Origin of the sequence: Desulfomicrobium macestii (assembly GCF_014873765.1) — a bacterium.
GTDB lineage: Bacteria > Desulfobacterota > Desulfovibrionia > Desulfovibrionales > Desulfomicrobiaceae > Desulfomicrobium > Desulfomicrobium macestii.
On sequence record NZ_JADBGG010000008.1, the window covers coordinates 57672 to 114274 of the forward strand.

A 56603-nucleotide genomic window follows, 5' to 3' on the forward strand; every position below is an offset into this window, starting at 1 on the left:
GCATGGGCCGGGGCATGAATCCCGGCATGAATCCTGGCATAGGTCCGGACATGGTGCCAGCCCCGAACGACGCTCCCGCCACTCCGGGCGCATAAGGCACATCAAGCAAATCCCTTCGCACTCAGGGCGACATCGCCTGCCGGGCGGCCTTCGGGCCGCCTTTTTTGTTCTTGCCCACTCGGGCGAGGGGGCCTATAGGCCCGAACCATGAGCCTTTTTTCCAGCAAATCCCTGCCCCAGCCCAAATTTCTGCCTATGACCCGCCATGAGATGGACCAGCTTGGCTGGGACGAACTTGATGTGCTCCTGGTCAGCGGCGACGCCTACGTGGATCACCCGTCCTTCGCCATGGCCCTTCTGGGCCGGACGCTGGTGGCGCATGGACTGCGCACCGGCATCATCACCCAGCCACGCTGGAGTGATCCCGAGGACATGCTTGTCATGGGCCGCCCGCGTCTTTTCGCCGGGGTCTCGGCCGGAGCCATCGACTCCATGCTGGCCCACTACACCGCCTTTCGCAAAAAACGCTCCGAAGACGCCTACACGCCCGGCGGCAGGGCCGGAGCCAGACCTAACCGGGCATGCATCGTCTACACCAACCTGCTGCGGCGCGCCTTTCCGGGATTGACCGTGGTTCTGGGCGGCATCGAGGCTTCGCTGCGGCGCATCACGCATTACGATTTCTGGACCGATGCCCTGCGCAAACCCATCCTCCTTGATGCCAAGGCTGACGCCGTGGTTTACGGCATGGGCGAACGGGCCATCCTGGACATCGCGACCCGATTGCAGGCAGACCGAGATTTGAGGGGCATCCCCGGCACCGTCATCGCCGACGGCGATCTCCCCGCAGATATCGAACTTCCCAGCCACGAAGACATGCTCGCCGACCCCAAGGAGTTGATGCGGGCCACCCTCCTGCTCGAAAAACAGGTCCACGACGGCACGCAGTGGGCCGTGCAGCGCGTCGCCAACCGCTCCATCCTGATCGCGCCGCCGGCCACGCCGCTGACCACGGCTGAAATGGACAGGGTCTACGCCCTGCCCTACGCCCGCAAGGCCCACCCCGCCTACAACCAGCCCATCCCGGCCGAAGAGATGATCCGCGACTCCGTGACCAGCCATCGCGGCTGCGGCGGGGGGTGCTCGTTTTGCACCCTGGCCCTGCACCAGGGTCGACGCATCGCCTCGCGCAGCCGGAACTCCATTCTGGACGAGGTCCGCCGCATGGCGGCAAGCCCTGACTTCAAGGGCCATGTCTCCGACGTCGGCGGCCCCAGCGCCAACATGTGGGGCGCGTATTGCGACAAGGAAGGACAGCCCTGCAAACGGGCAAGCTGCATGACGCCCACCGTTTGTCCGCATTTCAGCATGGACCAGAAGGCCCACCTCGATCTGCTGCGCACCCTGCGCCGCACTCCTGGCGTGCGCGGCGTGCGCGTGGCCAGCGGAATTCGCTTCGACCTGGCCCTTAAAGACATGGTCGCCCTCGGCGGCTATCTGCGTGAATTCGTGGGCGGCCAGCTCAAAATCGCGCCCGAGCATGTCTGCGACCACGTCCTGCGGCTGATGCGCAAACCCGGCAACCGCGTTTTCGAGGAATTTCTGACCATCTTCGCCCGCGAATCGAAACAGGCGGGCAAGGAACAATACGTCATCCCCTACCTGATGAGCGCCTTCCCGGGCACCACCGACGACGACATGCGCGCCCTGGCAGGGTGGCTCGGCGCCCGCGGCTGGAAGCCAAGACAGGTGCAGTGCTTCATCCCCATCCCCGGAGCCGTGGCCACGGCCATGTATCATGCGGGCATCACGCCGGAAGGCAAACCCGTCCATGTGCCCCGCACCGACGAAGAACGGCTGCGCCAGCATCGCATCCTGCTCCCGCCTGAAGACAGGACTCCCGGACGTCCCATGGACGCAAGGCGCGAACCTCGCCCGAAAAGCTGCGCGAACCGTTGTGCGGCGCCTTCGCGAAGTGCCGGCCCCGCAAAGAAAAAATCGGGCCGCAAAAAGAAATAAAGAAGTTCCCTTCCTTCGGACAGTTACCCGGCTTACGCCCTTCTTTCCCTGACACGCAGGGCGTGGAGGACATTTTTTGTCCTTTGATTTTTATGCACATTTTTCAAGAAGAGAATTGTCTTTTTCTGGATTTGACTGTAATATCAAATAGAAGAAGATTCTCGCAGGAAGCCCGGACCTGGCCGGCAATCGGGCGAGGACCAAACGTGGCCGAGAGACCGGCGAAAGATAATTTTTTTTTTAAGAACATGAAGAGAATAACTTCCCATAGTTCTTGATTTTTATTATGAAGTTCTGAATTTTCATGATGGACCGCGTCTTTTGCCCCAAGTCACAAGTCTTGGACATTGCCCGGTCTGACTTGAACAAATGCCCCGGCGTCCATGAACCATCCCTTGAGGATCATGAGTTTTCCCGAATCGCAATCTGGAGCGAACAATGAACAAAAGCGAACTTATTCAGTCCCTTGCCGAAAAAATCAAGATTTCCAACGATGAAGCTTCCACCATCGTGGACAGCTTTTTCGACTCCATGCGCGACGCCCTGCTGCGCGGAGACCGGATTGAAATCAGGGGGTTCGGCAGTTTCAAAATCAAGCAGTATGAAGGATACGTCGGCCGCAATCCCAAGACCGGGGAGTCGGTGCAGGTCAAGCCCAAGAAAATGCCTTTCTTCAAGGCCGGCAAGGGTCTGCTCGACTATCTCAACGGTTAGCCCGTTGACATGAGGGGCCGTTTTGACGCAATTGCTCGCGGCACACCTTAATAAAAGACTGCAACCTGATCGTCCCGAATAGGTTGAACGTCTTTTCATGGAGCTTCGGCATTGCATTCCGTGATCCAACGCGTCGCTGCTATTCATGATCTTTCCGGGTTCGGAGGGGGGTCACTCTCGGCTGTGATCCCCATTCTTTCAGCCCTTGGAATTCAGGTCTGCAGCCTGCCCACAGCCATCCTCTCCACCCACACGGGCGGCTTCGCCAACTTCCATTTCCGCGACCTGACCTCGGACATGCGCTACATCATCGACCATTGGCGCCAATTGTCGCTGTCCTTTGCCGGCATATACTCCGGATTTCTGGGGTCGCCGGAACAGATCGACATCGTCAGTGATTTCATAAAGACATTCCGCACCGATTCCACCCTGGTCGTGGTCGATCCGGTGCTTGGCGATGACGGAAAGCTTTACGACACCATGGACAGATGCATGGTCGACGGCATGCGCAGCCTTGTCGCCTCCGCCGACGTGATCACACCGAACATCACGGAGGCGGCCCTGCTGCTGGACAAGGCAGGCCCTCCGGTCATCTCGGGAACCAAGGAAATAAAGATTTGGGCCCGCGCCCTGGCTGATCTCGGCCCACGCTGCGTCATCATCACCAGTGTTCCCGAAGAGCACGGCCGGGGCACGTCGGTCGTGGCCTTCGACAAGGACGCCAGCCGCTTCTGGAAGGTTGCATGCCCATACATTCCTGCATGTTACCCCGGCACTGGAGATATTTTCGCCAGCGTGATAACAGGTTCTCTGTTGCAGGGCGATTCTCTGCCCTTGTCCCTGGACCGGGCCGTGCAGTTCGTCTCCATGGCCATCCGGGCCACCTTCGGCCACAATTTTCCGGAACGCGAGGGAGTCTTTCTGGAACGGGTGCTCCCGAGCCTTAACGCCCCCGTGTCCATGAGCAGCTTTGAACTGATATGACCGATCGATACCGCGGAATATTCGTCAGCGACCTCGACGGGACATTGCTGCGGAACGGCCGGATCTCCGATGGCGATCTGCGGGCCTTCAGAGGGCTGCGCGATCAGGGGATAATGCGCGTCATCGCCACGGGGCGCTCGCTGTATTCGGCCAGGGCCTGTCTTGCGGATGATTTTCCGGCCGATTACCTGATCCTCTCGACCGGAAACCAGATCGTGAACTGGCCGACGCAGGAGGTCATGCGCTCGTCCTTCATGACGGGGCGTGAAGTGCAGGATATCTGCCGTTTCCTGTCCGGGCTCGGACTGAGCTTCATGGTGCACGATGAATTTCCGCACAGCCATCGTTTCGAGTACCACCGGGGGCACGGAAACGTCGCGGATTTCGATCGACGGCTGGCCCTGTACGCAGACCACGGACGGGAAAACACAGGCTCGCGCGAAATGCGCGCCGCATCCCAGATCGTGGCTATCGTTGACGGAAACGACGCGGCAATGCATGACCGCGTCAGCCGGGAACTGGGGAATCACAGCGTGATCAGGGCCACATCACCGCTGGATGGACAGTCCGTGTGGATCGAAATCTTCGCGGCGGATGTCTCCAAGGCCTCCGGCATAATGCATCTGGTCGATCATCACGATCTGCACGGAGCCCCAAGCGCGGCCATCGGCAACGATCACAATGACAGGGACATGCTCGAACTGGTACAGATGTCCTTCAAAGTCGCTGACGCATTTCTGGATAATGAAGGCAAATACATTACAACCCCGGAAAACAGTGACGCAGTGGCATTTGCCATCGCGCACTACATGGAAAGATTCCATGCCGGCATGACGGAAGCATGAAAAAAATATTGGCCGTCCCCGCACTGCTCGGGGCAACATCGCTTGATATCGTCAAGAACGTGGGACAGTGGGGAGTCTTCTCCCTGACTGCTGTTCTGGGCATGATCCACATGCGCCGCCTTCTGCCCAAGATTCTCCACGACATACATTTCATTGGCTTCAAGTCCCTGAACATCATCATTCTCGTGGCCTTCTTCACGGGCATGGTCCTTGGACTGCAAGGCTACTACACCCTGATCAAGTTCAGCGCCGAAGGCATGCTCGGCGTGGCCGTGGCCCTGTCCCTGGTGCGTGAACTCGGGCCGGTGCTGACGGCGATCATGCTCATCGGCCGGGCCGGTTCGAGCATCAGCGCCGAGATCGGGATCATGCGCATCTCCGAGCAGATCGACGCCCTTTCGACCATGGACGTGGACCCTGTCCGCTATCTGGTCACGCCCAAGATCATCGCCTCGCTGATCTGTTTTCCGCTCCTGACCGCGATTTTCGATTGCGTGGGCATCCTGGGCGGTTATTTTTCCTCCGTGCTCCTAAGCTCCCGTTCGGGGATCTTCTTCAGCAAAATCCAGTCGAGCCTGCTCCTGTCCGACGTAACCGGAGGGTTCGTCAAATCCTTTGTCTTTGCCTTCATCGTCATCACCATATCCTGCTACTGCGGATATTACACGCACCAGAACCAATCCAGCGCCGGTGCGGAAGGCGTGAGCAACTCAACGACATCCGCCGTTGTCCAGTCATGCGTTTACGTATTGGTCTCCGACTACGTCATAACGTCTTTTTTGATGTGAGCACATGAGCAGCACAACACCTCTCATTCAACTGCGCAATATTTCGAAGGCGTTCGGCGGCAGGGAAATCCTGCGGGGAGCGACTCTCGACATCCAGCGAAACGAGATCACCGCCATCATCGGAAAGAGCGGCGGCGGCAAGAGCGTCCTGGTCAAGCACATCATCGGGCTGATCACCGCCGACAGCGGGGAGATCATCTTCGACGGACTTCCCTATTCAACCATGAAGCGAAAGGATTTCTCGGCGATCAAGAACCGCTGCAGCTACATGTTTCAGAACAACGCGCTCTTCGATTCCATGACCGTGTTCGAGAACATCGCCCTGCCCCTGCGGGAAAAATTCAAGCTCGGCAAAAAGGACCTGGAAGACAAGGTCCGCGCACGCATCGAACAGCTCGAACTGACCGAAGTCGCGCAGATGTATCCGAAACAGATTTCCGGCGGCATGCAGAAACGCGTGGCCCTGGCGCGGGCGCTGGTCACGGAACCCGAGATCATCTTTTTCGACGAACCGACCACGGGTCTCGACCCCATCCGCAAGAAGACGGTCTTCTCCATGATCCACCGCTACCATGAAAAGCTCAATTTCACGGCGGTGATCATCACCCACGACATCCCCGACATTTTCTACATCGCGCACACCGTGAACATTCTCGACGAGGGCCGGATCATCTTTTCCGGATCGCCCGTGGCCCTGGAACAGTCCTCGGACCCGGGGCTTTACACCTACACTCACGGCCACGAGATGCTCATCGACGAATTGACGGGCCTGCACAACAGGCTCTCGCTCATGCGCAAGGTCGAGGCCTTCGGGGCCGAAGCCCAAGGCTCCGAGCAGCTTGTTCTGGTCACGGTCAGGCTTCTGGGCATGAGGACCATGATGGACTACAAGGGAGACCTTCTGGCCCACGCCTTCATCAGAAAGCTGGCCAAGTTCGTGAGTTCCTTTCTGCCCGAGGGTGCCTGTGCGGGCATGTTTTCCAAGGAAATTCTGGTCATTGCGGCCAAGACCACAGACGAGTCGACACTTGAGCTGTTTCTAAGCCAGCTTGAGGCATTCTTCACCAACCTGACCATTGAAACATATTGTCACAAGCACAGACTTCAGGTCGAGATCGGCGGCGCGCTGGTAACCCAAGGACTGAGCGCCTATTCGGCCATTCAGGAAGCACTTGCAACATCCAAGAAGTACGTATGAAGACCAACAACTCCTCCCTGCACCTTTCCATCGGCCTTTTTGTCATCGTGGGCCTCGCCTGCACGGCCTATCTGGCCATGACCCTCGCGAACACGACTTTTTTCGCCGGTGACTCCTATGAGATCACGGCCAAATTCACGGCCGTGAACGGGCTAAGAGCCGGCAGCAACGTGGAGATTTCCGGCGTGGCGGTGGGCAAGGTGTCGAGCATCTCCCTGGACCAGACCCTTTACCAGGCCGTAATTACCATGAACATCGACAATTCCGTGGGGATTCCCGTTGACTCCACGGCGGCGATCAAGACAAGCGGACTCATCGGCGACAAGTACGTGAGCATCATCCCCGGTGCCGATGATGTCCTCTTGAAAGACCAGGAAATCCTTATGGATACACAGGCAGCCCTCGATATTGAGGAAATGATTTCTAAATATGTATTTGGAAGTGTCGACAAATGAGAATTCTGTTTCTTTTCATCATCCTGCTCCTTCCCGCGCCCGCCGTGTCGCAGGACAACCCAACAAGCTACATCCGCGCCAACGTCGACAAGGTAGTGAGCATCCTGACGTCTCCGGAATACGAGTCGGAAACGAACAAAACCGAACAATTGCGTCAGATCGAAGCTGTGGTCGACAATTTTTTTGACGCCGAAGAACTCTCCAAGCGTTCCCTGGGTCAATACTGGAGAATCTTCACTCCCGAGCAGAAGCAGGAATTTCAGCCCCTGTTCCTGAAACTCATCAAGCAGGTCTACCTCAAGAAATCCATCACCTACAATGACGAGGTGGTGAATTACAACCAGGAGATCATCAAGTCGGATACCCTGGCCGAGGTCCATACCACAATAACATCCCCCAACCTGAACATTCCGATCATCTACTACATGATCAGAAAAGACGTTTCGTGGAAGGTCTACGACGTCTCGGTGGAAAACGTGAGCCTCATCAAGAACTACCGATCCCAGTTCCGGAGCATCCTGCAAAACAATTCGCCCGACAAACTCATTGCCACCTTGAGGGAAAAAACCAATGAATAAGCGTCTTCTCCTGCTCTGCCTGACCTTGTGCGTGATCCTGCTTCAGGGATGCGCCGGCAAGAAATCCAGCTCTGCCCTGAATCAAGACGTGGCGGCGGGTCAGGAATACGAGGAAACTTACGGCGAAGGCGAAGGAAATGGGCCCTACCCCGACCATCTGGAAGGTTTCAACCGGGGAGTCTTTTCGTTCAACGACGGTTTCATCACCTACGTGTTCACACCCATCGACACGGTCTACACCGGATTTTTCCCGCCGGACATACGCACCGGATTCGGTAACTTCTACCGCAATCTCGGGTATCCCGTGCGTCTCATCAACGCCCTCCTGCAGTTCAAGTTCGACAAGATGGCCAAAGAGACCGCGTCCTTCGCCCTGAACACGTTTTTCGGCGTGGGCGGCCTTTTCAACATCACCCACAACATGCCGAGCCTGCAATCCTCCCCCGAGGATTTCAGCCAGACCCTGGCCTTTTACGGCCTGGACTCAGGCACGTATCTGGTGCTGCCCATCCTCGGGCCGACCACCCTGCGTGATGCCGTGGGCTCCGTCGCGGACTCCTTTGCGCACCCTCTCTCCTTCGTGACCCCGGACAGCGCAAAGTACGCACTGATCGGACATGACAGGGCCAACTCGGCCTCGGCCAAACTCCCAGCCTACAAGAGCATCAAGGAGGAATCCTTCGATCACTACACGAGCATGAAGGACGTCTATTTCCAGTACAGACTCGGCCTGGAGAAGGAATGAAGACGGCTTTCATGTGACAATGAGGTCACACGTCACGCGTGACCTTGACTTTCCCGGGTCCGGAATATCTTGATTGAAATGATCAATTGACCATAAATCCCGACACGAACCTGGAGGAAACATGTCCGACAAGAAGAAGCTCGTTAGCGTAGAAGAAACCCGCCTGGCCTACATGACCGGGATGCTGCTCAAGGAAATCGCGGACGGCCTGTCCAAACGCAAGTTCGAATTCAAGACCGCTGACGGCCCCATTACGGTGACCGTGCCCAAGGATGTGGATATCGAGTACAGTGTGGTGCAAAAGGACAAGGAAGGCGAAACCAAGACCAAGCTTGAAATCGAGATTTCCTGGAAATCCTGAACGAAACAAGCGTCCGGATAAATGACCTGATTCAAGACCCATGCCCCCCGCCGAAGATTTCGGTGGGGGGCTTTACTTTTGCGGCCTGCGCGATCAGGGGCCTTGCGCCCGTTCGACCAAGTCCGCGTTGATCTCCTCCCTTGACGAGGTCAGCGCGGCATGGGCGAGCGGTGCTTCCCGAGCGTCACATGAGCGATGGCAGGAATGTCACTATCTGGGGGATGAAAAACAGGATGGCGATGCCGATGACCGTGGCCACCAGGAAGGGATAGATGCCGCGAAAGATGGATTCCAGGCTGATGTTCTGCTTCATGGCCGTGGTCACGCCGTAGACAACGTAGACGTTGATGCCCACGGGCGGCGTGATGACCCCCATCTCCGTGACCAGCACGATGATGACACCGAACCAGATGGGATCGTAGCCAAGGTTCATGACCACCGGATAGAAGACCGGGACGGTCAGCATGATCATGGCCAGGGAGTCCATGAAGCATCCGCCGAGAAAATAGATGAACACGATGATGGCCATGACCGCCAGCGCGGGAATTTCAAGGCCGCCGATGTAGCTCGCCGTGGTGAAGGGGATGCGGGTCACGGCCAGGAATTTGCCGAAAACCACGGCTCCGGCCACCAAAAAAAGGATCATGCACGAGGTGCGCAATGTCTCTTCCAGGGACTTGAAAATCAGCCGCAGGTTCAGCTGACGCCGCACCAGTCCCAGCACCAGTACGCTGAATGCTCCTACGGACGCGGCTTCGGTGGGGGTGAACCAGCCCTTGAAAAGCCCGGCCAGGACAACGGCGAAGATGATGAGCGTATCGATGAGGCCGGTCAGCGACTTGAAACGCCTGCCCCAGGAAAAATGCTCGGCCTCGGGCCCATAGTCCGGATGCCGTCGGCACGTGACCCAGATCGCGCCCAGAAACAGCCCTGTCAGCAGAAAGGCAGGCAGGATTCCGGCGACGAAAAGCCGCCCGATGGACTGCTCCGTGAGCACGCCGTAGATGATCAGCACCACGCTCGGCGGCATGATCATTCCAAGCCCGCCGCCCGCGGCCACCGCTCCCGCCGCCAGACGATCGCGATATCCGAAACGCTTCATTTCCGGGATGGCCACCGTGGCCATGGTCGCGGCCGTGGCCGGACTGGATCCGCAGACAGCGCCAAAGGCGGTGCAGGCCGAAACCGTGGCCATGGCCAGTCCGCCTCGGATGTGCCCGAAAAAATGGTAGGTAGTCGAGAAAAGACGCCTGCTGATGCCGGCGTTGAAGGCCAGTTGCCCCATGAGAATGAAAAGGGGAATGGTCGTCAGGTCGTAGGAGACAAAGACCTCGTACATGCTGCGGCTGAGCATGTTCAACCCGCCCTGAACGGAAGTCAGAACGGAAAATCCCACAAATCCGACCACGCCCATGACAAAGGCCACGGGCATGCGCGTGGCGAAAAGCAGGAGCATGATCGCTATGCCCAAAAATCCGATTCCGGCCGGGCTCATGATTTTCTCCATTGCAGCACAAATTGCAGAAGGTCGACGAACATGGTCAGGGTGGCCACGGCGAAGCACGCGCCAAGCGCGTACAGGAAGAGGTATTCGGGCAAACCCAGATTCATGGAAACCTCACCGGAAAGATGTTTGTCCCGGGCATACGCCCACATCATGACCGTGACCGTGGCGAAAAAAATGACGGACAGGGTTTCGCGGAATAGCTTGAGCCGACGGCGCACCTTGGTGGACATGAGCTGCACGAAGACCTCCACCCCGATGTGCGAACGGTGTGAATGCGCGTAAGGCAGAGAGAGCCCCAACGCCAGAACGGCCAGAAAGGTGACGATCTCCTCGGAGCCGAAAATGGGGCTGCGATTCAACCTGCCTGTAATGTCGGCCACGGTCAGTAGCGCCATGCCCAAGAGACACAGGCATCCGCCGATGCGCATCACGCTTCCGATGCGTGCCAGAATTTTTTCAACGATCTCCACAAGCTTTCTCCAGACTACATGACACAGGGGCAGGAACCTTGCGGCTCGTGCCCCTGCAACACTCAGGTATTTTGAAGACTATTTCAAATTGGCGCGCATGAAATCAAGCACGGCCTTGCCGTCCGCTCCGACCTTGGCGCACTCGGCCTCGTATTCACCGAAGATGGGCTCCATGGCCTTGGTCCAGCGCTCGGCCTCGGCCGGATCCAGGGTGACCACGGCGTTGCCCTGCTGGGCCAGGAAAAACTCCAGGCCTTCCTTGTCGCTGTCATCCCAGGCTTTTCCGTGCCGTGGAATCCAGTCTCGGCTGACCTCGGTCATCGCTTTCTGCACCTCGGGGGAGAGTGAAGCCCAGACATCCTTGTTGATGACCACGAAAAAAGTGGTCGTGTAGGCCACGGCGGTGGTGTCCGTCAAATAGTCGACTACCTCGCCCATCTTCCAGCCCTTGTTGGTCTCGACGGGATAGATTCCACCGTTGACGACGCCCTTCTGGATGGACTGGTAGGAATCGGGCATGGACATGGCCACCGGGTTGCCGCCCAGGGCGGAGATGACGCTTGCGCTGTTGCCGGTGGCGCGGATCTTCATGCCCTTCAGTTCTTCCATGGAGGTCACGGGCTTGCCTGCGGTGTGCAGTTTGCCAGGTCCATGCGCATGGAAATAAAGGACATGCACGTCATCGAATTCCTTGGGCTTGAACTGCTCGTACACGGCGTTGGCCAGTGTCGTGGCCTGCACGCCGGTCGTGTAGCCCATGGGCAGATCGACTCCGGACAGCACCGGGAAACGTCCCTTGGTGTACCCGAGCGCGGAGAGACCGATGTCCGAGATGCGCTGCACCACGCCGTCATAGCAATCCTTGGGCTTGGTCAGGGTTCCCGCCGGATAGTAGTCGATGACGACCTGACCGTTTGAGCGGGTCTCGACCTCGCGGCACCACTCCTCTGCCAGAATTGACTGGATGTGGGTCGGCGGAAAGAAATTGCTGTAGGACAGCTTGACCGGTCCCGCGGCCATGGCCTGCGCCGAAAATCCCAGAACGACGAAAGCCAGGGTCGCGACTCGTAAGAACAGCCTCATGACAATAATCCTCCGTGTGAAAAGTAAGACCGCGCACCATGCGCGAGCCTGATTATTCCTGGGTATCCAGGGCGTTGGCCAGAGCGAGTTTCATGGCTGCCCGGCGAAAATCCTTGCGGTCGATGGTCCCCGTCCCGAGCAGGGAATGGATCAGAAAACCCTCGAACAGGGCCGTGTTCAGGGCGCCGATCTTGCGCGCCGGATAACCGCTGCGCACATACGGCGCGACGATGTCGTCGAAAATCTCGTTGGAGAGACGATACAGGGACTGGTTGAGCTGGGCGCGCAGGTCCTCGTTGCGGGAGGCATGGATGGTGAATTCGAGAAAGACCGAACTCCAGTTGCGGTCGTCGATCATGGTCTCCAGAAAATCGAGGATGCGGTCCATGACCTCTTTAAGACTGTGAGCATCCTGCAACGCGGCGTCGCGCATGGCGCGGTAGGACTGCATCTTGATGGCGATGATGGCCAGCATGATCTCGTCCTTGCTTTGCCAGTGCCGATAGAAATTGCCCTTGGCATAGCCTGCGTCCGAGGTGATCTCGGCCACAGTGGTAGCGACAAAGCCCTTGGCGGCGAAAAGTTTTTCCGCCGAATCGAGTAGTTCGCGCTGGGTCTGGAGTGATTTTTCCTGCTGCTTTCTGGCCACGAGAATTCCTTGTTGGACAACGGTCATAAAGTGACCAGAAGTCATTTTGTGACCAAGTATTCCTCAAGCCTGATTCTGTCAAGCGTGCGCCACGGAGGATTTCTTGACAGCCCACGGGGCCACGACTAGCGTCTTTTCCACTTCGGATACCTTAGGGTGTAAAAGGGAATCCCGTGCAAATCGGGAGCGGACCCGCCGCCGTAAGTTTCAAAAGCCATCCTCCACGCTGTCCACTGGGGTCATTCCTGGGAAGGACGAGGATTGGTGAAACGAGCCGGAAGACCTGTCCGAGGTCCAACCACAGTTCGTGCTGCCTGCAACGGGGGTTTTTTGCGGGCCGCGCCCTTGGACGTCAGTCCTTTTTTCTTCTCACTGCCCCCGCCAAACCTGGAGGTCTCATGTTCAAAGCCTCGCATGTTTGCGGACTTCTTCTGTTCTTTTTTCTGCTCGCCCTGCACGGCCCGGTTCTGGCCGGACACAAGGATAGGCCGCCCAAAAAGGGAATCCTGCTGGTAGCCTTCGGCACCACCGTGCCCGAAGCGCGCGGCGCCCTGGATCACATCGGGGAGAAAGCAAGGCTGCGTTTTCCCGGCATTGAAATCCGCTGGGCCTATTCCTCGCGCATCGTGCGCGAGAAACTTGCCGCCCAGGGACAGGACTTCGATTCTCCGGCCATGGCCCTTGCACGGATGATGGACGACGGTTTCTCCCATGTGGCCGTGCAGTCCCTGCACACCATCCCGGGTGAGGAATTCCACGGCCTGCAACGCACGGTGCAGGCCTTTTCCGGCCTGCCCAAGGGCATGGACAGCGTGGTCCTGGGCCTGCCTCTGCTGGCCGAACCCGCCGACGTCGAAGCCTGCGCCTCGGCCATCATGGCCAGTCTCCCGGCAGAACGCAAAGCGGGCGAAGCCGTCGTCCTGTTGGGCCACGGCACCCACCACCCGGCGAACATCTATTACTCCGGACTGCAGTATTCCCTGAACCGGCACGATCCGCTGGTCCTGGTCGGCACCGTCGAGGGCACGCCTTCCTTGGACGACGTGCGCCGGGTCTTGAAAGACCGCAAGGTCTCAAGGGTGTATCTTGCGCCCTTCATGGCCGTGGCCGGGGACCATGCGCTGAACGACATGGCCGGAGACGAGGAGGATTCCTGGAAATCCGTGCTCGGCGCCGACGGCCTGACCTGCATTCCGGTCCTGCGAGGAACGGCACAGGTCCCGGCTTTCGTCGACATCTGGCTGGATCATCTGCAGGCGGCGCTGGAGCGCCTGCCCTGACACCATGAACGACAGGCGACACACAAGGGCATGGCTGGCCATGGCGGCAGCCGTGCCCCTTTCCATCTATGCGGCCCTTTTTTTCGGGTCCTACCCCCTGCCCGCTGAGGCCATCCATAACGCCCTCGCGACCATGCTCCATGGCCAAATCGAGAGTCAGGACCTGGTCATCGTACGCGACATCCGGCTGGGTCGCATCCTGCTTTCGTTCCTGACCGGCGCGGCTCTGGCCGTATCCGGCGGCGTTTTTCAAGGCCTGCTGCGCAACCCGCTGGCCGACCCGTTCACCCTGGGGATATCCAGCGGCGCGGCCTGCGGCGCGGCCCTGGCTCTCGGCATGGGCTGGACCGTGGCTGGACTTTCGACCCTCCCGCTGGCCGCGCTCGGCGGAGCGTTCGCCGCCATGAGCCTGGTCCTGGCCATGAGCAGGCTGGCCGGAGACTTCTCCCGCGAGAGCCTTGTCCTGGGCGGAATCGTCGTCTCCACCTTCCTCGGCGCGGCCATCGCCCTCATCAAGTCATTGAACGAGGAATCGGTGGCGGCCATCGTGTTCTGGATCATGGGCAGCTTTCAGGGGCGGGGATTCGAGCACGTGGGGCTCATGCTGCCGTACATGATCGCAGGCTCCGCCCTGGTCCTTTTCCTGGCCCGGGAACTCGACATCCTGGGCCTCGGGTCCGAGCAGGCGGCGCAGGTCGGCGTACCCGTTGGACGGGCGCGCATCGGCCTGCTCATCGGCGCCGGAATGCTGACCGCCGCGGCAGTCAGCGTCTCCGGCATCATCGGCTTCGTCGGTCTGGTGGTGCCCCATCTGGTGCGCATGCTCATCGGACCGGACTCCAGACCCCTGCTTCTTTTTTCGGCCCTGGGCGGGGGTATCCTGCTGCTTTGGTCCGACGTCCTGGCCCGCACCATCCTTTCCCACGGAGCGGAATTACCCGTGGGCGTGGTCACCGCCCTGTTTGGCGGCCCCTTCTTCTGCCTGATCATGGCCAGGGGACGCAGGCCGTGAGCGCACCGATGATCGAAATCCGGAACCTGAGCGCAGGCTACAAGGGTCAACCCGTGCTTCGCGGCATCTCCCTTAACGTCGGGGAAGGCGAGTTCACGGGCATTCTCGGTCCCAACGGCAGCGGCAAGACGACCCTCATCCGCGCCCTGTCCGGAGTCCTGCCGTACGCCAACGGCAGCATCCGCATCGCGGGTCATGACATAAGAGATCTGTCGGCCAAGGCCCGGGCCCGGCATTGCGCCACCGTGGCCCAGAAAAACCCGGGACTTTCCGGGGTGCGCGCCCTGTCGCTGGTGCTCATGGGACGCTACCCGCATATTTCATTTTTGGGCGGCTACTCCAGGCACGATTACCTGCGCGTGCAGGCGGCCATGGAGGAGACCAGCAGCCTCGATCTCGCCGAACGCGCCACCGAAGCGCTCTCCGGCGGAGAGCTGCAACGGGTCATCACGGCCAAGGCCCTGGCCCAGGACACCAGGCTCCTGCTGCTGGACGAGGCCGCGTCCAACCTCGACGTGGCCCGGACCATGGACCTCTACGAGCTGCTGCGAGTCAAAAATGCCGCAGGGCTGACAATCCTGACCGTGGCCCACGACCTGAACCTGGCCGCCCTCTATTGCCAGCGCCTCGTCTTTCTGAAAAACGGTTCCGTCGCGGCCGATGGACCGACCCGCGAAATTTTCACGGCCCAAACCTTGAGTGACATATATGAAACACCCCTCGCCGTGGCGGAGCATCCTCTCACCGGGACTCCCCAAGCTTATCTGGTGCCTCGTGCTTAACCTTTTCCTTTTTCAGGCGGCAGCGGGCGCAACCTCTCTGGACGGGATCTCAGTCACCGACGATGAGGGCCGCCGGATACGCCTCGATGCCCCCGCGACCCGGATCATCGCCCTCTACGGCGCGTTCAACGAGATCCTGGCCGACATGGGCCGCGAGGATCTGCTCATCGCCCGCACCGCAGGCGACGACCAGCCCCCGTCCATCGCCGGCAAGCCGTCCATCGGCACCCATTTGCGGCCCAACGCGGAGCTGATCCTCGGCCTTGAGCCGGACCTGGTCCTACAGCTCGGCGGCCGGGGCGAGGCCATGGAACCGGTGCGTTTTCTGGAAAAACGGGGCCTCAAGGTCGCGGTTTTTGATCTTGAGAATTTCGACCAGCTTTTTTCCGTCATGGAGCGCCTCGGCACTCTGACCGCCAGCACGGATCAGGCCGTGGAACGCATCCGTTTCATGCGCTCGGAACTTGCGCGCATCGAAGCCCAAAACCTGCCCCCCCGGCCGAAAGTCTTCTTCGAGGCCCGCTACCCCACGCTCCTGGCGGCAGGACAGGGTTCCATGGTGTCGGAGATAATCTTCAAGGCCGGTGGAAAAAATTGCGTCTCCGCCCCGGACAAGCTCGTGCGCCTGGGCGAAGAGGAGCTCCTGCGCCTCGCCCCCGACATCTATCTCATGCAGGCAGGCCCCATGAACCCGAGCCCAGTGCCCATGGCCGATCGCAGCCTCTTTCGCACCCTGGCCTGCGTGAACTCCGGCCAAGTCCACGTCGTGGACCAGAAGGTCTTTTCAAGGCCCGGCCCGCGCAGTCTTGAGGCCGTTCGCCAACTCTCAACCATCATTTCAAACTGGAAAAAGGAGGTCCGACCATGAGCGGCCATCTCTACGGCATCGGCGTTGGACCAGGAGACCCGGAACTCTTGACCATCAAGGCAGCGGGAATCCTTGGCCGTGTGGACGTCATCCTCGCGGCGTCCTCGACCAAGAACGACGACTCCCTGGCCCTGGACATCGCGCGGCCCCATTTGAAGCCGAACGCGCGCGTCATCCGCCTGGGCTTTCCCATGAGCCGCGACGAGGGCACCCTGCAATCCGCGTGGGAGGAAAACGCCCGCCTGGTCCTCCATGAACTTGCCAAGGGCCACGACGCGGCCTTTCTGACCCTGGGCGACCCACTGCTCTATTCGACCTTCGCCTACCTGCTGCGCACCCTGCGCGGCCTGGCCCCGGAGCAGGCGGTGACGGTGATCCCCGGCATCACCTCCTTTCAGGCCGTGGCGGCGGCCACCGAGACCGTGCTGGCCGAGAGCGCCCAGAACCTGCTCATCCTGCCCGGCATCCGCGACGCCGCCGATCTGCGCAGAAGCCTGGAGGGTGCGGACAATGCCGTCATCCTCAAGGCCTACACCAATTTTTCGGCCATCCGCGAGGAACTGCGCACTTTTCCGACCCCGACCCATTGCGTTTTTGCGTCAAGAATGGGCATGAAGGAACAGTTCATTACGCGCAGCCTGGACGAGGCACCGGACAATCCGACCTATCTCTCGCTCATGCTGCTGACAAAAAACGAATCACTTTGAACCAAGGATAAGTTTATGCCCAAAGCCATCGTCATTGCCGGAACTTCCAGCGGGTGCGGAAAAACTTCCGTCACTCTCGGCCTGATGAAAGCTTTCGCCCGCAAGGGCCTGGTGGTGCAGGGCTTCAAGTCCGGCCCGGATTTCATCGATCCCGGCCTGCACCGCATGGCCTCGGGGCTGCCCAGCCACAACCTGGACGGCTGGATGCTCTCGGCCGATGAGATCCATCGCATTTTCCGGCGCAACCACGAAGGTTGCGACATCTCCATCATCGAAGGAGCCATGGGACTCTTCGACGGCATCGGCGCCGTCAGCGAGGAAGGCTCGGCCGCGCAACTGGCCAAGATCCTGGGCGTGCCCGTGATGCTGGTGGTCAACGCCCGGGGCATGGCCCGTTCGGCGGCGGCCCTGGTCAAGGGCTATGCCCAGTTCGACCCGGACCTGCGCCTGGACTCCGTGCTCTTCAACATGACCGGCAGTCCCACCCACGGACAGATTCTGGCCCAGGCCATGGACAACCAGGGCGTGCGGGTGCTTGGCAGCCTGCAACGCCAGGCCGATCTGCCCCTGCCCTCGCGGCACCTCGGACTGGTCACCGCCGAAGACCTGGACCGCCGCGAGGAGCGCCTGAACGCCCTGGCCGACTGGGTCGAAAAATCCATTGATCTGGATGCGTTGCTGGAGGCCCTGCCCGAGTACACGCTGCCGTCCCTCAGCGACGGCGGGGTCAGGATGCCGGAAATCCGCATCGGATACGCCCGCGACCGCGCCTTCTGCTTCTACTACGAGGAAAACCTGCGCATGCTGCGTCAGGCCGGGGCCGAGTTGGTGCCCTTCTCGCCGCTGCACGACACGAACCTGCCCCCGGCCCTCAAAGGGTTGTATCTGGGCGGAGGATATCCGGAACTGCACGCGGCAGAGCTTGCCGCCAACACGACCATGCTCGGCAAGATCCGCGACTTCTGCGCCGGCGGCAAGCCGGTCTACGCGGAGTGCGGCGGCTTCATGTACCTGATGCGCTCCCTGCGCACGCGCTCGGGCCAGGAACATGCCATGGCCGGGGTCTTTGATTTCTCCTGTGCCATGGAAAACCGCCATCAGGCCCTGGGATACCGCGAAATCAGGCTCACCGCCCCCACTGCGCTGGGCGCTCCCGGAGCACAGGCCAGGGGGCATGAGTTCCACTATTCGCAAATGAGCGGCAGCGACCCGGCCGCCGCCCAGGTCTACGAGGTTCATGACCGCTGCGGAAAGACCAATGCCGGCGGCGGATACAAAAAGGGCAACTGCCTGGGATCCTACGTGCATCTGCATTTCGGCTCCAATCCGGACATGGCCGCCCATTTCGCCGGAGCCTGCGGGGCATGACCCTGCGCCATGGCTTCACCACGGGCACGGCGGCTTCCGCTGCCGCCAAGGCGGCGACCATGCACCTGCTCACGGGCCGCGCCCAGGACCGTGTCGACGTGCAGTTGCCCGTTGGCGAACGCATGAGCATCGCCATCCTTGAGAGCCGGATCGACGGGGACGCCGTCATGGCCGCCGTGGTCAAGGACGGAGGAGACGACCCGGACGTGACGCACCGAGCCGTGATCCGCGCGCGGGTGCAACGCTGCGCAGAATCAGGCGTGACCTTGCGCGGCGGGTCCGGAGTGGGCGTCGTGACCCGGCCCGGCCTGCCTGTCGCCGTGGGCATGCCAGCCATCAACCCCGTGCCCCGCGAGCAGATCACCCTGGCCGTGACCGAGGCCCTGGCCGACGCCCTTGCCCCGGGCGCAAGCGAAAGCATCGGCCTTGAGGTGGAAATCCGCGTCGACCGAGGGGAAGAATTGGCCCGCAAGACCTTCAACCCGCGCCTCGGCATTGTCGGGGGCATCTCCATCCTCGGCACCCGTGGCACGGTCAAACCCTTCAGCAACGCGGCCTATCAGGCCACCATCCGCCAGTGCCTGGATGTCATGCAGGCCTGCGGCGTGACCACCCCCTGCCTGACCACGGGCGGACGCAGCGAACGTTTCCTGCGTCAGGCCCGTCCGCGGACGCCGGAAACGGCCTGTGTCCAGGTGGCCGACTTTTTTTCCTACAGCATGCGCGAAGTCGGTCGGCGCGGATTTGGCTCCGTGCTCTGGGGCGTCTTTTTCGGAAAGCTGGTCAAGCAGGCCCAGGGACACCGCTACACCCACGCCCGCAGCGCGGAGCTTGACCTTGGCATTCTGGCGGGATGGTGCGCGGATTGCGGCTTCGACCAACATGTCTGCCGGGAGGTCGCAGGCGCCAACACGGCCATGCAGGCCCTGGAACTGCTGTCCCCCATGCCCCGAAGCAAGGCGCTCTTCACCCTGCTCACGGACAGGGCCGCCGAAGCCGCCCGTGCCTTCTGCGGCCGTGATCTGCGCGTGGGCTACATGCTCTTCGATTTCACCGGACAAATCCTGCACCAGACCCCGGAGGCCGCATGATCCACGTCATCGGTCTGGGTCTGTCCAGCGAGCAACGCTGCCCCAGAATCATGGAACTGATCCGAGGCGCGGACCTTGTGGCCTCGGGAAAACGTCTTCTGGATGAATTGGAGATCGCCGAGGATCGCCGCCTGGCCCTGACCGGCATGGACGCATTCGCGGCGACCATCCGCGCACGGGCTGAAATCGCAAACGTTTGCGTGCTGGCCGACGGCGACCCCCTGCTCTACGGCCTTGGCGCGAGCCTGCTGCGCTACTTCGCCCCCGGCGAGCTGACATTTCATCCCAATGTCTCGGCCATGCAGACAGCATGCGCCCATTTCGGCCTGCCCTGGCACGACTGCCGGACCCTTTCCCTGCACGGCCGCGACGACCTGACCCCGCTCTTTGCGGCCCTCACGCACGACAATCTGGTGGCCCTGTATACGGATCAAAAGCACAGTCCGAACGCCATCGCCGGGCTTCTGCTGGAACGCGGCGTCACGGGCTGGCGCATGAACGTGGCCGAGGCCCTGGGCGGCCCCGAAGAAAGGCTGAGCACCCTCGCCCTGACCGAAGCCGCGCACAGCGCCTGGCACGCCCTGAACATTGTTGTCCTGGAACGCACGGCGATTCCCGCCCTGCCTCTCAAGCTGGGTCTCGATGACGACGCGCTGGCCCACACCGACGGTCTCATGACCAAGCAGCCAGTGCGCGCCTTCGCCCTGTCCCTGCTGCGCCTGCCCCCGGACGCCGTCATGTGGGATCTTGGAGCAGGCAGCGGAGCCGTCAGCCTGGAGGCCGCGCGGCTCCTTGGCAGAGGGCGCGTGGTTGCGGTGGAGCGTCAGGCGGAACGCGTGCGGCACATCAGGGAAAATATGGAACGCACAGGGGCATGGCTGGTGGAGGTGGTGCACGGCAGTTTGGAGGAGTTTTTGGGGAATGGGAATTTTGGGGATTATGGGAATTATAGGACCTATGGGTCGTATGGGACCTATAAAAAGGCAGCCAACGCCCAGAAAAGCGATTATGCTTGCCCTGAACATACGTCCTATAGGCCCCATATGTCCCATTCTTCCCATTCTTCCGCCCCCACCCACATTTTCATCGGCGGCGGGGCCTCAGCCCCCGTTCTTGCGCAGTGCGCCGCCCTGCTTGCTTCCGGCGGACGCATGGTGATCGCCGCCGTGCTGCTCTCCACGCTGGAGACCGTCCGCACCGTCTTTCATGAACTGGACTGGCCCTTGAAGGTGCATCAGCTCATGCACCACGCCGGGTCCCCTCTGGCCGGTGACCTGCGGCTCACCCCGTCCAACCCCGTATTCCTTCTGGAAACCCAAAAACCTTCAAGCGACACATGAATACTTCCCCTCAGGTTTATTTTATCGGCGCAGGTCCCGGAGACCCGGACCTGATCACGGTGCGCGGCCGGGACCTTGTCGCACAGGCTGATCTGGTGCTCTATGCCGGCTCCCTGGTGCCCGCCAAGGTGGTGGGCTGCGCCCGGTCCGGAGCCGTGGTCGCCGATTCGGCGGGCATGAGCCTTGAACAGACCCACGCCCTGATGCTCGAGACGGCGCGCAAGGGCGGGATCGTGGCGCGGGTGCATACCGGCGATCCATCCCTGTTCGGCTCCGTGCGCGAACAGATCGCGCTGCTGGACCGTGACGGCGTGACCTGGGCCATCATCCCCGGCGTGACCGCCGCCTTTGCGGCCGCGGCCAGGGCCGGAGTGTCGTTCACCGTGCCCGAGTCTACCCAGAGCCTCATCATCACCCGTCTGCACGGCCGCACTCCGGTGCCGGAATCAGAAAGGCTGAGCGAACTCGCGCGGCACGGCTCGTCCGTGGCCGTGTACCTCTCCGCGGACAAGGCCGGAGAACTGGCCAGCCAATTGCGCCAGGCCGGATCGCCGGAAAACACGGTCATCGTCATCGGCCACAAGGTTGGGCATCCCGGGGAAAAAATCATCCGCACCACCCTTTCGGAACTCGAAGAGAGCCTGCAGGCGGACAACATCACCCGGCAGGCCGTATTTCTGGTCCTGCCCAAAGAGACCGCGCCGCAAATCCAGTCCAGGCTCTATGACGCCTCGTTCGGACACGGCTTCCGCGAGGCCTTACGCCCCCAGACCTGGTCGCGCATGGCCGTGTACGCCATGACCAGCCAGGGCTTGGGCCTGGCCAGGCGCATCGCGGCCATGGCCCCGGCCGATCTCTTCGCCACCAGCCGTCTGGCCGAAGACCGGGCCGCCCATGACCGGGTGCAGGGCTTTGAGCGCATCGCCGATCAGGTGCGCGTCAATTTTCCCCTCTACCACGCCCACGTTTTCGTGGCCGCCACGGGCATCGTGGTGCGGAGCATCGCGCCCCTGCTTCAATCCAAGACAACAGACCCGGCCGTGGTCGTCTGCGATCAGAACGGCGAGCACGTGGTCAGCCTCCTGTCCGGCCATCTCGGCGGAGCCAACGACCTGGCCCGGCGCATCGCCGCCCATGTCGGGGGCCGTCCCGTCATCACCACGGCCACGGACACGGCCGGCAAGCCCGCCATCGACACCCTGGCCCAAAATCGTGACTGCGCCATCGCGGATCCTTCCCGCCTGGCGGGGCTAAACAGCGTATTGGCCGAGGGCGGACGCGTCACGGTGCATGACCCGGAAAATCGTCTGGGCCTGTCCGGAAACGACGACCTGAAAGATTCTTTCGAACTGGTGAAGGAGACTCAGGCGCAGGTGCTGGTCAGTTGGAAGAACGCCAAGGCCGAGGGGCTGATCCTGCATCCGCGTTGCCTCTGCGCCGGTATCGGCTGCCGCAGGGGCGTGTCACGGGATGAAATTCTGAAGGCCCTCAGTCAAGTCATGGCCGGACACGAACTGGCTTTGGACAGTCTGGTCGCGCTGGCCAGCGTTGAACTTAAAGCAGACGAAGAGGGGCTGCTGGAAGCGGCGCGGCAACTCGGGCTGCCTCTTGAATTCTTTGAAGCGTCGATGCTTGATGAAACAGAAGTCCCCAACCCCTCGGAGCGGGTGCGGGAAAAAATAGGAGTTGGGAGCGTATGCGAAGCAGCAGCCATCCAGGCAGCCCTGAAATCAGCCCCGGCGGCGCGTCTCATAGTGCCCAAGACGATAAGCGGAAACGTGACGGTGGCCATATGTCTGGCCGGTTGACCGTGATCGGCCTTGGGCCCGGCAGCTCGGCGCTGCTCGCCCCCATGGCCCTGTCCTGTCTGGTCCAGGCCGGAGCCGTTGTCGGCTACGACCGCTATATGGAGCTGGTCGATCCTGATCTGCTCAAGGGCAAGACCCTTTTTTCAAGCCCCATGAAAAAGGAAATGGAACGCACGGCCAAGGCCGTTGAATTCGCCCTGGCCGGACTCGACACGGTAGTCGTCTCTTCCGGGGACAGCGGCATCTACGGCATGGCCGGACTGGTTCTGGAATATCTGGAACGCGAGGAACTCCTGGACACCGTGGAGCTTGAAGTCGTGCCGGGCATCCCAGCCCTGTGCGCGGCGGCAGCCCTGCTCGGCGCTCCCCTCATGCACGACTTCGCCTCCATCTCCCTGTCCGACCTTTTGACCCCGCTGCCGACGATCATGAAGCGCATCCGCTGCGCGGTGGAAGGCGATTTCGTCATCGCTCTCTACAACCCCAAGTCCCGCAAGCGCGATTCCTATCTCGGACAGGCCCTGGCCATCGCGACCGAGCATCGCGGCGCGAGCACTCCCGTGGGCTTCGTGCGCAACGCCTACCGTCCGGATCAGGACGTCCGCGTCGCGACCCTTGGCACCTGCGATCCCGAGTGGGCCGACATGCTGACCACCGTCATCATCGGCAACAGCGCGAGCCGACTGGCCGGAAAAAAGATCCTCACCCCGCGCGGCTATTTCGAAAAATACGGATAGCTGACTGTTGAAAAATTCAAAATGCGCAGGCCGTTCAAAAATGGTGAGATGCAAGGAAGCGAAAAAATTCAGGGCGCGCGGTGTATTGCGCAGATGCGCGGTCTGGATTTTTTCGCTGACGCAGCAGGTCGCCGTTTTGGGGCGGCCTGATAGTTCGTCATTCGCTCTGCGTTTTCAAGCTTTCGGACACAGCCGAGACGCGCAGCAGATCCCCCTTGAGCATCCACATCACGGTCGAGGGCAGACGCTCCGCCGCATCGGCCTTCTCTTGCAGGGCCGTCCACGGTAACGGACGCCGGGTCCAGACCAGCACCTTGCGCATGAGCTCAAGGTCGATCCGGTCTTCGATGCCCGCATAGACCACGGGAAAATCCTTTCCCCGGTACACTGCACGGCCGAGATCCGTGATTTCCAGCACATCCCCTTCCGCCAGACGCCGCGTCGGGTATCCGGCAAAAATCCGTCCATGGCGCATGAGCAGCGGATGGCCGTCCCCGTCCGGCCTGGACGCGGACGCTGCCGCCAGCCGCTCCCACAATTCCAGATAGCGCCCGATGATCCGGGACCAGTCAAAACCCAGGGCATGCTCCCGGGCCGCCCGGCCCATGCCCTCACGCACGCCCTTGCGCAGCATGGCGTGCAGATGCCCGGCAAGTTCGCCCACATCCACGGCCACGTCCTGGGCCAGCCACAGGTGATAGGTGCTGTCGTAGAGAAGCGGTGCCAGGAGCGAAATGTCGTCCACCTCGCCGCTGTCCAGAGTGGACACCAGAAATCCCGTGAGTCCGTGACGGACCAGATCCCGGTAGCCGTCATAGTCCGAAGCGATGACGGGCTTTGCGGCGGCGGCCGCTTCCAGGATCGTCAGGCCAAAAGTCTCCTGCGGATTGTCGGCCAGGGACACGACCACGTCGGCGCGATGCAAGAGGGCCGTCCTGGTCGCATCGTCGGGACAGCGCACGACAACAAGCTCAAGTCCGATATTGGCCGCCAGATTGGTCAGGGTGTGCGGCAGGGATGCGCCCTCGTCCGGGCTTCCGGCCAGGACCAGACAGACGTCGTCAAGCTTGGTCCCGCCTTGGCGCACACGCTGGAAAGCACGCAGCAGGGGCAAGAGATCCATCTTTGAATACGGACTGATCCGTCCCGGTACCAGAAAAACGGTCTTCGACTCCGGCACGGCGGGCACGCCACCCGGTCCGGGGGCGTCAAATTCAGAGCACCACACGCCAAGGGGCACCACCGCCACCTGCGGCACCGGAGCGCCATACGCTTCGCCAAGCGCCGCCAGTTCCTCCCGCACGACATCGGCCCCGGCGCTTGAGGTGGCCACAATGCAGTCCCTCGGCGTGTTTCCGCTCCAGACATGCTGGGCGAAGGACTGGCCGTAGCGCGCGTAGGACAGAGAGTGGGTCACGCCGGTGATGGGGAAGATGTCATGGGCCAGCCTGTTCCTGATCGCAGCCAGAAAACCCTGCGAGGTCAGACAGTCGGAAAGATGAAATGCATGATAGGAAGTCCGGGCCAGATGCTCGGGCAATGCGGTGCGCGGCAGGATGCGAATCTTGCCGAGCGCCTGCGGACAGACGGACTGCACGTAGGTTTGCAGCGCCTCGCCGCTTTGCCGGTCCGCCAGAAAAAAATGATAGGCCGCGAAAGGATCGGCTTCCAGCAGGGCCCGCAGGAAACCAGCATTGGCAACCTTGCGTCCGATGATGGGACCGCCTTCGACAAACGGGTCAAGAGTGCCCCAGACAGGGCCTAAGTGTTGCGCCATGCCCAGCCAGAGCAATATCCGGGCCTATGAGCGTCCTTTGAAAAGGCGGCGCGAGCAGGCGGGAAAATGACTCGGAACGCACGGCGGAGCCTTGGCTGTCGCCCTTCGTCATGCTTGGCAGCAAACTTGCTAAGTTCCAGGAAATCGTCAATTTTTCGTTGCCCTGGAGGATTTCATGGACACCCCGACCCGCCCTTGCCTGGGCCTGGCCTTAAGCCCCGAGCTGGCCTCCCAGCTGAAAGGGCACCTGCCCCGGACAAGCATTCTTGAGAACCGCCTGCCCGGTTCGGCGCTGGAATTCATGAGCGAGAGAACCCAGGGGGGGCTTGTCTTCGTGGCCGTTTCCACCTGGAAAGAACTGGCGGCGCAGGACAGGGAGCGGCTGACCGCGCACAAGTCCTGGCAGTTCCTGCTCATTGCCGACAGACATGACCCGGAAGCTCTGGAATTCATGTCTTCCGGCATATTTCTCACGCTCATGACCTGTCCCCTCAATGGGGAAAAAATTGCCCGCGCCCTGGAACAGGCGGAAGAAGTATCCAGCATGTATCAGGATATTTTCCTCATGGCGCGCGAGATCAGTCTCGAACGGGAACTCCTGGCCCGGAAGAACGAACAGCTGGCATTTCTCAACCAGCTGCTGACCAAGGCCAGTCAGACCCTTGATCCGTCGGTCATCCTCTCCAACAGCGCCGAGGATCTGGCGCTGCTCCTTGATGTCCGGGCCGTGCTTGGCATCTTCTGGAGCGAGAACGAAGGCCAGACCGAGGCGGAACTCTTTCTGCCCGAAAACCTCTCGACCACGAGCCAGGCGGAATGGATCAATCATCTGCTGAGCCTGGCCACCCGCCTCGGAAATCACGAGGTACGCGGCTATCAGGTCTCGGTCCTGCAACACAGGGACGGCGATGAGGAAAGTCAGCCGGAGCTCGACCAGCTCATCACCCTGCCCCTGTCCCTGGGACCGGAGCCCTTTGGAGCCCTGGTCATCTGTTCGCGCGAGGCGTCGGCCCTCGGGCAGGATCGCCTGCGCGTCCTCGGCTCGGCCGCCAATCATCTGGCCCTGGCCATGCGCAACAGCCTCGAATTCCGCAAGACCAAGGCCCGGGCGGACCATGACGGATTGACGCGCATCTCCAATCGTCATCATTTTGACACTCGCCTGCGCGAGGAAATGAAACGCCACCAGCGCCATCAGGACGAACTCAGCCTGATGATGATCGACCTCGATTATTTCAAGTCCGTCAACGACACCTACGGACATCAGGCCGGAGACATGGTGCTGCGGGAAGTGGGCAAGATACTGCACAAGACCCTGCGTGAATCCGACTTTCCCGCCCGCTACGGCGGCGAGGAGTTTGTCGTGATTCTGCCGCAGACCCGGGAAGAGCAGGCCTGGATTCTGGCGGAACGTCTGCGCGCCCAGATCGGCCAGACCGTGTTCCGCTTCCAGAAGAAGCGCTTCCGGGTCACGGTGTCCATCGGCATCGCAGGGCTCAAGCCCGGCGCCCTGACCCCGCCGGAAAGCCTGGTCCACAACGCCGACCTGGCCTTGTATCTGGCCAAAACCAGCGGACGCAACATGGTCTGCTGCTCGGCCATCGAAGAATGTCAGGCTGATCAGTTGGCCTGATACGGCCGGAGCCGACGTCGGCGCTTAAAACAAAAAAACCGCATGGGGGCTGCCTCATGCGGTTTTTCATTTTGCGAGAGCCCTCGCTATTTCAGAACTGAGGGCAGCCAGGTGGAGATGACCGGAATATAGGTGACCATGAGCAGGCAGACGAAGAGCAACAGCAGAAAAGGCATGACCGACCGGGCGATATAGGTCAGGGGCTTTTTGGTGATGCCCATGGCCACGAACAGGTTCAGGCCGAAGGGAAAGGTCAGGAATCCGATCTCCACGTTGACGATCATCATGATTCCCCAGGCCACTGGATCGATGTCGAAGTGGGCCAGCATGGGCAGAAAGATGGGGGTCAGGACCAGGATCGAGGTCACGATGTCCATGACGCACCCCACCGCAAGCAGCAGGATGTTGACCAGAAACAGAAAAACGTACTTGTTGCTGATGTGTGCGCCGATGAACTCGGCGGCCTGCACCGGAAGCTGCTCCCGGGTCAGCAGCCAGATGAAGGGCATGGCGCAGGCGATGATGAAGAGCAGGGCCGATGAGAGCACGGCGCTCTTGACCAGGATGACCCGCAACTTTTCCCAGGTCAGGGACCTGTAGATGAAGGTCTCGACCAGCAGGGCGTAGACCACGGACACACCCGCCGCCTCGGTGGGCGTGAAGATGCCGGAATAGATGCCCCCGAGCACGATAAGCGGCATGGCCAGTCCCCAGGACGCCCGCCCGAGGATGCGCAGGGTTTCGCCCAGGGAATGCGATGATGTCGCGCCCCAGTTGAAACGCCTGGCCATGTACACGGCAAAGGCCCCAAAGATGATCACCCGTATCACGCCCGGAACGACGCCGGCCATGAACATGTCGCTGACCGAGGTGTTGCCCACCAGGGAATAGAGGACCATGGGGATGGACGGAGGAATGAGAATGCCGAGGGTTCCGGCGCTGGTGATGAGGCCGATGCTGAATTTTTCGCTGTAGCCCGAACGGATCAGGGCCGGAATCATGATGCTGCCCACGGCGATAACGGTGGCCGGGCTTGACCCGGAGATGGCCGCGAAAAACATGCAGGTCAGAATTCCGGCCAGGGCCAGCCCGCCGCGAAAGCGCCCGACGCAGGCGTCCATGGACTGGACCAGATAATGGGCGATGCGCCCCTCGGCCATGATATTGCCGGCCAGAATGAAAAAAGGAATGGACAGCAGCAGAAAATTGTCCAGCCCGCGAAAAAGCTGCTGCACCAGCGCGGTCAGGGGTACGTTCAGAAAAAGGCTGACGGCCCCGGCCGTAGTCGCAAGGACGACAATGGCGATGGGCGTCGAAAGCAGCAACAGGCCCAAAAAAGTGCAGACGATGAACCAGACCATCAGTCACGCTCCTCTGCGGTCTGCCCGAACATGATGCGCGCCTGTCCAAGGGCCCTGCCCAGAAAACGCAGGGCGATGCTTACCCCGAAGACGGGTATGGGCAGATAGGCCACCCACATGGGCATGCCCTGCGACGCCGTGGTCATCCCGTAGCGGGCCAGCAGCGTCGTCTGCTCCCACCCGTACCAGGCGATGACCAGCATCACCGCCGCGCTCAGCAGGCCGGCCAGGGTCCGCAGGGCCGCGGCGATGCGCGGCGGGGCATACTGGGTCACGGCCTCCATGGAGAAATGCGCTCCGTATTTGACGGCCATGCCTGCTCCGGCAAAGGTCACGAAGACGAGCAGATACCGGCTGCCCTCGTCAAACCAGTCAAAGGTCATGCCCAGAAAATACCGGGTCATGACCTGGATGGTGGTGCCCACGGCCAGCAGCAGAAGCAGCCCGCCCACGGTCAATTCCTCGATATGCCCGAGGATGCGCAGAAAATTCTTCATCATTCTCTCAAAAACGGCAGGACCAAAAGGCCCTGCCGTTCTGTTTCAAGGCTTGCCTTGGCTCGCGGCGCCGTATCCAGGTCGAGGTCGCCGCGAACAGGATCTAGTTGCTGTACTGGTTCACCTTTTCCACGATCATGTCGTAATAGCGCTTGCCTGCGTACTTTCCGAACTTCGGGTCATCGGGGATATTGCCGACCTGGTTCGCGAACTTCTCGTGCACGGGCAGCACGGCGTCATGAAAGGCCTTGCGCTCTTCGGGAGTCAGGTCCGCGATGGTCGCGCCAAACTTTTCCTGCGCCAGTTTTTCGAGTTCGTTGCGCATGTTCGTGTTTTCGGTGCGGTTGATGTCCTCGGCGATCTTGGCGGCATCCAGAAAGATCCGCTGCTGCTCCGGAGTCAGGCTCTCCCAGACCGGACGGCTGACCATCTTGTAGAGACAGGTCAGGGAGTGGGAGGAACGGGTCAGATACTTGGCCACTTCCGTGAACTTCATCATGACCGAGGTCGGAATGGGGTTTTCCTGCATGTCCACGGCACCCTGCTGCAAGGCGGTGTACAGTTCCGGAAAAGGAATGCCCACGGGGTTGGCGCCGAGCGCACGAAAACTTTCCAGGAACACGGGCGAATCCATGACCCGCACGCGCACACCCTTCATCTGTTCGGGCGAGGTGATGGTCTTGTCGCGCACACCGAAATCGCGCATCTCGTTTTCGGCATAGCCGATGGGGATCAGCCCCATGCCGGGCATCAGCGCGTCCATGACGGTCTTGAATTCCTCGTCGGCCAGCACCTTGTAGGCGACTTCCTTGCTCGGAAAGAGAAAGAAGAGGTCCAGGAGGCCCACCTGGGGAATGAGATTCGACATGACGGCCGTGGTGCAGTCCATCATGTCCAGGGTGCCGAACTGGACCTGCTCCAGCATGGAACGTTCGTTGCCGAGCTGACCAAGCGGAAAGACCTCGATCCTGATCTCGCCTTTCGTCTCCTTTTCCACGTGCTCGGCAAAGGCCAGGGCCGCCTTGTGCATGGGAAAATCCTTGTTCTCGATCTTGGTGGGCGCGATGTGCCCGAACTTGAGAACCCGCTCCGCCTGGGCCGACGCGGCGCAGAACATGGTCATGGCCAGAAAGATCGCCACCGAAACCTTCATCTTCATCGATGCCTCCGGGCTGTCCAGACGCCACGCGGGACGAATGATACAAGCCTTTGTTTTTATTAAAATTTCAAAAAAGAGGACACAAAGCATAAACAATTATCGATCAGCAAGAAGGTTTGCAACCCTTTTCTGGGCATCACCCGCCCATCCGTTCAAATCCGCACGACCCGACCCGTCACATTGACTTCGACACTGCACCCCCCTAGTGATTTTGTCCTTCACGAGCACGCCCCGTTCCGTCCGCCACGGTTCAGGGGCACCGACCCCCTGGAGCGCCCAATGCCATTGCCGTCTTCCCTTGCCGCCGCCCTGGCCCGTATCGTCCCGGCGGAACGCCTGTATCCGGATGCCGTGCGGGCGCGCGTCTTCGCCCTCGACGCCAGCATCTACCAGCCCCGCGCCAAGGCCGTCATCGATCTGGAAAATGAAACCGAAATCCGGAACCTGCTGGCGACACTGCGCGAACACGGCGGCGGCGTGACCTTTCGCGGAGCGGGGACGAGCCTCAACGGCCAGGCCACCGGCGAAGAAATCGTGGCGCGCATCCGGGGTCCGTTCTGGCGCAGGCATGAGATCCTGGACGAGGGACGGGCCATCCGGCTGCATTGCGGCCTGACAGGCGGCGAGGCCGATGCCGCGCTGGCCCCCCTCGGCCGCCGCATCGGACCTGATCCGGCCTCTGCATCGGCCGCTTCCATCGGCGGCATGGTCGCCAACAACGCCGCCGGCATGTGCTGCACCGTGGACCAGAACACCTTCGCGACCATGCGCCACATGCGCCTCATCCTGGCCGACGGCACGATCCTGGACACCGAAGATCCGGACAGCGTGGCCGCGCTGCGCATCAGTCATGCGCATGTGCTTGAGCGCCTCCTTGCGCTGCGCGGCAGGATCATGGCCGACCCGGCCATGGTGGAACGCATCCGGCGCAAGTATTCCATCAAGAACACCACGGGCTATGCCATCAACGCCCTGACCGAATATGGCGATCCCCTGGACATGCTGACCCACCTCATGATCGGATCCGAAGGGACCCTCGGCTTTGTCAGCTCCGTGACCCTGGCCACGGTGCCGGTCCATCCCCTGCGGGCCACGGCGCTCATGATCTTTCCGGACCTGAACGCGGCGGCGCGAGCGGTCATGGCCCTGCGCGGAGGCTGCCCGGTGCAGGCGGCGGAACTTCTTGACCGCACCTCCATCCGCGCCGTGGAAGGCCTGCCCTCGGCGCCGCCCATCCTGCGGAAACTGGGCGACGAGGCTTGCGCCGTGCTCATGGAGACCCGCGCCGAGGACAGCGATACCCTCGCGCGCAATACCGAGGCGATCCTCGCGGCCCTGGTCGATATCGAACAGGTAATACCGCCCCGCTTCACCACCGACCCGGCCGAATGCGAACGCCTGTGGGCCGTCCGGCGCGGCCTCTTCTCGGCGGTGACCAGCTTTCGCGCCGCCGACGAATTCGTCATCACCGAAGACATCAACATTCCGGTGGAACGCCTGGCCGAAGGCTGCGCCGCCTTCCAGCGCCTCTTCAAGCGCCACGGCTATGATGCCGGAATCATGGGGCACGCCTTTCACGGCAATTTCCACTTCACCCTGCCCACGCGCATAAGCGACCCTGCGGAGCTGAGGCGCCTGCACGAATTTCTGGATGACCTGGCAACCCTCATCACTCAGGACTTCGACGGGTCCCTCAAAGCCGAACACGGCACGGGCCGGGCCATCGCCCCCTACGTGCGTCAGGAGTGGGGAGATCCGATCCATGCGATCATGAGGGAAATCAAGAAGCTGCTCGACCCGCACGGCATCCTGAACCCGGGCGTGATGTTCAACGAGGACCCGAGCGCGCATCTTGAAGGCCTCAAGCTCCCCCTGACCAGCCATCAAAAAATCGACATGTGCGTGGACTGCGGATTCTGCGAGCCGGTCTGCCCCTCGCGGCACATCGCCTTCACGCCGCGCCAGCGCATCGCGGCCTGGCGGGAAATCACCCGCCTGGAACAGGATGGACGTGACGACGAGGCACGGCAATGGCGCGAGGCTTTCACGGAACTGGGCGAATCGACCTGTGCCACGGACGGGCTGTGCACCACCCGCTGCCCCTTGAGCATCGACGTGGCCTCCTTCATCCGGGATCTGCGCCATGAAGCAGCCACTCCCTTGACGCGCACGGCGGCCGCAAGGGTGGCGACGCATTTCAACACCGCTACATCACTTGTGCGCGGCGTGCTGGGCGCGGCCGACCTTGCGCACCTGGCCCTCGGTGATCTGAAAATGGAGGCCGTGAGCCGCATCCTGACGAGGCTGAGCGGCAACAGGCTGCCCCTGTGGCAAAAACACCTGCCCCGCGCGGCGGTGTCGATTGCCGGAAAGCCCGGCTGCGCCACCGATCGGGACGTGGTCGTCTATCTGCCGTCCTGCGCCACGCGGACCATGGGCGACACCCGCGGGGACCGTCTGCCCCCCCTGCCCGAAGTCACGCGGCTCCTGCTCGAACGGGCCGGGTTCACGGTGCGCATCCCGGGCAACGTGAACGAACTCTGCTGCGGCAAGGCATTTGAGACCAAGGGACTCTTCGATCAGGCCCAATCGAAGATCCTGGAGCTTGAACGCGCGCTGCGCGAGGCGTCCGAGAACGGCCGCCATCCCATTCTCTGCGACACCAGCCCGTGTCTTGCGCGCATGAAAAAAGAGATTCGCGGCCTTGCCCTCTTCGAGCCCATCGAATTCGCCCAGACTTTCCTGCTTCCGCGCCTGCAACTGAAACCGGCGCGGCGCACCATCGCCCTGCACCCGACCTGCTCCACCCGTCTCATGGGCCTGACAGATGCCTTCACGGACCTGGCGCACCGCCTGGCCGCGAGCGTCGTCCTCCCCGAGGGCATCCTCTGTTGCGGATTCTCCGGCGACAAGGGCTTTCATCGACCGGACCTGAACGCCTCGGCCCTGGCCGGGCTTGCCGCGCAGGTCGCGCAGTGCGGCGAAGGTTATTCCACATCCCGCACATGCGAGATCGGCCTGAGCCTGCACGGGGGCATCCCGTACCGCAACATCCTGTATCTGCTGGAGGAATGCTCCAGGCCGGATGAATGAGCCGATTTTTCATGCCGCGCAAAAACGGATGCAATGAAATTTCAAACAGCAAAAGCTCCGAATGATCCTTTCACCATTTCATAACCAGGCGGTACCATGAAGAAAACCTCGCTCCTCCTTGCGGCCATGTCCTTTTTGCTCATCCTTCAGACCGGCTGCGCGGCGCGGCAAAAAGAGCACGATGCGCACGCCGGTCCCGCCGTCGTCAGGGAGCTCGTCAAAACCACCGAGAGCTGGAACAAGAAAACCTTGCCCGCCTATCCCGGGGGCCAACCCGAGATCACCATCCTGCGTATCGCCATCCCTGCGGGAACCCGCCTGAAGACGCACACCCATCCGGTCATCAATGCCGGAGTGCTGCTCAGCGGTCAGCTCACAGTCGTAGCCGCCAACGGCGAGAAGCTGCATCTCAAGGCCGGAGATCCCATCGTCGAACTGGTCTATACCGAGCATTACGGCGTGAACGAAGGCGACGAACCGGCGGAGATCATCGTCTTTTATGCAGGCACCAGCGGCGCGCCGATCACGCTTTCCGCGCCCGAGTGATTGAGGGGCGGCTGTCCTGCATCCGGGAATGAATCGGCCCTGAACTTTACGCGGGACTTTTCCCCGAATCGTGCTTAACAGTAGAAGTTAATCAGGCACAATTCACCACGGGAACGATCATGAACGCTGAAGAATCAGGGCTCTCGGAAATACCGGCCCTCATGGCCATGCTGGCTCACAAGGACGGACTGATCCGCAAAAAAGGGCGGGAAGGGCTGGAAGCGCTGGGAAAACCGGCGGTTGCGCCCCTGTGCGAAGCTCTGCTCACCGCCAAGGACCACCATGTGCGCTGGGCCGCTGCCAAGGCCCTCGGGACGTTGCGCGAACCGGACTCCGCACCGGCGCTGGTCGATGCGCTTGAAGACCGAAACTCCGATGTGTCCTGGCTCGCGGCCGTGGCACTGGAAAATCTCGGGCAGGAAGCGTGGCGGCCGCTTTTGCAGGCCCTGATCGACCGTGGAGTCGAGTCCGTGGCCCTGCGCGAGGGAGCGCACCATGTCTTCTCCAAGCAGAAGGCTTCCGGATTCGACGATCTGCTGGACACGATCCGCGAAGCCCTTGAATTTGGCGAACTGACGGAAGCCGGGGGCATCGCCGCGTCGGAAATGCTCAAACGCTTGCGGGACAAGGCCGCCTCCCGATGACAAGACTGCGCCAATCCCCCCATCCATGCTGGGTGAAATCACACAATTCAGCACAAATTAAATTTGCGGCAAAGCACCTATTGCAATCAAGATATTGGGATAATTGAATTAAAATCCGCAGGACGAGCTGGCACGCATCCTGCGTATGGAATGCCAAATGAATTCACCCAGGAGGACGTATGGGACCAACCCCAGAGGTTTTGGAAAAGTTTCGGAAAAAAGCGGAAATCGTCTCGGCCATTGTCTCGGAAGTGGACTCCATGGCTCAGGCCATTGCCTATACTGTTGATCTGTGCGCCCAGAAAGAAGCCTGTCAGCTGCTCATGAGCGGCTGTGAGGAAACCCTGTCCGACAAGGGCAAGGATCTGTGCGAACTGAAAGAATGGGGCAAGATCATCGCCGCCCCCGCCCTGAACGATGCCGACATGGCAGAGCTGCTCAAGCAGGCCGCGGAACGCCAGATCTCCGTCATCAAGGACGGAATGCGCGGCCATCTGGCCGGCATCGACATCGGGTTCACGGTCGCGGACTACGGCATCGGCGAGACCGGCAGCCTGGTCATCGATTCCTCCAGCGAGGAATTGCGTCTGGCCACCATGGTCAGCGAAATCCACGTCGCGGTCATCCCCAAATCACGCATCCGCGCCACGGCCGAGGACATGTACGCCGAACTCAAGGGCTTCATGAGCCAGAAACCCAATTATCTGGCCTTTGTCACCGGCGCGAGCCGCACCGCTGACATCGAACGCGTTCTGGCCCTGGGCGTGCACGGGCCCCTGGAACTGCACATCCTGATTCTGGAGGACAAATAATGCAGAAGGCCAAAAATCTTTCCGAATATAACGAGGAACTGCGCGAAGCTCTGGACAACACCTTCCTGCGCGGAGCCATGGACAAATTCGCCACGGCCTACCCCGTGGGCCGGGCCAATGCCTTCCGCGAATACGACGTGGAGGCCCTGATCGAAGAAGTGGCCAAGGCCAAGGACGCTGGCCTGAACCGCCTGGACGAACTTTATGCCGAGTTCAAGGCCAAGGCCGAAGCGAACGGCGTTAAAGTGCACATGGCCAAGGACGGCGACGAGGCCAACGAGATCGTGGCCCGCATCGCTGCCGAGAACAAGTGCAAGATCATCGTCAAATCCAAGTCCATGACGGCCGAGGAAACCCTTTTGAACCACCGCCTGGAAAAAGACGGACTCGAAGTGGTCGAGACCGACCTTGGCGAATGGATCATCCAGCTGCGGCACGAAGGCCCCAGTCACATGGTCATGCCGGCCATTCACCTGTCCCGCTACCAGGTCGCGGAGCTCTTCTCGCAGGTCACCAAGCATGACCAGTCCTCGGACATCCAGCGTCTGGTCAAGGTCGCCCGCCGCGAGCTGCGCCAGAAATACGCCGATGCGGACATGGGCGTCAGCGGAGCCAACTTCGCCATCGCCGAAACCGGCACCATCGGCCTCATGACCAACGAGGGCAACGCCCGCCTGGTCACCACCCTGCCCCGCGTGCATGTGGCCATCGCCGGCATCGACAAGCTCTGCGGCAGCCTTGAGGACGCCCTGAAGATCCTGCGTGTCGTTCCCAAGAACGCCACGGGTCAGGCCATCACCTCCTACGTGACCTGGATCAGCGGCGCCAACGAGTGTCAGACCGCCCCTGGCGGCAAGAAAGAGATGCACATCATCTTCCTTGACAACGGCAGAAGCGAGATGGCCAAGGATCCCCTCTTCGCCCAGGTGCTTCGCTGCGTGCGCTGCGGCGCCTGCGCCAACGTCTGTCCGGTCTACCGCATGGTCGGCGGCCACCAGATGGGACACATCTACATCGGCGCCATCGGCCTTATCCTGACCTACTTCTTCCACGGCAAGGACAAGGCCAAGAACCTGGTCCAGAACTGCATCAACTGCCAGGCGTGCAAGCACATCTGTGCGGCGGGCATCGACCTGCCCCTGCTGATCAAGGAAATCCACGCCCGCATCCTGGACGAAGACGGCCACCCGCTGCCGTCCATGCTGCTCGGCAAGCTGCTCAAGAACCGCAAGCTGTTCCATGCCTTCCTGCGCACGGCCAAGATGGCCCAGCGTCCGCTGACCGGAGGCACGCAGTACATCCGCCATCTGCCGCACATCTTCTCCAAGGATCACGGCTTCAAGGCGCTGCCGGCCATTGCCGCCAAGCCCTTCCGGGATCGCTTCGCGGCGCTGAAACCCACTGTTTCCGCACCCAAGTACCGCATCGCCCTGTTCTCGGGTTGCGTGCAGGACTTCGTCTATCCGGAACAGCTGGAAGCCGCGGTGAAAGTTCTGGCCGCCCACAACGTGGCCGTGGACTTCCCCATGGACCAGTCCTGCTGCGGCCTGCCGCTGCAGATGATGGGCGAAAAGAAAGCGGGTGTCGACGTGGCCAAGCAGAACATCGCGGCCATGAGCGGCGACTATGACTACATCATCACCCTGTGCGCCTCCTGTGCGTCTCACCTCAAGCACAACTACCCGTTCCTGCTTGGTGAAAACGACGCCGAGGCCAAGGCCTTCGCCGAAAAGGTCATCCCCTTCTCGGCCTTCATGACCGATGTGCTGGGCGTGACCGCCGACGGCTTCAAGCAGACCCAGGAGCGCGCCACCCTGCACGCCCCCTGCCACCTCTGCCGTGGCCTGGACGTGGTCGAGCAGCCCCGCCAGCTTCTGGCCCTGGGCGGCTATGAATACGCCCAGGCGGAGCAGGAGCAGGTCTGCTGCGGATTCGGCGGCACCTACTCGGCCAAGTTCCCGGGGATTTCCGAGCAGATCCTCAAGAACAAGCTGACCGACGCGGGCCGCACCGGAGCGGAAGTGCTGGTCACCGAATGCCCGGGCTGCATCATGCAGCTGCGCGGCGGCGCTGAAGTGAACAAGTCCGGCTTCGCCGTGCGGCACATCGCCGAAGTGCTGGCCGACCATCTCAAATAAATGACGGGCCGGGTTTGTCCCGGCCCGAACTTTTCTCTCCTTGCGCGCCGGGAGTCTTCCAGTGGAAGGCTCCCGGCATTTTTTATCCAAGAATAGGTCCTATAGGTCGTATGGGACCTATTCTTGCGGTCAGAAAACTTCATCCAAAGAAATAGGCTCTTCCCGTTCTTGCTTCGCGTGCGCAAACCTCTTAAAAGTATTAATTCAGCGGCGCGTTGCCGAAGCACACTTCAACCCCCAAGAGACAATGATATTTCAGTCCAGGTTTTTCCTGATTTGCCTCGTACTCCTGACCTTGGCCTCTCCAGCCGGTGCGCGGGCCGAAGAGCCGTACCGGATTTCACTGCAGGCCTACCGCACAGACAACGTAGAGGCTCCCGTTCTCGCCGTGCTGACCCTGACGCCCAGCCCCGACTGGCACGCTTACGGTTACATTCAGGGGCCGTCCGGGTTCCCCACGGAAATTCGGGCGACACGCGACGGGCAGGTCATCTCTCCTCTCTACCCGCCGCCGACACCGGGGCCGGATCCCCTTGACCCCAGCCTCATCGTTGAACTCTACGACGGCCCGACGCCCTTTTTCATTCCCTTGCCCGACGGACCCGCCACGGTCGTGGTTGGGATCAAGGCCCTGCTCTGTTCCTCGACCACCTGCCAGCCCATCAAGGAAGAACTGGAGCTTGTGATCACAACGGCAAAAGCCCTGCCGCCCGCCGAGGAACAGGATTGGTGGCCCCGCTTTGTGCAGGCCGCCCCGGGGCCGGACTCGGGCCTTGGCCTTGAGCCTGTCACCTCTGGCGAAGTGGCGCAAACGCCCGCCGCACGGGCGCTCTCGCCCCGCTATTTCTCTCCGGGCCTTGAAGTCCACACCCTTTCCAAGGCCGCTGCGCTGGCCTTTCTGGCCGGTCTGATCCTCAACTTCATGCCCTGCGTGCTCCCCGTCATCACCCTGAAGCTGCGCTCCTTCATTCCGGCGGCGGACAGCGTGCCCAAAAGCCAGCGGCTCGCCTTTCGCACTCACAACCTGTTCTTCGCCCTCGGGATGATGCTCTATTTTCTGATCCTGGCGGGAATCATCGCCGTCACCGGCATGGCCTGGGGACAGATTTTCCAGGAACCTGCAGCCATCATCACCCTGACCGCCATTGTCTTCGCGCTTTGCCTGAGCCTGTTCGGGGTCTACGATCTGCCGCTCATCGACCTCAAAGGCAAGGCCAAGGGAGTCGTGCACCATCCGCGCCTTGAATCCTTCACCACTGGCATCCTGGCCACGATCCTGGCCACCCCGTGCAGCGGGCCATTTCTGGGCGGCGTCCTGGCCTGGGCCCTGATCCAGCCCCCGGACATCATCGCCCTGGTGCTGAGCTGCATCGGACTGGGCATGGCCTCGCCCTACCTGGCCATGGCTCTCTTCCCCGGCCTGTACCGCTTCCTGCCCAAACCCGGCGCCTGGACCCTGCACCTGGAGCGCATACTCGGCTTTCTTTTGGCCGCGACCTGCGTATATCTCTTCGGCCTTCTGCCGACCTCGGAATACGTGAACGTGCTCATTCTGCTGTGGACCATCGCCCTTTCGGCCTGGATCTGGGGAAAATGGACCAGCCTCAGCCAGAGCCGCACGCGCAGATGGTCCATTCGCGGCATCGCCGTCGCCCTGGTCGTTCTTGCCGCCGCGTTCCTCTTTCGCCCGGAAGGACATCCGGACCCCTGGAAAAACTTCGACATGCAACAGTTCGAAACCCTGCGCGGACAGGAAAACCTGATCCTGGACTTCACGGCGGACTGGTGCCCCAACTGCAAGTTTCTGGAAAAGACCGTGCTCACCCCGGAAAAGAGCGCCGCGTTCGCCAAGGAACATGACGCCATCCTGATGCGCGTGGACCTGACCCGCCACGATCCCGAACTGATGGCATTGCTTGAAAGCCTGGGCTCCAAGTCCATCCCCATCCTGGCCATCTTCCCCAAGGGCAATCCGGACAGCCCGCTTGTGCTGCGGGACCTCTTCACCGGCGGTCAGCTCAAGGAAGCCCTGGACCAGGAATTACCCTGAATATCCGATAGCGCGGGCACCTGCCCGCGCCTTTGCAGCTCCCCGCATCTCCTGACCTCTCCTTCGCCTTCAAGCCTGCATTTTCCTCTCTATCCCCATAATTTTTGAAAAAAACTACACATTCTCCCCAATGTGCGACGCGGTAATCGCTGGCAAACTGGAATGAAAAAGCCCGCCGTTTCCCGTCACACAAGGAGAATCCATGCCGCATCCGTCAGCAAACAGCTCGTGGTTCACATTCGACACTCCCGCCCATTCCGATCTGCGTGTCTACGCCTTTTCCGGCACCGAAGAGGTCCACAAACCCTACGAATTCGAAATCGAACTGGTCCACGATTCGGCGTGTCTTGATTTTGCCGAGCTTCTGGGCCGGCCCGCCTGCCTTGGCATCGCCGACAAAAGCGGCGGCGTGCGTCATGTCAACGGCGTCATCCGCCGCTTCACGCAACTGCACACCGCCAATGTCCGCACCCACTACCTGGCCGTTCTGGTCCCGCGCCTGTGGTTTCTGGGGCTGGTCACGGACCACCGCATCTTCCAGAACATGAGCGTGCCCCGGATCATCGAGCAGGTGCTGAAAGAGCAGAACTTCACCGGCGATTCCTACGCCTTCAAGTGCTTCTTCGACTACGCGCCGCGCGAATACTGCGTGCAATACGGCGAGACGGCCCTTCATTTCATCTCAAGGCTCTGCGAGGAGGAGGGCATCTATTTCTACTTCGAGCATTTCCAGGACCGCCACGTGCTCTGCTTCTCGGACCGGGAGGGCGGCCCCCTGATCGGGGGCGAGAGCCTGCTGCGCTTCCATCCCGGAGCGGGCACCGAAACGGATGCGCCAACCGTCAGAACCGTCGAACTGCGCCGGACCATCGGCAGCGACGCCTGCACCTTCCGGGAATGGAATTTTGAAAAAACGCGCCTGAACCTTGAGGTCGGCCAGCTGGAGGCGGACCCGCTCAAGGCCCCGGTCCCCGTCGGCATGACCCTTGAGCAATACCATTATCCCCACCTCTACCAACTGCAAAAGGACGGCAACCGTTACGCAAGCCTTGAGCTTTTGCGCCATTTCAGCCTGAGCCGCCGCATCGAGGCGACGACGGACGTCTCGAGAATGACTCCCGGCCATGTCTTCGAGCTTCACGAGCATCCAAGGCCAGACCTCAACGACCGCTGGTGGGCGGTGCGCGTCACGCACCGGGGCGAGCAGCCGCAGGTGCTAGAGCACGAGGCCCCGGACCGGGGCATGACGTACCTTGCCAGCCTAATGGCCATCCCGGACACGACCCGCTTCGTGCCCGCTTTGGACCACCCCAAAAATCCCGTCATCGGCGATCAGACCGCCATCGTGACCGGCCCGGGCGGCGAGGAGATCTTTCCGGACAGGCATGGCCGGGTGAAGGTGCAGTTCCACTGGGACAGGCTTGGCGCTTTCGACGAAAAAACGACCTGCTGGATTCGCGTCTCCCAGGGCTGGGCCGGAGGGCAGTACGGCACCATGGCCATCCCCAGGATCGGGCAGGAGGTCATCGTCTCCTTCCTTGAGGGCGACCCGGACCGGCCCATCGTTACCGGCCGAGTCTATAACGCCGCCAATCCGGTTCCCTACCCGCTGCCCGAGCACAAGACGCGCACGGTCTTCAAATCCATGTCCACACCGGGAATCGACGGCGAACCACGCGGATTCAATGAGATGCGCATCGAGGACAAGAAGGGGCAAGAAGAGATCTACGTTCACGCCGAGAAGGACGTGAATGCATACGTCAAGAACGACTGGAAAGAACACATCCTCCATGATCAGCATCGTGCGGTGGACAACTTTTCCTATTCATCGGTGAAGGGCGAAGATCAGCAGACGGTGGAGAAGGACCGCAAGATCGAGCTTCTGGCCGACGATCATCTGACGGTCAGAGGCAGCAGCCACACGCACGTCCAGGAGAAGTGGCTTGTCCGTGCAGGCCGAGAGGTCCACGGGGCGGCGGGCCGCAAGGCGGTCATCGAGGCCGGCGCGGAACTGACCATCAAGGCCGGCGGCAGCTTCATCAGGATCGACTCGTCAGGGGTGTACGTCGGGGGCGCGAAGGTCAGGATCAACTCGGGTGGGAGTCCGGGGACGGGTTCGGGGGCGAGGCCGCTTTTGCCTGCAATGTCGCAGACGGTGGAAAAAGGCATGGATGTGCAGCGATCCGCCATACGGGAACCTTCCATGGCCAACAGCCTGGAGAAGTCTCAGGCCTGGGCTTCGGGCGTCTGCATGGTTTGCGAAGAATCCAGGGGCCGGAAGCAGCCGGGGGGCGCCGATGTCGAATGATATCTTGAAAGGTTTTGTTTCGGATTGCGTCACGCAGACGCATGGTCCCCGTGAATTCGAGGAGTGGCGCGCCGGAATCAGAGACCGGATGACCCGGGAAAACAGTCGAAAATGGTGCGCTGTCATCGATCCCGCCTCGGACCCCGATCTTCCCGGCCTGCTCTGGACTCACCAGGAACGTGAAGAAATCTGGCCGCTGTTCATGAACACCATGTTGTCTGAAATCAGCCTCAAGGGACCGATTTTCGTCGCGCTCCAGCCTGGCGGAAAAATCGCGGACTGGTTGCTGACCAATGCGGAAATTTCCCCCATCGGTGTCCTTTATGCCGTGACCGAAGGAAAAGAGAACGACCTCTTCGAGCACCTTCAGAATCTGCTGGAAATTCCCCTGCCCGATGCCGGAACCGGGCTCCTGCGATTCTACGATCCTCGTGTCCTGCATGCCCTGACCTACTTTGGGGACAAAACATGGTGCCGTCGGGCCGTCGGGCCGGCCGAGTGCCTGCATGCCTGGGAGCCGGGCAGGGCGGAAGCCCTTGAGCTGCGCGAAGGCACACCGGAAATCCTCCGGGAATGCCCATCGGAACCACTACAGCATGAACTCCTGAATTTCATGGCCCGGCACAATGCGCCGTACGCAGTGCTCCATGAGGCGTCGACCCTGAAACAGGCCAGCCGGCTCACGGACATGCCTGTCCCAGAGGCATTCTTCTTTGTGGAAAACGTATGCCGGTCCCTGGATGACCTCGGCATCTGCGGGATGGCCGACATGGCTGCCGGTGTGGCCTACTGCCTTGACGTGGGCGCAAACATCTTTGGGACCACTTCCGTAGCCCAATGGATGAAGGCGTCGGACACAACGAGGCCCTTTCCGGAACTGCTGGCAAACCTCCCCGATGAATTGTCCGGGGAGTGAGTACGGAATCCGTCATGAAGATTCCACCTCCCGCCAAGTCCGTCCTCATCATCGCCGTCCTGTACCTTGCGGCCTGGTCGCTGACCGTTGCCATCAAGTGGCGCAGTGAGCCCGTGATCGAGGCAATGGGCTTGAATGCCCAGGGCTTCGTCTGGGTCGAACGCGTTCGATTTGACAGACAATCGGCTGGATCAACCGGCCACGCAGGCGGGGGATGGTGCAGTGGGGGAAATTATGTGCGTCCACGAGAACTCGGGCCGCCCAGGATTGGAGGGAAGGCGTCCAACAGTCCAATGCCTCTGCCAAAGCGTGCCCTCTTCCAATGGTTCAACTTCAGTCAGCAACGCTACTACGAGGCCCTCATCGATGATCCGTCCATGCCGCAGCGAGCCAAGGACTTTGCCTTCTCACTGCGTGACTGGAGGCGGTTTAAATTCTCACTGATCTATGATTTTTCCGAAAACGGGAAGGTCCGCCTCTGGCTCTTCGGTACAGACTATAACGCCCCAATAACGATACCCGAAGACAAGTGGGTGTACACGCTCCTCGGCACGGTTCAAGGGTATGAGATAGATGGAGATCCAAAAAAATACACGAACAGAACCAAGCAGGCTCGTCAGGAATGCGAAATCCCCATGCAGCCTGATCCAGCGCCAGCAGCTACACAACCCAAACGAGAAAGCATCAATCAATAATAACTGAAAAGGAGACCTCCTATGGGCAACAGATCTGCGCAGTTTCTGAAGGAGCTTCAAGCGGCCACAGCGCATATTCCCAACACTCCGAATCCAGCTGTTCTGCCGTGTTTCGGACCCAAACTCCATATCGGCATCTTTTTCGACGGCACGGGAAACGAAAGAAAATTCGACGAAGAACAAAGCGCCATTGATCACACATGGATGCAGGGTGGCAAAGAGCGTCAGCAGAATCAGGCCCAAGAACACCTCCAGCAATGCCAGCGCGCCGAAGCCGATGCGGCTGCGGTGGCCGAGCGGGCGTGGTCGGATGTCAAGGCCTATCAGAGCGAAGCCGAACAGTTGCGGGTTCAAACCGATCAGGTCACGAGTCAATGGCAGTCCCTTGGGAGGGAGATCACTCGCGTCAGGGTCATGGCCACCAGCGGCCGCACGGCCGCCGAACGGACCGCTGGCAGAGCGGCCCTTGAGCAACTCCACAAACAGGAAGACAGCGCGCTCCTTCGCCTGCGTCATCTGGCCGTGACGAGCAAAGACGTCGAAGAACGGGCCAGGACGGCAGAGCAGCGCGCCCGGCAGGCCGATGCCGAACGCCGACGCCGGGAAGAGGCGGTGCGCCAGGCCAGGCGGGACTGCCATCCGGCAAGCCCGGGCATATCCGGGCTGACCAATGTGGCCAAGCTGTATGATGTGTATCAATTCGATGAACAGGGCAAAGATCAAAACGGTGTCATCAAAAAGCGCATTTACATTCGAGGAGTGGGCACCAGGGAAGGCAAGGGCGTCACGAGCGGGGGCGCCGCCAACCTGGGCTTGGCCTTTGCCGCATTCTGCGAAGGAGCCGAGAAGCGGATTCCCAAGGCCAGGCAGGAGATGCTCGATATTCTCAATAACGTCCTCTCCGGCTGGGGCAGTATGCCCTCATCCGTTACCATCGACCTGTTCGGCTTCAGCCGGGGCGCCGCCCTGGCCAGGCATTTCGTCAATGTGATCCTGGCAGGGCTGCCGGACATGAGTCAAAAGCCCGTTCCCGTCTCGGACGAATCGCTTCCGTTCGGGGAATTGGTCACCCTTCCCGACGCCGACCATGACAAGCATGGCGGTCAGAACAATGCAGCCTTGCGCTATCCGGCCCTGGCCAACGTGAGCATCCGCTTCGTTGGCCTGTTCGATACCGTAGGTTCCATATTCATTCCCGGTAACGACAACGAACTCTTTTACGACCTGGGGCTGCCCGCGGGGTGCGCCCGGAATATCTTGCATCTTGTGGCCGCCCAGGATTGGCGCGAATATTTCCCGCTCACCAGAATTCATCCCGGGGACGGCGAGGAGATTGTCCTGGCCGGGGCGCATGCGGATATCGGCGGCGGATATCAGTTGTTGGAAAAATGCGCGCTACTCATGGATGAAGAATATTGCGGTTCATTAAGTACAGACCTTGTCAACCGGCAAGGTCCATTCGTCATTCCTCAAGATCGGGAACAGCGCGCCCGCCAGGCAATACTGGAGCGTGCCCGAGGAAAAGGCATCCTTAGCGAAGAAGGGGAACTCCCGCCCCACTGGCATTTCACCCTGCACTGGGAGGTAAGCCATGATGCAGTTCCAGTCGTACACTTCTATGTGCGCCTCATGCGCGACAAGCTCACCTACAACGGGTACGCCAACGTCCCCCTGCACATCATGCACCGCAAGGCCGTGGATGCAGGAGTCCCGTTCAAAACTCTGGATGAAACTGATCCGCTCCACATTGTTCCCGAAGACCTGCAGCACCTGGTGGACAACCCGGTTGACGAACTGCCGCAAGACTTGTGGGAAAAATACGTACATGTCTCCGCGACGGAAAACAGGTGCGTTGACCGCCTGGCCCTCAGGCCGCGGACACGGTTTCCCTACAGCATCGGGATGCAGCTCGATCCCTCGGGAAGCCGCGAAATCTACCCGAACAAGCTGGAAAAGGACGGTTCGAAATGGCCTTTGGTGCAGGCTTTGATGCAGGCGGGTCTTTAACAGGCTGTTAATCAGCGGGAATTCTTGATGAGCAGCGGCATTGCCTGTCTCGAACCCATCATCGGGGACGATACACACCCGGGCACGGCACTGCATCCAAAACCAGATCCAACCACGTCGAGAGGAGCACCCATGACAAAACTTTTTCCGGAAATCAGCGCACCAGGCAGGACCGCAAGTCCCAGAGAACGCCTTCTGGCCAGACTGCCAGGGCAGATTCCTTTTCCTCAGGCGCCACGGGGGAAGGATGGCGGGCTGGGGTGTGCCATAACAGGCATTCTTCTTACAGGTATCTTCAATATTTTCATGTTTTTCGTGGTCAGGATGTTCGACCTGTCAGATCCAACATATAGCAATCTGTTTGTTTTTTATTATGTCATGTCATTTATATTGGGACTTTTTGCGATCATATGTGTCGTTTTCCTCATTCGAGGAATGCACTTTGCCGTCAACATGGCAATAATTTATTCTGGAATTCTGTTTATTCACAATTATTTCTTCCAGCATGCCAAGCCGGCAATGTTGTTTCCAAGATACATCGCACCAATTTCCGCTATAATTCTGTTTTATTTCATATTTTCAAAAAGAGTCAGAAATACGTATTGCTGGATAAATGGCGACAACGGCGAGGATTCAACATCCTGAAAAAACCATGGTTGTTTGCGAAATCATACCGCAGAAAAACCGCCGCGGTACATTGCAAACGGCACTCAGGGGAGGAAAAAGGATCAGCAATCCGCGCGGGGCAAGGGAAGATGGCCGGAGATTATTTTTTCTTTGCGACTTCTGGGTTGCGCCTTGATCCATCTTTCCATGGCCAAGGCCGCAGACTTGCCGTCCACTGAAGCTGAGAAGACAAGCTCCAGCGGCCCGCGGCCGCGCAGGTACTTGCCCGCCCTGGGGCCGCCGGATGCGTGTTCAATCAGGCGCCGGGCAACGTCGGTGGTGATGCCGGTGTAGAGACTCCCGTCGCCGCAGCGCAGCACGTACACGAACCAATCGGACACGGACTATGACGGCAGGGTGTTAAGAACCGAGAAGAAATGCATGGTACTGCCCGTAATGACAAAAAGGTGCCAGATGGCGTGGTTGTAGGGCAGACGATCCCAGACGTAGAAAATGACACCCAGTGTATAGGCCAGACCTCCCAGGGCCAGAAAGATAAGACTCGCCCCGGACAGGGTCGCGTACATGTCGCGCCCGATGAGGATACAGAGCCAGCCCATGCCGAGATAGATGGTCAGGGACAGGCGCTTGAAACGATACACGAAGCAGCACTTGAGCACGACTCCGGCCACCGCAAGAAGCCACACCACCCCGAACACGGTCCAGCCCACGGTTTCACGCAGGTTGACCAGCATGAAGGGCGTGTAGGTGCCGGCGATGAGCAGGAAAATGGCGCTGTGATCCAGGGTCTTCAGAATGCGCTTGGCCCGTGGCAGAGGGATGGCGTGGTACAGGGTGGACGCCATGTAGAGCAGGATGAGCGTGGCTCCGAAAATGGAGAAACTGACCACGTGCCAGGCGTCGCCCTGGGACACGGCCCGGGCGATGAGCACCACCAGGGCGGCTATGGACATTCCGGCAGCAATGGCGTGAGTGATGCTGTTGGCAATCTCCTCGCCTTGGGAATATTGGGAAACGGACCGTTCCATGTTCATATAATCCTCCATCCCCAGGCCTTGGCCCTCAGGGGTTGTCACCGTCTCCTACCGCATCGCGAAAGGAATTGTCCACATCGGACGCAAAATCGTTTATCCAGTAAATCCGGTCGGCCCGGCATTGCAGCTCCGAGGAGACCCCGTCCCTGAAGACCACGAGCTCTATGCTCTTGCCCTGCTCCGAGAGATGTTCCACGGCGTCGAGCAGGTCCGAATCGCCGGAGGACAGCATGAGCGTGTCGTAATTGCGCTGATGAATGAGCGACAGGGTGGCGATGGCCACATCCACGCCCTTCTGGATCTCGTTGAAGACCCGATGCGTGAAATCCCCGGTCTGATTCTGACACCTGAGCGACACCTTCTGGCCGCACTCCTCGCAATAGGCCTTGTCGGCGCGCTGCTGCTTGAGCGTATAGAACTTGGTGATGATCTTGGGCCCAAACGGCGGCCCGCTGCGCAGCCAGCGATGAAAATTGTCCTGCCCGTCCGAAGGCGGATTGGGCGTGGAGTTGAGATAATAGGCCCGCCAGATGAGGCCGTCCTGCTCCAAATGGTTTCTAAGGCGCAAATAGCTGAATTCATACCCGCTACGCACGCTATGCCGGGCGTTGAAAAGATAACCTGCGTCGATAAGCCAGAGTCTGCGTTTTTGGGTCATGAATCCTCGTACTTAAGTTCCAAAAAATGCTTATAAAAATACTTAGCATACTATAAAAGCGATCACCACATGCGTTAAGCCGGAAAAGTCGGGCCGAAGCGCTCGCCGGTCAGGCATTGTCCGCCCGTTGGCGTGACAACGAAAGTATTTTCCACCCCGACCATGCCAAGCCCCTCGATGCCGATCTTGGGCTCCAGGGCCAGGACCATGTTCTCTTCCAGGGGGCGGTCGAAGGACGGGGCGATGACCGGCCATTCGTCGATGGCAAGACCGATGCCGTGTCCCAGAAATCCTACCTTGTTGCGGCCAAGGCCCATGAAGCCCTCGCCCATGCCATTGGCCAGCACGATGCGAATGCAGTCGCGGTACAGGTCCGCCGGGATGGCGCCGGGCACCAGGCGGCTGCTCAGATGTTCCTGGATCTGCAGGCAGAAATCCTGGGCACGATCCGCCTCTTCGGGGATCACCGACTCTTCCGCCCAGTACACCTGGGTCTTGTCCGTGTGGTAGCCTTCAAGGCAAAACCCGCAGTCGAGGGCCAGCGGCTCCCCGCGCTGCCAGACCTTTCCGGCATAACCCAGAAAAGGAAGCACCGGATGGGCCCCGCGAAGGCCCAGGGGGCCATTGAACACGCTGGGATAGTTGGCGGAATCTCCGGCCGCGACATGCCCCAGGAAAATCTCCTCACCCGCGTTCTGCATGCGCATCATTCCCTGATGGCCGTGCCGGTAGAAGGCGTCCCACACGGCCAGGGCGATTTCCCGCTCGGTCATGCCTGGGCGGATAAGGTCGGGCAGGGTGTCGTTCAGCGCCTGGTCGTGGCGCGCACCGGCCAGGCGCAGCTTGGCCAGCTCCCAATCGGTCTTGACGGCGCGGGTCCAGGCCAGGGCCGTGTCGCCGGGAACAAGCCTTACCCCCGGCAGCTTCGATCGCAAAAGCTCGCCCATGGACCAGCTCAGGCCCGTCATTTCGACGGCCGCCGTATCGCCCAGGGGAGCCTTGGCCTCCCGCAGCAGACCGGGCAACTGCGAATACGACTTGAACTCCATGATGCGCTCCAGCGGCGAATCGAGGCGGGCGCGCTCCACGCCCTTGCGGCACAGCAGCACGGGCTCGCCGTTCATGGGCACCCACAGCGCGCCGCTGGCCCAGGCTCCGCTCAGATGGTAGATGCCGAGGCGCGAAAAAACCAGAATCCCCGACGCTTCGGGGCAAGCTTCAGCCATGTGAACCCGCAAGCGCGAGATTCGTTCCCGGGTCTCGGACAGGGGCATTTGCTCAAGGGAAACAAAACTCATACGACCTCCTCGCACAGGGTATAGTCCATGGTCCGCCGCCGAGGCGTGAATCCGGCGCGCTCGACCAGCCCGCGCAGCCGATCCTCGGGCAACAGAAAATGCACGCCCGTGGCCGCGACGACATTCTCTTCGAGCATTGTCGAACCGAAATCATTGGCGCCCCAAAAGAGGGCCAGCTGGCCGATCATGGGACCCTGGGTTACCCAGGAGGCCTGGATGTTGTCGATGTTGTCCAGATAAAGTCGGCACAGGGCCAGAAATTTGAGATATTCGTGCGACGAGGTTTCGGGCATGACCATGCGCGTATTGCGGGGCTGAAAGGTCCAGGGGATGAAGGCCGTGAATCCGCCAGTGCGGTCCTGCAAGTCGCGCAGCCGATCAAGGTGCTCCATGCGCTGCGCAAAGGTCTCCCCCTGCCCGAACATCATGGTCGCCGTGGTGCGCATGCCAAGGCCGTGCGCCGTCTCCATGACATCGATCCACTGATCCGCCGTGCATTTGCGCGGAGACACGCGCTCCCTGACCTCGTCATTGAGAATCTCGGCTCCGCCTCCGGGCATGGAATCAAGACCCGCGCGGCGCAGCTCCGTCAGGATGTCGGCCACGGAGCGCCCTTCCTTCTCGCTCAGAAACCAGACCTCGGAAGGCGAAAAACCATGCACGGCCACACCCGGAAAATGGCTCTTGAGCGTGCCCAGAAGATCGGTGTAATACCCCAGGGGCAGATCAGGATTCATCCCCCCCTGCAGCAGAATCTGATAACCGCCCACGTCCACTGTTTCCCTGACCTTGGACAGAATCTCCTCCGTGGGCAGGACGTAACCGCCCTCCTCGCCCGGACCCTTGAAAAACGCGCAGAATTTGCAGGCGGACACGCAGACGTTGGTGTAATTGATGTTGCGATCGACAATATAGGTGACGATTCCCTCCGGATGCATTTCCATGCGACGCCGGTGGGCGAGCTTTCCGAGGGAAAAGACGTCGTTCATGTCCCAGACGTAGCGGGCCTCGTTCTTGTTCAGGCGGGTATTCATAGGCATTCCTTGGATGATGGTGGGTTGGCGAAGTGCTAGCTTTTGGCCGGGCGGGAGGTCAAGGGTTTGCAGAGCGCCATGGCGTCACGCTACCCCTGCCTGGAGCCCGGCGACCCCGCGCCCGAGGCCCTTGCCAAACTCCGCGCCTTGTGGTTCAAGTCGGGCCCAAGCAAGAGGTGACAATGACCGAATCCGTATTTGACTGCCGCATGTGCGGGCACTGCTGCCAAGGCCAGGGAGGCATCGTCGCCTCGGCCCCGGAACGTGAACGCCTGGCCGAATATCTGGGCATGGCGGTCGAGGAATTTTGTTCCCGCTACACCGAGCCCCAGGGGAAAAAACTGGTCCTGCGCTGCGGCGAGGATGGCTTCTGCGTCTTTTTCGACCCCAAGACCGCCTGCACCGTACACCCGGCCAAGCCGGACGTGTGCCGCGCCTGGCCCTTCTTCCGCGGCAATCTGGTCGACCCCGTAAGCTGGGAGCTGGCCCAGGAATACTGCCCGGGCATCCGTCCCGAATGCGGCCACGCCGAATTCGCCCGTCTGGGCATCGCCTATGTAAAAGACAACCACCTGGCCAAGACGGGCCGCGAGGACGAGGCCAACGCCCTGCGCATCGCGGACCTGGTGGACAAAATCTGATGCGTCTGTCCGAGTGCTATTCCCTGCTGGAAGTCTCTCCCGGGGCAACCCTGGACGAGATAAAGGCCAGCTACCGCAAACTGGCCTTCAAGTACCATCCGGACTTGAATCCCGGCGATGCGCGCGCGGCCCAACGTTTCAGCCGCCTGAACGAAGCCTACGTGCTGCTCAAGAAAAATCTGGAGACCGAGCCTTCCGACAAGCGGCGCTTCAATGCCGAGACCATCCGTCAGGAAGAGGAAGCCAGGGTCAAGCGCGGCGGAAAACCCTCCGGCGGATTCTCCGCCAAGCAGGAAGAAGTGCTCCGGGACATCCTCAATGACCCCTTCGCCAAGCAGGTCTTCGAGGATATTTTCAGCAAGCTCAAACGCGGGGTCCAGCCTGAAGGAGCCAGCTCACAGCCGGTCACGACAAAAAAGCTGGACCTCAAGTGGGGGGAACGCGCCCTCAGCATCGATCTCGGCAAGGGCATTGTCCAGAGCATCAAGGATTGGGCCTCCGGCCAGCTCGACGACCGTCAGACCGTGCGCATGCCCGCCCGCGACCTCATCCCCGGCACCACCCTGCGGGTTCAGATCCGGCACCGCTTCACAGCCGAACCCCGTACCATAGACGTAACCCTGCCCCCGGACTTCGTGGTCGGGAGGCCCATCCGCCTCAAGGGCATGGGCCGGAAACTCGGCCCTTGGCGGGGCGATCTTTATCTACGATTGCTGGCTGTCTAAAAAAAATGGGACGTATGGGACCCATGGGACGCATAAAAAAACGCGGCCCCTGCCTTCCCACGGACATGGGCCGGCGACTCGGCCCATGGCAGGGCGATACTTTATCTGCGATCGCTGGCTGTCTAAAAAAATGGGGCGCATGGGCCCCATGGAACGCACAAAACCACGCACCCCCGTCCATTCCATAGGTCCTATAGGTCCCATACGACCCATAGGACCCATAACCCCCATTCTTTTCACTCCCCGACCAAGCCCTCGATCACTTCCGTGCCCTTGGGCGGATCCAGGGTGAATTCCTTGTCCGACACCTCCACATCAAGCTCGATGCCGGTCAGTTCAAGTTCGTTCACGTTTCCGAAGAAATCCACAAGCTTGATCTTCTCAAGCATGTCCTGGCCTGGCCGGACCCAGAGTTCTCCCTCGACCAGATTGGGCTCGGGTTCCCGGGGGATGATCTTAAGATGCCGAAAATCCCCGTCCGCGCCCAGATCCTGAACGATGAAGTCATCCTTCAGATTGGCCTCGCCGGACAGAAAACGGATCATGGTCTTGGAACTCAAGACCTGCTCCACCGAATAGCGGTAAACAGTCTCCTCGGCAGGGAAATATTCCCAGACCGTGTCTTGGCCGATGATGAGCAGCTCGTTTTCGGGACTGGTCGTTTCCCAACGGATGAAGCGGGGGCGTTTGAAGGTGATGCTGCCCAGCCTTTCCTGCACCTCGCGGCTGGAGGCGTTGGTCAGTTTCTGCAGAAAAAAGCCCCGAAAAGACTGCAAAGTATCATATCGCTTTTGGATCTGATCGCTCAAATCCGCAGCCTGTGCGCACCAGACGCTGGTCAGGACGATAAAAAGCCCCATAAAAAAGCGCGGCACACGAACCTCCTGGTTGATGTTGCTTTCAAGATTCATTGGACGTATCGGATGATCCCTTTACGCCACTTGGGCAAATACAGAGTTTCCTCACGGTTGTTAAGCGATGAACCCAGACCCGAAAAAAAATTCCCCTCCGCCATTCGCCCCGGCCCTGCCTGCCCTGGCACTGCTGACAACGGTCTTTCTCGCCAATTTTCTGGCGCGGACCATGTTCGGCCCCCTGCTGCTCCCGATCAGCGAACATCTTGGCCGCAGCCTTGCCGCCAGCGCCAACCTCTTTGTCTGTCTCGCGGGCGGATACAGCGTCTCCGTCCTCTGCGCGGGATTCGTATCCCAACGCCTCGGGCACAAGGGCACCATCGTCGCATCGGTGGCCGGCATCGGCATTGGCCTTCTGGGACTGGCGGGAAGCGACTCGTTCACCAGCTTTTCGATCTGGATCACCCTCATGGGCATTGGAGCGGGGCTGTACATGCCATCAGGCGTGGTGACCATCACCGAGATCACCCCTTCGGCCTATTGGGGCCAAGCATTCTCCATCCACGAACTGGCGCCGAACCTGGCCTTCATTGCCGCACCCTTCATCAGCGAACTGTTCCTCGGATTCCTTGGCTATCCAGCCCTTTTCCGCCTGCTCGGAGTCGCGTGCCTGATCCTGGCCGTGGTCTATGCCCGGCGCGGGCCTCGGACCGTGCGTCCGGGCATGGCGCCCGTGCTCGGCAACATAAAGACCATCGTGACCAGACCCGCTTTCTGGATCATGGCCCTGCTCTTTGTCCTGGCCGTGGGCGTGGAAATGGGCATCTACAATCTGGTGCCCGCGTTTCTGGTCATGGAAAAGGGAACCACCCGGGAAATGGCGAACATCATCCTGGGCTGTTCGCGCACCGCGTCCCTTGTCTTTCTGCCCACCACGGGATGGATCATCCGGCGCATCGGCTATCGCCGCACTCTGGCCATTTGCCTGCTGGGCACGGGCCTGACGACGTTCCTGGCCGGATACGGCCCGCTGTGGTGGACAGTGACCATGCTGACCCTGCAACCGATCTTCGTGGTCTGCTTCTTCCCGGTGGGATTTGCGGTCCTGGCCCTGGTCTGCCCCAAGGCCACCGGCGACCTGTCCGTATCCCTGACCGTCACGTGCACGTCCATCATCGGAGCCGGGCTCATCCCCGCCGTGCTGGCCTGGAGCGGGGAACGGTTCAGTTTTGCCCTGTCCTTCTCACTTTTTGGCGCGGCTCTGTTCGCCGCGAGCCTCATCGCCATCCTGAAACTGCGCATCCCCGAATCCTGAATAATTCCGAACCCCTGAAATAAAAAAGGCCCGCGATTGGGGCCTTATTCGTATCTGGTCCAGAGCAGAGGTTCCTCATACTGGATTCCGATGGCGTACCCTCCGGTACTGGACGGAACGCACCATTTGACCCTGGCCTTCACGTCCCGGGCCAGGCTGATCAGATCCTGCGGCAGGCGCACCATGACTCCGGCCCCTTTGTCCAGAGGTTCGTGATGGACGAAGCAGAGTCCGCCGCGACTGAAGTTGAACACCGTGGCCGGGCTGAACCCGCTTTGCAGGGAGGTGGCTATCTGCACCAGATATTTCTTTTCGTGGCGCGGCCACTGCCGCCGGTTGATATTGGGGCGGATGATGTTTGGCATGCTGGTCTCCTCGCGGCTGTTCCCAAATCTCTTCACCGAACGCATTCGCTAGCACAAAAAACCAAAAACGAACAGGTCAGGTGCTCAGTCCCGCCCGTCGCCGTAAATCTGCTTGAGCTGCTCTTCGTTCATGGAAAAGGAATGCGCTTCGTCAGGGAAGGCGCCAGCGCGGACTTCGGCGGCGTAGGCACCCAGAGCGTCCCGGGCTTTTGCACCCAACGTCTCGAACTGCTTCACGAATTTTGGCACGAAACGCTCAAAGAGTCCCAGGGTGTCGTGAAAGACCAGCACCTGTCCGTCACAGGCAGCGCCGCCGCCGATGCCAATGGTGGGAATGGAGAGGCGCTTGCTGATCAGCTCCGCGACCTGCGCCGGAATGCATTCCAGCACGATCATGAACGCCCCGGCCGCTTCAAGGGCCAGTGCGTCGTGCAGCAGCTTCCTGGCCGCCTCGGCGGTGCGCCCCTGAACTTTGTACCCGCTTAAGGACGTGGCCGACTGCGGGGTCAGTCCGATGTGTCCGCAGACGGGAATCCCGGCATTGACCAGAGCCCGGACCTGCGGCGCGATCTCTTCGCCACCCTCGATCTTGACGCCCTCGCATCCCCCTTCCTGCACCAGACGGGCCGCGTTCTCCATGGCCTGGGCCATGGATATCTGATAGGTCAGATACGGCATGTCCGTGAGCATGAAAGTGTTCTTGGCCCCGCGCCGGGCGGCGCGGGTGTGGTGGATCATGTCGGCCATGGTCACGGGCACGGTGGAATCGTAACCGAGCACGACCATCCCCAGGGAATCACCGACCAGAACGACGTCAATGCCGGACTCCTCGGCCAGGCGGCCCGAGGGATAATCGTAGGCCGTCAGCATGACTATCTTCTCGCCGTTTTTCTTCATCTGGAGGAAATCGTTCAAGGTTTTCATGCTCAGTTCTCCGCTAGGATCTGGTGATTTCGTTGTCAGCTCCAACCAGGACCACGGTGGGCTGATGGCCGGGGATCTCTTCGGGGGTCAGTTGCACATAGGAGGCGATTATGACTTTCTGGCCACGGCTGCCCTTGTGCGCGGCGGCCCCGTTCAGACAGATCTCGCCCTTCTCGCCGAGGATGACATAGGTGGAGAGGCGCTCTCCATTATCCACATTGTAGATATCGACGCGTTCGTTCAAATGAAAACCGGCGGCGCGGATGAGGTCAGGACAGATGGCCACGGAGCCCTCGTAGTCGACCTCGGCCCCGGTGATGGTGGCGCGGTGCAGTTTGGCCTGCAAAAATGTACGTAAAGGCATTTATTTCTCTAGGTTGATTCGTTTGTTGTCAATGAGCCGCGCCTTGCCGAGTCGCAGGGCCACGGCGGCCAGAAAATCGGAGCGAACGTGATCCACGGTCTCTATGGTCTCGGGATCGACCAGTTCAAGATAATCAAGCACTCCGGAAGGAATCCACGCCGCGTAATAATCCCGAACCGCCTTGCGCAGCGCGCCGCAATCCCGTTCCCCGGCCCTGACCATGCCTTCGAGCAGGCAGAGTCCCTTCTGGATATGCGGGGCCACGGCTCTTTCCTCGACAGTCAGATAAACATTGCGCGAGCTCATGGCCAGCCCATCCGATTCGCGAACGATGGGGCGCCCCTCGACACGCACCGGAATGTCCAGTTCGCGCGTCATTTTGCGAATCACGGCCACCTGCTGCCAATCCTTCTCGCCAAAGGCGGCAAAGGTCGGCTGCACGAGATTGAAAAGTTTGCAGACCACCGTGGCCACGCCCTGAAAATGCCCGGGACGCGAACGCCCGCACAGGTTTTTCGTCAATTCAGGGACATTGACCCAGGTGCCGTGGCCCGGAAGATACATGTCATCCCTGCACGGCGTGAAAAGCACGTCGACTCCGCATTCGGTGGCCAGGGCGGAGTCAAGCTCGATGTCCGAGGGGTAGTTCTCCAGATCCTCGCCCGGACCGAACTGGGTCGGGTTGACGAAGATGGAGGCCACCAGCAGGTCGCAGTGTTCGCGGGCCCAGCGCATCAGGCTCAGATGTCCCTCGTGCCAATAACCCATTGTCGGCACCAGGCCGACGCAAAGCCCCTGTCTGCGCCACTCGAGCCCCAGTTCCTGCATGGACCGGGGGTTTTGGACACGCTTCATACCGCTCATTTGCCCCTCTTGGAATGCACCTGCATGTCGAAAAATTCGCACCCGCAATCACACACGATCTGATCTCCCTTGCGCCGTCCGTCCGGGTCGTCGATCACGTCATAAAGAATGCCCGTGGTCTGGTCGTACACGAACTCCATGCCGATGACATCGACCATCCCGTACAGGCCGCATTTTCTGCAAATGAAATCCCGAAAGTCACCAAAGTCAGCGTGCATCGCCTTCCTCCTGCGAGAGGCTCAGGCTCTCCAGTTGGATGTTCAGGGCCTGTGTGGAAATGTGGATCTCGCGCGTGGACAGGCCAAGGGAGACCAACAAGGCCAAAAGACTCAGTCCGAAAAGAAACTTGCCCAGGGTCACAAGCCCGGCAAAAAGACAAAACATGCACAGGACGCACAAAAAAAGGCTCACCACTCCGTAGAGCTGCATCAGCCGGATCAGGTTCACCCGCAGGCGCATGTTTTCGATCTGGGCCAAGAGGGACGAACCGTGGTTGTCCTGATAGCGGTCATACAGGGTTCTGATCCTGCTGCCCAAGGCCAGAAAACGGTTGGTGAAGGCCAGCAGGATAAGCGAAATGGTCGAAAATAGCAGGGCCGGAGTGGTCAGGGTGATTTCCATGTGTATCCTTTATGAGGACTCACACACCATGCGCAGCTCTTCAAGCTCGTCCCAGCGGGTCAAGAGGGAGTCCAGCTCGGCCTCCAGGACCTCAAGCCGGACGGCCGCGGCCGCGACGACAGTGTGATCGTTGGTGTAAAATTGGGGATCGTTCATCTGTTCCTGCAGGGCCGCGATGTCGGCTTCAAGTGCCTCGATGCGTCCGGGCAAGGCGTCGAGCTCCAGATTTTCCTTGTAAGTCAGCTTGCGGGTCT

General features: G+C 60.7%; 57 protein-coding genes and 1 riboswitch (2 of these 58 cut by a window edge). Of the genes, 36 read left to right on the forward strand and 21 right to left on the reverse strand.

The features are described 5' to 3' along the window. The 11 genes from H4684_RS06960 to H4684_RS07010 form a co-directional block, all read left to right on the forward strand. A protein-coding gene (locus tag H4684_RS06960) for a periplasmic heavy metal sensor (RefSeq protein ID WP_192623267.1) crosses the window boundary here: on the forward strand, positions 1–95 show its end. 478 nt of this gene lie to the left of the window's left edge; 95 of the gene's 573 nt are visible here — the last part of the coding sequence; its start codon lies beyond the left edge, outside the window; the stop codon is at positions 93–95. A gap of 112 nt (positions 96–207) precedes the next feature. Further along, on the forward strand, positions 208–2019 hold the full coding sequence (locus H4684_RS06965; RefSeq protein WP_192623268.1) for a YgiQ family radical SAM protein: 1812 nt from the start codon (positions 208–210) through the stop codon (positions 2017–2019). A 438-nt stretch (positions 2020–2457) separates the two neighbouring features. After that, the gene (locus tag H4684_RS06970; protein ID WP_092193878.1) at positions 2458–2733 is read left to right on the forward strand and encodes an HU family DNA-binding protein; all 276 of its coding nucleotides are present in this window, start codon (positions 2458–2460) and stop codon (positions 2731–2733) included. A gap of 111 nt (positions 2734–2844) precedes the next feature. Then, the gene (locus H4684_RS06975) at positions 2845–3717 is read left to right on the forward strand and encodes a pyridoxamine kinase (RefSeq protein ID WP_092193879.1); all 873 of its coding nucleotides are present in this window, start codon (positions 2845–2847) and stop codon (positions 3715–3717) included. Continuing rightward, positions 3714–4562, forward strand: a complete 849-nt coding sequence (locus H4684_RS06980) for an HAD hydrolase family protein (RefSeq protein WP_192623269.1) — start codon at positions 3714–3716, stop codon at positions 4560–4562. The genes H4684_RS06975 and H4684_RS06980 overlap by 4 nt, the downstream gene beginning before the upstream one ends. Beyond that, positions 4559–5350 (forward strand): MlaE family ABC transporter permease, encoded by a 792-nt coding sequence (locus H4684_RS06985; protein ID WP_092193881.1) that lies wholly within the window; start codon positions 4559–4561, stop codon positions 5348–5350. Before H4684_RS06980 ends, H4684_RS06985 begins: the two co-directional genes overlap by 4 nt. 4 nt (positions 5351–5354) lie before the next feature. Next, positions 5355–6548, forward strand: a complete 1194-nt coding sequence (locus H4684_RS06990; protein WP_192623270.1) for an ATP-binding cassette domain-containing protein — start codon at positions 5355–5357, stop codon at positions 6546–6548. Further along, positions 6545–7003, forward strand: a complete 459-nt coding sequence (mlaD, locus tag H4684_RS06995; RefSeq protein WP_192623271.1) for an outer membrane lipid asymmetry maintenance protein MlaD — start codon at positions 6545–6547, stop codon at positions 7001–7003. The genes H4684_RS06990 and mlaD overlap by 4 nt, the downstream gene beginning before the upstream one ends. Then, positions 7000–7581, forward strand: coding sequence for an MlaC/ttg2D family ABC transporter substrate-binding protein (locus tag H4684_RS07000; protein ID WP_192623272.1), 582 nt, complete (start codon positions 7000–7002; stop codon positions 7579–7581). Before mlaD ends, H4684_RS07000 begins: the two co-directional genes overlap by 4 nt. Further along, complete coding sequence (locus tag H4684_RS07005; RefSeq protein WP_092193885.1) at positions 7574–8326, forward strand: MlaA family lipoprotein; 753 nt, start codon at positions 7574–7576, stop codon at positions 8324–8326. The genes H4684_RS07000 and H4684_RS07005 overlap by 8 nt, the downstream gene beginning before the upstream one ends. 121 nt (positions 8327–8447) lie before the next feature. Then, complete coding sequence (locus H4684_RS07010) at positions 8448–8687, forward strand: amphi-Trp domain-containing protein (protein ID WP_092193886.1); 240 nt, start codon at positions 8448–8450, stop codon at positions 8685–8687. A 184-nt stretch (positions 8688–8871) separates the two neighbouring features. Here H4684_RS07010 and H4684_RS07015 read toward each other — a convergent pair whose 3' ends face one another. The 4 genes from H4684_RS07015 to H4684_RS07030 form a co-directional block, all read right to left on the reverse strand. Further along, positions 8872–10182, reverse strand: coding sequence for a TRAP transporter large permease (locus H4684_RS07015; RefSeq protein ID WP_092193887.1), 1311 nt, complete (start codon positions 10180–10182; stop codon positions 8872–8874). Continuing rightward, complete coding sequence (locus H4684_RS07020) at positions 10179–10664, reverse strand: TRAP transporter small permease (protein WP_192623273.1); 486 nt, start codon at positions 10662–10664, stop codon at positions 10179–10181. Before H4684_RS07020 ends, H4684_RS07015 begins: the two co-directional genes overlap by 4 nt. Positions 10665–10742: 78 nt before the next feature. Beyond that, the gene (locus H4684_RS07025) at positions 10743–11747 is read right to left on the reverse strand and encodes a TRAP transporter substrate-binding protein (protein ID WP_092193889.1); all 1005 of its coding nucleotides are present in this window, start codon (positions 11745–11747) and stop codon (positions 10743–10745) included. A 52-nt stretch (positions 11748–11799) separates the two neighbouring features. Continuing rightward, positions 11800–12396, reverse strand: coding sequence for a TetR/AcrR family transcriptional regulator (locus H4684_RS07030; RefSeq protein WP_092193890.1), 597 nt, complete (start codon positions 12394–12396; stop codon positions 11800–11802). A 127-nt stretch (positions 12397–12523) separates the two neighbouring features. After that, positions 12524–12701: riboswitch (cobalamin riboswitch) on the forward strand. A 93-nt stretch (positions 12702–12794) separates the two neighbouring features. On the opposite strand from H4684_RS07030, the gene H4684_RS07035 reads away from it, so the two are divergent. The 10 genes from H4684_RS07035 to cobJ are packed head-to-tail and all read left to right on the forward strand — an operon-like array spanning position 12795 to position 23389. Then, complete coding sequence (locus tag H4684_RS07035) at positions 12795–13676, forward strand: sirohydrochlorin cobaltochelatase (protein ID WP_192623274.1); 882 nt, start codon at positions 12795–12797, stop codon at positions 13674–13676. 4 nt (positions 13677–13680) lie between these two features. Then, positions 13681–14688: a FecCD family ABC transporter permease gene (locus H4684_RS07040; protein WP_092193892.1), complete on the forward strand. Its 1008-nt coding sequence runs from the start codon at positions 13681–13683 to the stop codon at positions 14686–14688. Beyond that, positions 14685–15470, forward strand: a complete 786-nt coding sequence (locus H4684_RS07045; protein ID WP_244150399.1) for an ABC transporter ATP-binding protein — start codon at positions 14685–14687, stop codon at positions 15468–15470. The genes H4684_RS07040 and H4684_RS07045 overlap by 4 nt, the downstream gene beginning before the upstream one ends. Then, the gene (locus tag H4684_RS07050; RefSeq protein WP_192623275.1) at positions 15463–16338 is read left to right on the forward strand and encodes an ABC transporter substrate-binding protein; all 876 of its coding nucleotides are present in this window, start codon (positions 15463–15465) and stop codon (positions 16336–16338) included. Before H4684_RS07045 ends, H4684_RS07050 begins: the two co-directional genes overlap by 8 nt. Further along, complete coding sequence (gene cobI / locus H4684_RS07055; protein WP_092193895.1) at positions 16335–17045, forward strand: precorrin-2 C(20)-methyltransferase; 711 nt, start codon at positions 16335–16337, stop codon at positions 17043–17045. Before H4684_RS07050 ends, cobI begins: the two co-directional genes overlap by 4 nt. A gap of 15 nt (positions 17046–17060) precedes the next feature. Further along, positions 17061–18413: a cobyrinate a,c-diamide synthase gene (locus H4684_RS07060; RefSeq protein ID WP_092193896.1), complete on the forward strand. Its 1353-nt coding sequence runs from the start codon at positions 17061–17063 to the stop codon at positions 18411–18413. Further along, on the forward strand, positions 18410–19504 hold the full coding sequence (locus H4684_RS07065) for a cobalt-precorrin-5B (C(1))-methyltransferase (protein WP_192623276.1): 1095 nt from the start codon (positions 18410–18412) through the stop codon (positions 19502–19504). The genes H4684_RS07060 and H4684_RS07065 overlap by 4 nt, the downstream gene beginning before the upstream one ends. Continuing rightward, positions 19501–20844 (forward strand): precorrin-6y C5,15-methyltransferase (decarboxylating) subunit CbiE, encoded by a 1344-nt coding sequence (gene cbiE / locus H4684_RS07070; protein WP_192623277.1) that lies wholly within the window; start codon positions 19501–19503, stop codon positions 20842–20844. Before H4684_RS07065 ends, cbiE begins: the two co-directional genes overlap by 4 nt. Beyond that, positions 20841–22652, forward strand: coding sequence for a precorrin-4 C(11)-methyltransferase (cobM, locus tag H4684_RS21120; RefSeq protein WP_192623278.1), 1812 nt, complete (start codon positions 20841–20843; stop codon positions 22650–22652). Before cbiE ends, cobM begins: the two co-directional genes overlap by 4 nt. After that, a complete protein-coding gene (gene cobJ / locus H4684_RS07080) occupies positions 22637–23389 on the forward strand; it encodes a precorrin-3B C(17)-methyltransferase (protein ID WP_092193900.1) in 753 nt (250 codons plus the stop codon). The genes cobM and cobJ overlap by 16 nt, the downstream gene beginning before the upstream one ends. A gap of 157 nt (positions 23390–23546) precedes the next feature. Here cobJ and H4684_RS07085 read toward each other — a convergent pair whose 3' ends face one another. Continuing rightward, the gene (locus H4684_RS07085) at positions 23547–25166 is read right to left on the reverse strand and encodes a glycosyltransferase family 4 protein (protein WP_143077942.1); all 1620 of its coding nucleotides are present in this window, start codon (positions 25164–25166) and stop codon (positions 23547–23549) included. Positions 25167–25341: 175 nt separating this feature from the next. Between H4684_RS07085 and H4684_RS07090 the strand changes: the two genes are divergently transcribed. Further along, the gene (locus H4684_RS07090) at positions 25342–26799 is read left to right on the forward strand and encodes a GGDEF domain-containing protein (protein WP_092193902.1); all 1458 of its coding nucleotides are present in this window, start codon (positions 25342–25344) and stop codon (positions 26797–26799) included. An 86-nt stretch (positions 26800–26885) separates the two neighbouring features. Here H4684_RS07090 and H4684_RS07095 read toward each other — a convergent pair whose 3' ends face one another. The 3 genes from H4684_RS07095 to H4684_RS07105 all read right to left on the reverse strand — a co-directional run bounded on the left by H4684_RS07095 (position 26886) and on the right by H4684_RS07105 (position 29816). Further along, positions 26886–28160, reverse strand: a complete 1275-nt coding sequence (locus H4684_RS07095; RefSeq protein WP_092193903.1) for a TRAP transporter large permease — start codon at positions 28158–28160, stop codon at positions 26886–26888. Beyond that, positions 28160–28657 (reverse strand): TRAP transporter small permease, encoded by a 498-nt coding sequence (locus tag H4684_RS07100; protein ID WP_192623279.1) that lies wholly within the window; start codon positions 28655–28657, stop codon positions 28160–28162. Before H4684_RS07100 ends, H4684_RS07095 begins: the two co-directional genes overlap by 1 nt. 103 nt (positions 28658–28760) lie before the next feature. Continuing rightward, the gene (locus H4684_RS07105) at positions 28761–29816 is read right to left on the reverse strand and encodes a DctP family TRAP transporter solute-binding subunit (protein WP_161949209.1); all 1056 of its coding nucleotides are present in this window, start codon (positions 29814–29816) and stop codon (positions 28761–28763) included. Positions 29817–30095: 279 nt separating this feature from the next. Here H4684_RS07105 and H4684_RS07110 point away from each other — a divergent pair, with 279 nt between their 5' ends. The 11 genes from H4684_RS07110 (at position 30096) to H4684_RS07160 (ending at position 45670) form a co-directional block, all read left to right on the forward strand. Continuing rightward, a complete protein-coding gene (locus tag H4684_RS07110) occupies positions 30096–32909 on the forward strand; it encodes an FAD-binding and (Fe-S)-binding domain-containing protein (protein ID WP_192623280.1) in 2814 nt (937 codons plus the stop codon). A 96-nt stretch (positions 32910–33005) separates the two neighbouring features. After that, positions 33006–33455 carry a cupin domain-containing protein gene (locus H4684_RS07115; protein ID WP_192623281.1) on the forward strand — a complete coding sequence of 150 codons (450 nt, stop codon included), beginning with the start codon at positions 33006–33008 and terminating at the stop codon, positions 33453–33455. A gap of 119 nt (positions 33456–33574) precedes the next feature. Then, entirely contained in the window at positions 33575–34099 is a 525-nt protein-coding gene (locus tag H4684_RS07120) for a HEAT repeat domain-containing protein (protein ID WP_092193908.1), read from the forward strand. 179 nt (positions 34100–34278) lie between these two features. After that, the gene (locus H4684_RS07125) at positions 34279–34911 is read left to right on the forward strand and encodes a LutC/YkgG family protein (protein WP_192623282.1); all 633 of its coding nucleotides are present in this window, start codon (positions 34279–34281) and stop codon (positions 34909–34911) included. Further along, positions 34911–37049: an L-lactate dehydrogenase (quinone) large subunit LdhH gene (gene ldhH, locus H4684_RS07130; RefSeq protein WP_192623283.1), complete on the forward strand. Its 2139-nt coding sequence runs from the start codon at positions 34911–34913 to the stop codon at positions 37047–37049. Before H4684_RS07125 ends, ldhH begins: the two co-directional genes overlap by 1 nt. Positions 37050–37296: 247 nt before the next feature. After that, positions 37297–39099, forward strand: coding sequence for a protein-disulfide reductase DsbD family protein (locus tag H4684_RS07135; protein WP_092193911.1), 1803 nt, complete (start codon positions 37297–37299; stop codon positions 39097–39099). A 202-nt stretch (positions 39100–39301) separates the two neighbouring features. Next, positions 39302–41407 (forward strand): type VI secretion system Vgr family protein, encoded by a 2106-nt coding sequence (locus H4684_RS07140; protein WP_192623284.1) that lies wholly within the window; start codon positions 39302–39304, stop codon positions 41405–41407. Next, on the forward strand, positions 41397–42323 hold the full coding sequence (locus H4684_RS07145) for a DUF4123 domain-containing protein (RefSeq protein ID WP_192623285.1): 927 nt from the start codon (positions 41397–41399) through the stop codon (positions 42321–42323). Before H4684_RS07140 ends, H4684_RS07145 begins: the two co-directional genes overlap by 11 nt. 14 nt (positions 42324–42337) lie before the next feature. Further along, on the forward strand, positions 42338–43018 hold the full coding sequence (locus tag H4684_RS07150; protein ID WP_192623286.1) for a hypothetical protein: 681 nt from the start codon (positions 42338–42340) through the stop codon (positions 43016–43018). 21 nt (positions 43019–43039) lie between these two features. Next, on the forward strand, positions 43040–45025 hold the full coding sequence (locus H4684_RS07155; RefSeq protein ID WP_192623287.1) for a T6SS phospholipase effector Tle1-like catalytic domain-containing protein: 1986 nt from the start codon (positions 43040–43042) through the stop codon (positions 45023–45025). Positions 45026–45052: 27 nt separating this feature from the next. Beyond that, positions 45053–45670, forward strand: a complete 618-nt coding sequence (locus tag H4684_RS07160) for a hypothetical protein (RefSeq protein WP_192623288.1) — start codon at positions 45053–45055, stop codon at positions 45668–45670. An 83-nt stretch (positions 45671–45753) separates the two neighbouring features. Here H4684_RS07160 and H4684_RS07165 read toward each other — a convergent pair whose 3' ends face one another. The 5 genes from H4684_RS07165 to mqnC form a co-directional block, all read right to left on the reverse strand. After that, positions 45754–46032 carry a GIY-YIG nuclease family protein gene (locus tag H4684_RS07165; RefSeq protein WP_192623289.1) on the reverse strand — a complete coding sequence of 93 codons (279 nt, stop codon included), beginning with the start codon at positions 46030–46032 and terminating at the stop codon, positions 45754–45756. Positions 46033–46035: 3 nt separating this feature from the next. Further along, a complete protein-coding gene (gene trhA, locus H4684_RS07170; RefSeq protein ID WP_225940301.1) occupies positions 46036–46686 on the reverse strand; it encodes a PAQR family membrane homeostasis protein TrhA in 651 nt (216 codons plus the stop codon). Positions 46687–46714: 28 nt separating this feature from the next. Further along, positions 46715–47344 (reverse strand): NYN domain-containing protein, encoded by a 630-nt coding sequence (locus H4684_RS07175; protein ID WP_092192353.1) that lies wholly within the window; start codon positions 47342–47344, stop codon positions 46715–46717. Positions 47345–47418: 74 nt separating this feature from the next. After that, a complete protein-coding gene (locus tag H4684_RS07180; RefSeq protein ID WP_192623290.1) occupies positions 47419–48642 on the reverse strand; it encodes a M24 family metallopeptidase in 1224 nt (407 codons plus the stop codon). Beyond that, positions 48639–49676, reverse strand: a complete 1038-nt coding sequence (mqnC, locus tag H4684_RS07185; RefSeq protein ID WP_092192357.1) for a cyclic dehypoxanthinyl futalosine synthase — start codon at positions 49674–49676, stop codon at positions 48639–48641. Before mqnC ends, H4684_RS07180 begins: the two co-directional genes overlap by 4 nt. Before the next feature lie 182 nt (positions 49677–49858). Here mqnC and H4684_RS07190 point away from each other — a divergent pair, with 182 nt between their 5' ends. Together H4684_RS07190 and H4684_RS07195 are read left to right on the forward strand one after the other, a co-directional pair. Continuing rightward, complete coding sequence (locus tag H4684_RS07190; RefSeq protein WP_092192359.1) at positions 49859–50317, forward strand: YkgJ family cysteine cluster protein; 459 nt, start codon at positions 49859–49861, stop codon at positions 50315–50317. Continuing rightward, on the forward strand, positions 50317–51042 hold the full coding sequence (locus tag H4684_RS07195; RefSeq protein WP_092192361.1) for a J domain-containing protein: 726 nt from the start codon (positions 50317–50319) through the stop codon (positions 51040–51042). The genes H4684_RS07190 and H4684_RS07195 overlap by 1 nt, the downstream gene beginning before the upstream one ends. A 236-nt stretch (positions 51043–51278) precedes the next feature. Here H4684_RS07195 and lolA read toward each other — a convergent pair whose 3' ends face one another. Next, positions 51279–51917: an outer membrane lipoprotein chaperone LolA gene (lolA, locus tag H4684_RS07200; protein WP_092192652.1), complete on the reverse strand. Its 639-nt coding sequence runs from the start codon at positions 51915–51917 to the stop codon at positions 51279–51281. Between the two features lie 103 nt (positions 51918–52020). On the opposite strand from lolA, the gene H4684_RS07205 reads away from it, so the two are divergent. Continuing rightward, on the forward strand, positions 52021–53211 hold the full coding sequence (locus H4684_RS07205) for an MFS transporter (RefSeq protein WP_192623291.1): 1191 nt from the start codon (positions 52021–52023) through the stop codon (positions 53209–53211). A gap of 44 nt (positions 53212–53255) precedes the next feature. Here H4684_RS07205 and H4684_RS07210 read toward each other — a convergent pair whose 3' ends face one another. The 7 genes from H4684_RS07210 to H4684_RS07240 all read right to left on the reverse strand — a co-directional run. Continuing rightward, positions 53256–53576 carry a PilZ domain-containing protein gene (locus tag H4684_RS07210; RefSeq protein WP_161949134.1) on the reverse strand — a complete coding sequence of 107 codons (321 nt, stop codon included), beginning with the start codon at positions 53574–53576 and terminating at the stop codon, positions 53256–53258. Between the two features lie 84 nt (positions 53577–53660). After that, positions 53661–54500 (reverse strand): 3-methyl-2-oxobutanoate hydroxymethyltransferase, encoded by an 840-nt coding sequence (gene panB / locus H4684_RS07215; RefSeq protein ID WP_092192366.1) that lies wholly within the window; start codon positions 54498–54500, stop codon positions 53661–53663. A gap of 13 nt (positions 54501–54513) precedes the next feature. Continuing rightward, entirely contained in the window at positions 54514–54864 is a 351-nt protein-coding gene (gene panD / locus H4684_RS07220; protein ID WP_092192368.1) for an aspartate 1-decarboxylase, read from the reverse strand. Further along, positions 54865–55719: a pantoate--beta-alanine ligase gene (panC, locus tag H4684_RS07225; protein WP_192623301.1), complete on the reverse strand. Its 855-nt coding sequence runs from the start codon at positions 55717–55719 to the stop codon at positions 54865–54867. It lies immediately after the preceding gene. Between the two features lie 5 nt (positions 55720–55724). Further along, positions 55725–55946 (reverse strand): hypothetical protein, encoded by a 222-nt coding sequence (locus H4684_RS07230; protein ID WP_092192372.1) that lies wholly within the window; start codon positions 55944–55946, stop codon positions 55725–55727. Further along, the gene (locus H4684_RS07235) at positions 55936–56349 is read right to left on the reverse strand and encodes a DUF2721 domain-containing protein (RefSeq protein WP_092192374.1); all 414 of its coding nucleotides are present in this window, start codon (positions 56347–56349) and stop codon (positions 55936–55938) included. Before H4684_RS07235 ends, H4684_RS07230 begins: the two co-directional genes overlap by 11 nt. A 9-nt stretch (positions 56350–56358) precedes the next feature. Then, positions 56359–56603, reverse strand: the end of a protein-coding gene (locus tag H4684_RS07240; RefSeq protein ID WP_192623292.1) for an ATP-binding cassette domain-containing protein. 1636 nt of this gene lie beyond the right edge of the window; 245 of the gene's 1881 nt are visible here — the last part of the coding sequence; its start codon lies beyond the right edge, outside the window; it ends in the stop codon at positions 56359–56361.

Excerpts from the sequence above, each read along its gene's own strand:
- H4684_RS06965 (WP_192623268.1), top strand. The coding sequence starts at position 208 with ATGAGCCTTTTTTCCAGCAAATCCCTGCCCCAGCCCAAATTTCTGCCT.
- H4684_RS06970 (WP_092193878.1), top strand. The coding sequence starts at position 2,458 with ATGAACAAAAGCGAACTTATTCAGTCCCTTGCCGAAAAAATCAAGATT.
- H4684_RS06980 (WP_192623269.1), top strand. The coding sequence starts at position 3,714 with ATGACCGATCGATACCGCGGAATATTCGTCAGCGACCTCGACGGGACA.
- H4684_RS06985 (WP_092193881.1), top strand. The coding sequence starts at position 4,559 with ATGAAAAAAATATTGGCCGTCCCCGCACTGCTCGGGGCAACATCGCTT.
- H4684_RS06990 (WP_192623270.1), top strand. The coding sequence starts at position 5,355 with ATGAGCAGCACAACACCTCTCATTCAACTGCGCAATATTTCGAAGGCG.
- mlaD (WP_192623271.1), top strand. The coding sequence starts at position 6,545 with ATGAAGACCAACAACTCCTCCCTGCACCTTTCCATCGGCCTTTTTGTC.
- H4684_RS07000 (WP_192623272.1), top strand. The coding sequence starts at position 7,000 with ATGAGAATTCTGTTTCTTTTCATCATCCTGCTCCTTCCCGCGCCCGCC.
- H4684_RS07005 (WP_092193885.1), top strand. The coding sequence starts at position 7,574 with ATGAATAAGCGTCTTCTCCTGCTCTGCCTGACCTTGTGCGTGATCCTG.
- H4684_RS07010 (WP_092193886.1), top strand. The coding sequence starts at position 8,448 with ATGTCCGACAAGAAGAAGCTCGTTAGCGTAGAAGAAACCCGCCTGGCC.
- H4684_RS07015 (WP_092193887.1), bottom strand. The coding sequence starts at position 10,182 with ATGAGCCCGGCCGGAATCGGATTTTTGGGCATAGCGATCATGCTCCTG.
- H4684_RS07025 (WP_092193889.1), bottom strand. The coding sequence starts at position 11,747 with ATGAGGCTGTTCTTACGAGTCGCGACCCTGGCTTTCGTCGTTCTGGGA.
- H4684_RS07035 (WP_192623274.1), top strand. The coding sequence starts at position 12,795 with ATGTTCAAAGCCTCGCATGTTTGCGGACTTCTTCTGTTCTTTTTTCTG.
- H4684_RS07040 (WP_092193892.1), top strand. The coding sequence starts at position 13,681 with ATGAACGACAGGCGACACACAAGGGCATGGCTGGCCATGGCGGCAGCC.
- cobI (WP_092193895.1), top strand. The coding sequence starts at position 16,335 with ATGAGCGGCCATCTCTACGGCATCGGCGTTGGACCAGGAGACCCGGAA.
- H4684_RS07060 (WP_092193896.1), top strand. The coding sequence starts at position 17,061 with ATGCCCAAAGCCATCGTCATTGCCGGAACTTCCAGCGGGTGCGGAAAA.
- H4684_RS07065 (WP_192623276.1), top strand. The coding sequence starts at position 18,410 with ATGACCCTGCGCCATGGCTTCACCACGGGCACGGCGGCTTCCGCTGCC.
- cbiE (WP_192623277.1), top strand. The coding sequence starts at position 19,501 with ATGATCCACGTCATCGGTCTGGGTCTGTCCAGCGAGCAACGCTGCCCC.
- cobM (WP_192623278.1), top strand. The coding sequence starts at position 20,841 with ATGAATACTTCCCCTCAGGTTTATTTTATCGGCGCAGGTCCCGGAGAC.
- cobJ (WP_092193900.1), top strand. The coding sequence starts at position 22,637 with ATGTCTGGCCGGTTGACCGTGATCGGCCTTGGGCCCGGCAGCTCGGCG.
- H4684_RS07085 (WP_143077942.1), bottom strand. The coding sequence starts at position 25,166 with ATGGCGCAACACTTAGGCCCTGTCTGGGGCACTCTTGACCCGTTTGTC.
- H4684_RS07090 (WP_092193902.1), top strand. The coding sequence starts at position 25,342 with ATGGACACCCCGACCCGCCCTTGCCTGGGCCTGGCCTTAAGCCCCGAG.
- H4684_RS07095 (WP_092193903.1), bottom strand. The coding sequence starts at position 28,160 with ATGGTCTGGTTCATCGTCTGCACTTTTTTGGGCCTGTTGCTGCTTTCG.
- H4684_RS07100 (WP_192623279.1), bottom strand. The coding sequence starts at position 28,657 with ATGAAGAATTTTCTGCGCATCCTCGGGCATATCGAGGAATTGACCGTG.
- H4684_RS07105 (WP_161949209.1), bottom strand. The coding sequence starts at position 29,816 with ATGAAGATGAAGGTTTCGGTGGCGATCTTTCTGGCCATGACCATGTTC.
- H4684_RS07110 (WP_192623280.1), top strand. The coding sequence starts at position 30,096 with ATGCCATTGCCGTCTTCCCTTGCCGCCGCCCTGGCCCGTATCGTCCCG.
- H4684_RS07115 (WP_192623281.1), top strand. The coding sequence starts at position 33,006 with ATGAAGAAAACCTCGCTCCTCCTTGCGGCCATGTCCTTTTTGCTCATC.
- H4684_RS07120 (WP_092193908.1), top strand. The coding sequence starts at position 33,575 with ATGAACGCTGAAGAATCAGGGCTCTCGGAAATACCGGCCCTCATGGCC.
- H4684_RS07125 (WP_192623282.1), top strand. The coding sequence starts at position 34,279 with ATGGGACCAACCCCAGAGGTTTTGGAAAAGTTTCGGAAAAAAGCGGAA.
- ldhH (WP_192623283.1), top strand. The coding sequence starts at position 34,911 with ATGCAGAAGGCCAAAAATCTTTCCGAATATAACGAGGAACTGCGCGAA.
- H4684_RS07135 (WP_092193911.1), top strand. The coding sequence starts at position 37,297 with ATGATATTTCAGTCCAGGTTTTTCCTGATTTGCCTCGTACTCCTGACC.
- H4684_RS07140 (WP_192623284.1), top strand. The coding sequence starts at position 39,302 with ATGCCGCATCCGTCAGCAAACAGCTCGTGGTTCACATTCGACACTCCC.
- H4684_RS07145 (WP_192623285.1), top strand. The coding sequence starts at position 41,397 with ATGTCGAATGATATCTTGAAAGGTTTTGTTTCGGATTGCGTCACGCAG.
- H4684_RS07150 (WP_192623286.1), top strand. The coding sequence starts at position 42,338 with ATGAAGATTCCACCTCCCGCCAAGTCCGTCCTCATCATCGCCGTCCTG.
- H4684_RS07155 (WP_192623287.1), top strand. The coding sequence starts at position 43,040 with ATGGGCAACAGATCTGCGCAGTTTCTGAAGGAGCTTCAAGCGGCCACA.
- H4684_RS07160 (WP_192623288.1), top strand. The coding sequence starts at position 45,053 with ATGAGCAGCGGCATTGCCTGTCTCGAACCCATCATCGGGGACGATACA.
- trhA (WP_225940301.1), bottom strand. The coding sequence starts at position 46,686 with ATGAACATGGAACGGTCCGTTTCCCAATATTCCCAAGGCGAGGAGATT.
- H4684_RS07175 (WP_092192353.1), bottom strand. The coding sequence starts at position 47,344 with ATGACCCAAAAACGCAGACTCTGGCTTATCGACGCAGGTTATCTTTTC.
- H4684_RS07180 (WP_192623290.1), bottom strand. The coding sequence starts at position 48,642 with ATGAGTTTTGTTTCCCTTGAGCAAATGCCCCTGTCCGAGACCCGGGAA.
- mqnC (WP_092192357.1), bottom strand. The coding sequence starts at position 49,676 with ATGAATACCCGCCTGAACAAGAACGAGGCCCGCTACGTCTGGGACATG.
- H4684_RS07190 (WP_092192359.1), top strand. The coding sequence starts at position 49,859 with ATGACCGAATCCGTATTTGACTGCCGCATGTGCGGGCACTGCTGCCAA.
- H4684_RS07195 (WP_092192361.1), top strand. The coding sequence starts at position 50,317 with ATGCGTCTGTCCGAGTGCTATTCCCTGCTGGAAGTCTCTCCCGGGGCA.
- H4684_RS07205 (WP_192623291.1), top strand. The coding sequence starts at position 52,021 with ATGAACCCAGACCCGAAAAAAAATTCCCCTCCGCCATTCGCCCCGGCC.
- H4684_RS07210 (WP_161949134.1), bottom strand. The coding sequence starts at position 53,576 with ATGCCAAACATCATCCGCCCCAATATCAACCGGCGGCAGTGGCCGCGC.
- panB (WP_092192366.1), bottom strand. The coding sequence starts at position 54,500 with ATGAAAACCTTGAACGATTTCCTCCAGATGAAGAAAAACGGCGAGAAG.
- panD (WP_092192368.1), bottom strand. The coding sequence starts at position 54,864 with ATGCCTTTACGTACATTTTTGCAGGCCAAACTGCACCGCGCCACCATC.
- panC (WP_192623301.1), bottom strand. The coding sequence starts at position 55,719 with ATGAAGCGTGTCCAAAACCCCCGGTCCATGCAGGAACTGGGGCTCGAG.
- H4684_RS07230 (WP_092192372.1), bottom strand. The coding sequence starts at position 55,946 with ATGCACGCTGACTTTGGTGACTTTCGGGATTTCATTTGCAGAAAATGC.
- H4684_RS07235 (WP_092192374.1), bottom strand. The coding sequence starts at position 56,349 with ATGGAAATCACCCTGACCACTCCGGCCCTGCTATTTTCGACCATTTCG.